This window comes from Thermomonospora echinospora (assembly GCF_900108175.1).
Lineage (GTDB): Bacteria > Actinomycetota > Actinomycetes > Streptosporangiales > Streptosporangiaceae > Thermomonospora > Thermomonospora echinospora.
Map to the genome: position 1 here is coordinate 623,517 of NZ_FNVO01000001.1, position 56,107 is coordinate 679,623.

Here is a 56,107-nt window from a genome sequence, read left to right on the forward strand (position 1 = left end):
CAGATCGTGGGTGGTGAGCAGGATCGTGGTGCCGCGCTCGGTGTTGACCCGTTCCAGGAAGCCGCGCACGGTCGCCTTGCTGACCACGTCCAGCCCGATGGTGGGCTCGTCCAGCACCAGGATCGGCGGGTCGTGCAGCAGTGCGGCGGCCAGGTCGCCGCGCATCCGCTGGCCCAGGCTCAGCTGCCGTACCGGGGTGGACAGGAACGGGCCCAGGTCCAGTAGTTCGGTCAGCTCGGCCAGCCGCCGCCGGTGCGCGCCGGCCTCCACCCGGTACAGGTGCCGGATGAGGGTGAGGCTGTCGCGCAGCGGCAGGTCCCACCACAGGGTGGTGCGCTGCCCGAACACCACGCCGATGCGCCGGGCCAGGGCGGTGCGGCGCCGGGACGGGTCCAGCCCGGCGACCCGGACGGTGCCGGAGCCGGGGGACAGGATGCCGGTCAGCATCTTGATGGTGGTGGACTTGCCCGCCCCGTTCGGCCCCAGGTAGCCCACGAACTCGCCGGGCGCCACGGTGAAGGAGATGCCGTCCACCGCGCGCACGGTGGTGCGGCGCCGCCGCAGCCGACCCGTCCGCGTGCGGACCGTGAACGTCTTGTGGATGTCGGTGACCTCGATCAAGGCTCAGCTCCCCGTCGATCGGTAGTGGCGCAGCCCGGCCCGCCAGGCCAGCGCCGCCACCGCGCACAGTGCCACGGCGACCGCGGGCGCGGCGAACCGCAGGGCCGCCGGCAGGCCCAGCGGGTCGGGACGGTCCAGCACGTACAGGGCCGGCTGCCAGTTGACGAAGGCCAGCGGGATCGTGAACGTCATCCCGCGCACGAAGTCGCGGGCGTACAGGCTCATCGGGTACTGGGTGAGGAACGCGCCGCCGTAGGTGACGGACTTGGTGGCCGCGTGCACGTCGATCACCACGAACTGCACCGAGGCGGTCAGCACCCACAGCGCCGCGAAGATCACCGTCCCGGACACCAGCATCACCGGCACCATGACCACCCGCCCCGCCGTCCAGTCCGCCGGCAGCCGGGGCAGCACGAACGCGAGCACCACCACCGGCGGCAGCAGCTTGGCCATCCGGCGGGGTGAGAAGTCCTCGGTGGCGATCTGGATCAGCGGGCTGACCGGGCGGACCAGCATGGTGTCCAGCGTGCCCTGCCGCACGTGCTCGCCCAGCCGCTCGGTGCCGCCCAGTAGCACGTCGGCGACCACGAACGACATCGCCGAGGTGCCGTACAGGAACAGCACCTCTGGCGCGGTGAACCCGGCGATGCGCGGGGTGTGCGCGAACAGCAGCATGATCCCGACCATGTCCAGCGCGGCCACCGCGGCCGAGGCCAGCCCGAGCAGCACCATCGACACCGGGAACTGCGCGGCGGCCCGGATCCAGGTCCAGATCAGCAGCGCGTACAGCCGCAGCGCGTCAGCCACCGTGGATCACCAGCCTGCGGCGGGCCGCGGCCGTCAGCGCCCGCCCGGCGCCCAGCAGCACCACCGCCCACAGCGCCTGGAACCCGTAGGCCGCCGCCAGTTCGGCGCCCTGGTAGCGGCCCAGCAGCACGTCGGCGGGGACCTGGATCAGCGCCGCCCACGGCAGCGCCTGCGCGAGGGTGCCCAGCCATCCGGGGAAGGCCACCAGCGGCAGGAGCATGCCGGAGAAGAACATCGACGCCACCAGCGCGACCGCCTGCAGCCCCCGGTCGTCGTGCAGCCAGAACATCGCCAGGGCCACCAGGTACCGCAGCCCGAACCCGGTCACCACCGCCAGCACGACCGCCACCGCGAACGCCGCCCACCCGGCCGGGCCGGGCAGCCGCAGGTCGAAGGCCAGCGCGCCGGCCAGCGTCGGCAGCGCGCCGCGCAGCAGCAGAGCGGCCCCGGCCCGGCCCAGGTCGTCGGCCAGCCACCAGCCCTGCAGGTCCACCGGGCGGTGCAGGTCGATGGCCACGTCGCCGGAGCGGATCCGCTGGGTCAGCTCCAGCCCGCCGAAGACCTGCACCGGCCCGATCAGCGCCTGGGTGAGGAAGCAGAACGTCACCGCGTCGGCGGCGTCGTAGCCGCCCAGGGCGGGCCGGGCGCCCCACAGGGCCAGCACGATCCAGGCGCGCACGAACCCGAACATCGTGTTGGTGACGGCTTCGGCGACCGCCCCCAGCCAGTAGGTGGCGTGGCGGCGGAAGGCGTAGGCCGCCACCCACGGATAGACGCTCACTTTCGACGAATCTAGAACAGCTGCCGGGACCGTTCCATGCCACATGTCACACAGCGGCGCGGCGTCCGGACGCGGAAGGACCCCTCCGGACGGAGGAGCGTCCGGAGGGGTCCCTCAGCCGGCCTGGACCAGGTTCTCGATCAGTGAGCCTTGTCGAAGAACTGCTCGTCCTCGGTGGAGCCCTTGAGCGCCGTCGTGGACGAGTTCGGCGAGATCGCCGTGCTGACCAGGTCGAAGTAACCGGTGCCGACCTCGCGCTGGTGGCGGGTGGCGGTGTAGCCGCGCCCCTCGGAGGCGAACTCGCGCTCCTGCAGGTCCACGTAGGCGGTCATGCCCTCGCGGGCGTAACCGTGCGCCAGGTCGAACATCGAGTAGTTGAGGGCGTGGAAGCCCGCCAGGGTGATGAACTGGAACTTGAAGCCCATGTGGCCCAGCTCGCGCTGGAACTTGGCGATGGTGGCGTCGTCCAGGTGCTTCTTCCAGTTGAACGACGGCGAGCAGTTGTAGGCCAGCATCTGGTCGGGGTACTCGGCCTTGACCGCCTCGGCGAACTTGCGGGCCAGCTCCAGGTCCGGGGTGCCGGTCTCCATCCAGATGAGGTCGGAGTACGGCGCGTAGGCCAGCGCCCGGGAGATGCAGGGCTCGATGCCGTTGCGGACCCGGTAGAAGCCCTCGGCGGTGCGCTCGCCGGTCAGGAACTCGCGGTCGCGCTCGTCCACGTCGGTGGTGATCAGGGTCGCGGCCTCGGCGTCGGTCCGCGCGATGATCAGGGACGGGACGCCCGAGACGTCGGCGGCCAGGCGGGCCGCGTTGAGGGTCTTGATGTGCTGGCCGGTCGGGATGAGGACCTTGCCGCCCAGGTGGCCGCACTTCTTCTCGGAGGCCAGCTGGTCCTCCCAGTGCACCCCCGCGGCGCCGGAGGCGATCATGCCCTTCATCAGCTCGAAGGCGTTGAGCACGCCGCCGAAGCCGGCCTCGGCGTCGGCCACGATCGGGGCCAGCCAGTGGGTGTCGCCCTTGCCCTCCGACCACTGGATCTGGTCGGCGCGCAGCAGCGCGTTGTTGATCCGGCGGACCACGGCCGGCACCGAGTTGGCCGGGTAGATGCTCTGGTCCGGGTAGGTCTGCCCGGCCAGGTTGGCGTCCCCGGCGACCTGCCAGCCGGACAGGTAGATGGCCTTGAGGCCGGCCTTGACCTGCTGGACGGCCTGGTTGCCGGTCAGCGCGCCGAGGGCGTGGACGTAGTCCTCCTCGTGCAGCAGCTTCCACAGGCGCTCGGCGCCGAGGCGGGCCAGGGTGAACTCCTCCTGGACCGAACCCCGCAGCCGCACGACGTCCTCGGCCGTGTAGGTCCGTTCGATGCCCTTCCAACGAGGGTCGGTGTCCCACTGGCGCTGCAGTTCCTCGGCGGCGCCCTTGAGGCGACTGTCAGTCATGTCGGTGCCCTTCTGGTGTCGTCCCCTGGGTGCTTGCGTCGAGTGTGCCCCGGTGTCCAGCCCGAGATGTACTAGGAAGTAACAGAAGATTGGAAAAAGTTTCTGTATCATGAAGCCGTGGCGACCTTGCGAACGGAAGAACCACTGAACTTGTCGAGTGACGTAGATCTCGTCACCTTCGGACAGCGGCTGCGTCACCTGCGGCGGGCGCGCGGTATGACCCTGTCGGACCTGGGCGCGAAGGTCGGCCGGGCCCCCTCCCAGCTATCCCTGCTGGAGAACGGCCGCCGCGAGCCGAAGCTGTCGCTGCTGCAGTCGCTGGCCGCCGCCCTGGAGGTGCCGGTCGAGGAGCTGCTGCGGCGCCAGCCGCCCAGCCGCCGCGCCCAACTGGAGATCGCCCTGGAGGAGGCGCAGCGCGACCCGCTGTACCAGTCGCTGGGCCTGTCGTACCTCAAGGTCGGCAAGCGGATGCCCAACGACGTCATCGAGCACATCCTCGCCCTGTACGAGGAGCTCAAGCGCAGCCGCACCAAGCCCACCGCCAGCCCCGAGGAGGCCCGCAAGGCCAACGCCGAGCTACGCCGCCAGATGCACGAGCGCGGCAACTACTTCGGTGAGATCGAGCAGGTCGCCGCGCGCACCCTGGGCGCGGTCGGCTACCGGGGCGGGGCGGTCTCGCAGGGCATGCTGATGTCGCTGGTGCAGCACTTCGGCTTCGACCTGCGCTATGTCCAGGACCTGCCGCACTCGGTACGGTCCGTCACCGACCTGCGCAACCGGCGGATCTACCTGGAGCGCGAGCAGCTCGGGATGCACACCCCGCGCACCATCCTGATGCAGACCCTCGGGCACATCGCCCTCGACCACGACGTGCCCCGCGACTTCGCCGACTTCCTGCGCCAGCGGGTGGAGGCCAACTACTTCGGCGCAGCGATGCTCATGCCGGAGTCGGCCGTGGTGCCCTACCTGCAGGAGGCCAAGGCCGCCCGCGAGCTGTCGGTGGAGGACCTGGCCGACGTGTTCTCGGTGTCGTACGAGATGGCCGCGCACCGCTTCACCAACGTGGCCACCCACCACCTGGGCCTGCAGTCGCACTTCACCAAGAACGACGAGAGCGGCACCATCTACAAGGCGTACGCCAACGACGGGCTGATCTTCCCGCAGGACTCCGACGGCGCCATCGAGGGGCAGCGGATGTGCCGGCAGTGGGCCGGGCGGCACGTGTTCGCCGCGCCCGACCGCTTCTCGGTCTACTACCAGTACACCGACACCCCCAATGGCACCTATTGGTGCCTGTCGCACATCGACCCCAGCCACGAGCGGGACTTCGCCATCACGCTCGGCGTGCGCTTCGAGGACTCCCGCTGGTTCCGGGGCCGGGAGACCACCAACCGGGTCAGGTCCTCCTGCCCGGACGGGGACTGCTGCCAGCGCCCGCCGGCCGAGCTGGCGCAGCGCTGGGAGGGCATGGCCTGGCCGTCGGCGCGCGCCCACTCCCACGTGCTGTCGGTGCTGCCGCCCGGCGCCTTCCCTGGCGTGGACGACGCGGACGTCTACGAGTTCCTGGACCGGCACGCCCAGGGGTAACCGGTGTGTTGTGTGGTTGTTAACTCTTTGGGACGAATGACTTGGATCGTTCCCCCTGGTACTGGATCCGCTGCGATGTGGGTTTCCCTTAGGGAGGTCGTTCACCTGCGGAGGGAGTGCGCGTGCTGACTGAGGCCACCATGTGGATGCGCCGCCGGACGAGTACGGCGGCGGACTGGCCCGTGGAGACGCTCCTGGCGGCCAAGGCCGCACAGGCGGTCACCGGGCCCGGCCAGGGACGGATCAGCGTCGTGCTGCCCGCCCGCAATGAGGAGGAGACGGTCGGCACGATCGTCGCCGCGATCCGCCGGGAGCTGGTGGAGCGGGCGCCGCTGGTCGACGAGATCGTGGTGATCGACTCCCGGTCCACCGACCGCACCGCCGAGGTGGCCGCCGCGGCCGGGGCCGAGGTGGTCGCCCAGGACGCGGTGCTGCCGGAGCTGCCGCGCATGTCGGGCAAGGGCGAGGCGCTGTGGAAGTCGCTGGCCGCCACCACCGGCGACCTGATCGTCTTCGTCGACGCCGACCTGCGCAATTTCTCCCCGCACTTCGTCACCGGACTGCTGGGCCCGCTGCTGACCGACCCCTCGGTGGGCTACGTCAAGGGCTGCTACGACCGGCCGCTGGTCACCGGCGGCACCCGGGTGGACGGCGGTGGCGGCCGGGTCACCGAGCTGGTCGCCCGGCCGCTGATCAACCTGCACTGGCCGGCGCTGGCCGGGGTGCTCCAGCCGCTGGGCGGCGAGTACGCCGGGCGCCGCTCACTGCTGGAGCGGCTGCCGTTCGTCACCGGGTACGGCGTGGAGCTGGGGCTGCTGCTGGACGTCTTCGCCGACTCCGGGCTGGACGCGCTGGCACAGGTGGACCTGGGCGACCGGGTGCACTCGCACCAGTCCACCGAGGCGTTGGCGGCCATGTCCGGCCAGATCATGCTCACCGCCTGGTCGCGGCTGCAGCGGCACGGCCGGATGCTGCCGCTGGAGGATCCGGCGACCGCGCTGGCCTGGTTCCAGCGCACCGGCACCGGGCACGACGTGCGGGTCAACGACGTGGGGGTGCAGGAGCGCCCGCCGATGATCGAGGTCCCCGGCTACGCCGGGACGGGCCGCTCGTTGCTGCCGGAGCGCTGACCCGCCGCCGTGTCCCCGCCGCTCTCTCCGCCCATGTGTTACCAGTGGTAACCCGAAGGTCGTTCTGGGTGCTACCGTTGGTAACACACGTGTTGGAGAAAGGGTCAATAAGCGATGACGAGCAGCGAGGCGGTGCCCTTCTCGCTCGACCTCAGCGAGGACGTCGCCGAGGTCAGGCAGTGGGTCCACGAGTTCGCCAAGGACGTGATCCGCCCGGCGGCCGAGGAGTGGGACGAGCGGGAGGAGACCCCCTGGCCCATCATCCAGGAGGCCGCCAAGGTGGGGCTGTACTCCCTGGACTTCTTCGCCACCCAGTGGCTGGAGCCCACCGGCCTGGGCATCCCGGTGGCGTTCGAGGAGCTGTTCTGGGGGGACGCCGGCATCGCGCTGTCCATCGTGGGCACCGGGCTGGCCGCCGCCTCGGTGGCGGCGGTCGGCACCGACGAGCAGACCATGGAGTGGGTGCCGCAGATGTTCGGCAGCCCCGGCGACGTCCGGCTGGGCGCCTTCTGCGCCTCCGAGCCGGACGCCGGCAGCGACGTGGGCTCCATCCGCACCCGCGCGGTCTACGACGAGGCCGCCGACGAGTGGGTGATCAACGGCACCAAGACCTGGGCCACCAACGGCGGCATCGCCGACGTCCACGTGGTCGTCGCCTCCGTCCACCCCGACCTGGGCAGCCGCGGCCAGGCCAGCTTCATCATCCCGCCGAACACCCCGGGCCTGCGGCAGGGGCAGAAGTTCAAAAAGCACGGCATCCGCGCCTCCCACACCGCCGAGGTCGTCCTGGAGGACGTGCGCATCCCCGGCCGCCTGATCGTCGGCGGCAAGGACAGGTTCGACGAGCGCATCGCCCGGGTCCGCGAGGGCAAGCGGGCCAAGGGGCAGGCCGCGCTGAAGACCTTCGAGACCACCCGGCCCAGCGTGGGCGCCATGGCGCTGGGCGTCGGGCGCGCCGCCTACGAGTACGCCCTGCAGTACGCCCAGGAGCGCGAGCAGTTCGGCCGCAAGATCGGCGACTTCCAGGCCGTGGCGTTCAAGCTGGCCGACATGAAGACCCAGCTGGACGCGGCCCGGCTGCTGGTGTGGCGGGCCGCCTGGATGGCCCGCAACGGCCGGGACTTCGACAACGCCGAGGGGTCGATGGCCAAGCTGTTCGCCAGCGAGATGAGCGTGCGGGTCACCGAGGAGGCCATCCAGATCCTGGGCGGCAACGGCTACACCCGGGACTACCCGGTGGAGCGGATGCACCGCGACTCCAAGATTTTTACGATCTTCGAGGGCACCAGCGAGATCCAGCGCCTGGTCATCGGCCGCACCGTCACCGGGCTGCCGATCCGCTGACGTGGGCGCGGCGGGACGCCGCCGCACCTGCCGACCGGCCCCGCCCGGAGCGTTCCGGGCGGGGCGCGCTTCGTGTTCCCCCGGGAACGATGGATGATCGACTCGCCATCCGGTGACGCGCGGACGGGTCGCCGGCGGCCGGCGATCGGCAGTGCCGGCGAGGGCTGACTAAGGAGCGTTCCATGGTGAGCGAGGCAGGCGATGAGCACGCGTGACCCCGACCGGCGGCGGGCCCTGCTGGAGGCGGCCGACCGGGTGATCCGGCTGGAGGGCCCCGGCGCGTCCATGGCCGCCATCGCCGCCGAGGCGGGGATCAGCAAGCCGATCCTCTACCGGCACTTCGGCGACAAGTCCGGCCTGTACCAGGCGCTGGCCGAGCGGCACACCCGCCGGCTGGTCGAGGCGATCCTGGAGGGCTTCCACGGCCCCGGCTCCGAACGGGACCGGATCCGCTCGACGATCGACACCTACCTGGCGATCATCTCCGAGAACCTGCAGCTGTACCGGTTCCTCATGCACCGCGCCAGCGCGGAGGACGCGGCCACGCACAGCGCGATGAGCACGATGATCCGCGGGCTGAGCCAGGAACTGGCCAAGGTGCTGATGGCCGAATCCGAGCTGGCCGACCCCGCCCGCGCCTACGTGTGGGGGCACGCGGTGATCGGGATGGTGCAGACCGCGGGCGACTGGTGGCTGGACCATCCGGAGGTGTCCCGCGCGACCGTGGTGGACGCCTTGGCCGACCTGATTCTGGTCGGCCTGCCGGCGGCGTCGGCCCCGCCACCCGGCGTGCCAGTCCAGGACTGAGGACAGGCCGTCAGAGTGGTTCCAAGATGGGGACAGGCCGTCAGGGTGGTTCCAAGATGGGGACAGGCCGTCAGGGTGGTTCCAAGATCGAGGAGAGGCTGCCAGGATAGTCTCGTAACCGGTCACTTACGCGGGTGGGAGGCGGCAGCGTGGACCTGCGGGAGATCGTCGCGCCCCTGGCGGAACTGCTCGCCGAGCGGTACGGGCCCGATGTTCAGGTGGCGGGGCTGCGCCGGGCCGCCGGCGGGGCCTCCCGGATCACCTGCGTGTTCGACGCGGTCACCGCGTCCGGCCGGGCGCACCCCCTGGTCCTGCGGCTGGCCACCCCCGCGGCCGGGTTCTCCGGCGGTCCGCTGCCCCGGGAGGCGGCGCTGATGCGGGCGGCCCGCCGGGCCGGGGTGCCCAGCCCCGAGGTGATCGTCGACGGGACCGCCGAAGGCCCGCTGGGCGCGGAGTTCGTGGTGATGGAACGGGTCGAGGGCGAGACCATCCCGCGCCGGATCCTGCGCGACCCGGCGCTGGCCGGGACACGGTCCCGGCTGGCCGCCGAGTGCGGGCGGATCCTGGCCGCCGTCCACTCCGTTCCCGTCACCGCCGTCCCCGGGCTGGAGCGGGACGACGGGCTCGGCCGCTGGCGCGACCTGCTGGACGCCGCCGGTGAGCCGCATCCCGTCCTGGAGTTCGCGCTGCGCCGGCTGGAGGCCGACCGGCCGCCGCCCCACCCGCCTGCGCTGGTCCACGGGGACTTCCGCAACGGCAACCTCGTCATAGGTCCCGAGGGGGTGCGCGCCGTCCTGGACTGGGAGCTGGCCCACATCGGCGACCCGCTGGAGGACCTGGGCTGGCTGTGCGTGCGGGCGTGGCGGTTCGGTGCCGCCGAGCCGGTCGGCGGCTTCGGGCCCTACGACCAGCTCGTCGAAGCCTACGAGGAGGCCGGCGGCGTGCGCGTCGATCGGGACGCGCTGCGCTGGTGGGAGATGTACGGGGTGCTGCGCTGGGCGGTGATCTGCCTCATGCAGGCCCGGCGGCACCTGGACGGGTCCGAGCGTTCGGTCGAGCTGGCCGCGATCGGGCGGCGGGTCGCCGAGAACGAGTGGGACCTGCTGCAGATGATGCCCTGATCGGCTCCGCTCAACGTCGTATCCGCTCGCGCCCGGTCAGATGGGCGTACACGACGACGTTGTCGCTGTAGGAACGCCGGGCGTGGTCGAACGTCCCGCCGCAGGTGACCAGCCGCAGCCCGGCGTAGCGGACCGGGCCGTAGACGCGCCGGCCGGGGAATCCCTCCTTGGGGACCTGCTCGGTGGCGTCCACAGCGAACACCGCGACGCTGCGATCACGGCGCACCACCCGGACGACGTCCCCGGGCCGTACCTCGCCCAGCCGGTAGAAGACCGCCGGGCCGCGCAGGTCGTCGTAGTGGCCGAGCAGGACGGCCGCGCCGCGCGATCCGGGCGCCGGGCCGTGCCGGTACCAGCCGACATGACGCGGCCGGTGCAGCGGCGGCACCTCCACGGTCCCGTCGCGGTTCCTGCCGACCGGCAGTACGGGGGCCCGTACCCCGAGGCGGGGGATTTCCAGCCGTACCGGTGCGGAGGCCGGCATCGCTTCGCCATCGGGGATGTGCCACAGGGCGCGCGGGCCGTCGTGGACCTGCCCTGTCCGCTGGTCTTCGGGCGAGCCGTGCCCCCAGGCCACCGCGGCCGTCACGGCCAGCACGACCGCGGCGAGGTACTCGGCGTTCTTAGGCCTTGCCACGGCGGCGGACGAGCACCACGCCACCGATCACGGCGGCGATCACCGTGCCGAGGAGCAGGGTCGAGCCGGCGGAGGGACGGCCGCCACCGGTGTTCTCGGCGGTCCCGCCGCCCCCGGTCCCCGCGCCGCCGCGCGGATAGTCGACCTGCTCGCTCTCGGTGCTCCCGGAGAACCCGCCGCCGGAGATCCCGTCCCTGACGCGGAACCTGTCGCTGGCCGAGGTCATGGACGGCTCGCAGATCGCCGTCACCGTGTAGGTGCCCTCGCCGACGCGGCGCACGGTGACGGGGACCCGGTACCGCCCCTCGGAGTCCACCCTGACGGACTTGCCGTTCAGTGCCTGGCTGACGATCCGCACCGTGTCGTCCCCGGTGCGGTCGCAGGTGCCGACGACGGTGACCGTCTCCTCGGCCATGGCGTAGCCGGGCTCGATGTCGATATCGATGTCAATGTCAGCGGCCGCCGTGGCCGCCGCGGCCAGCGCGGACGGTGCAGGCAGCAGCAGGACGGCCGCCGCTCCCGTACCGGCGGCGATGGTCTTGACGCGCACGTTTCCCCCGATGAGACCGCCGGAGGGCGGGGCCGCGCCCCGCCGCCGGCGAGGTGGGTCCCCGGCGGCGGCCGGACGGGCCCGGCACACCAGCTTCGATCACTCTTGGTGTTCGATCTGTGTCTTTCAGTTATACCAGTGTGCCGGGACGGGACCGCGGGGGCCTCGGAGAACCAGGTCAGAAGGCGATAACGGGGTTGCGGTGGGGCAAGGGTCGCCTGGCCCGGCACTCCAGGGGCTGCCGGAGGAACGGGTCAGCGCAGGCCGAACTCCCAGTTGCGGCCCTGCGCGTACTCCTTGAGGATGCGCCGCGCCGTGGTGGTGATGTGCACCTCGTCGGGACCGTCGTAGATCCGGGCCTCCCGCGCGTGCCGGTACATGCGGCCGAGCGGGGTGTCGTCGGTCAGTCCCTGCGCCCCGTGCACCTGGACGGCCCGGTCGATGACGTTGTGCAGCATCCGCGCGCCCGCCACCTTGATCGCCCCGATCTCCACCCGTGCTTGGTCGCCGGCGTCGATCCGGTGGGCGGCCTGCAGCGTGAGCAGCCGGGCGGCCTGGATCTCGGTGTAGGAGTCGAACACGTGCTGCTGCATGAGCTGCTTGTCGGCCAGCGGCCCGCCGAACGCCGAGCGCTCGTGCAGCCGGGCGCACATCAGGTCGAAGGCCCGCTGTGCCTGCCCCAGCCACCGCATGCAGTGGAAGATCCGACCTGGTCCCAGCCGTTCCTGCGCGATCACGAAGCCGTGCCCGCGCGGCCCGAGCAGGTTCTGCGCCGGAACCCGCACCTCGTCGTAGAGCACCTCGCAGTGACCGCCGTCCAGGCCCAGCACCGGGGTGTCGCGCACGATCGTGTAACCGGGGGTGTCGGTCGGCACCAGGATCATGCTGAACGACAGATGGGGGACCGTCCCCTCCGGTTCGGTGCGGCACATCACGGTGGTGTAGGCGGCCCGGTCGGCGAGCGTGGTGAACCACTTGCGGCCCCGGATCACCCACTCGTCCCCTTCGAGGGTGGCGGTGGTGGTGAGTTGGGTGGGGTCGGAGCTGGAGATGCCCGGCTCGGTCATCGCGAAGCTGGGGTAGATCTCCGCCTGGACCAGCGGGCGCAGGTAACGCTCGCGCTGCTCGGCGCTGGCGTGCCGGTGCAGCATCAGCGAGTCCTGCAGGGTGAACGTGCCGAGGGCGAGTTGTCCGAACTCGCTGCGGCCCTGCACCTCGTTGACGTACACGTAGTCCAGGAACGGCAGGCCGCCGCCGCCCAGCTCCTCGGGGTGGCCCAGCGCCCACAGCCCTTCCTGTTTGGCCTGCCGTTGCAGCTCGGCCAGCAGGGCGGCGGAATCCCGGTCCCCCCGGCGCAGCACGGGTTCGGCCGGCTCGACGCGCTCGGTCATGAAGGCGTACACCGCGTCGCGGATCGGACGCACGGATGCGGGCACCTCGAAGCCCATGGATCCTCCTCGGTTTAGAATCGAATTCTGTTCAAGATGGAGGTGAGGCGCGATGGCCCCGCCGCACGACGCCCCGTCCGCCGGTGAGCTGGTCGCCGCGGTCCGCGAGTTCCTGGAGCGCGAGGTCCTGGCCGGACTGGAGGGACGCGCCCGCTTCCACGGCCTGGTGGCGGTGAACGTGCTGGGCATGGTCGAGCGGGAACTCGAGCACGGCCCCGCCCAGCGGGCCGCCCACCGCGAACGCCTGGCCGCGCTCGGGTTCGACGACGACGCCGCGCTGGCCGCCGCCATCCGCTCCGGCGCGCTCGACGACCGGTACGCCGAGCTCAAGGCGGCCCTGCGGGACACGGTGCGCGACAAGCTCGCCGTCGCCAACCCCGGCTACGCCGAACCCGGCGCGTAGACGCGTCGACCCGGCGCATGGACGCGTCGGACCAGGCGCTTGGACGCATCGGGTCCTGCGTGTGGACGCGTCGGGTCCGGCGCATGGGTGTGGGATCCGGGAGCATCGAGTCCGCCTGCGGAACGCCGCGGGTCAGCCGCCGGTGATGTCGTCGGCGATGTCGCGGGCGCCGTAGCCCTCGGGCGCGGGCACCTCCACGATCGGGTCGTCCCGGTCGTCGAACTCGGTCCGCAGCGCCCTGGACATCGTCGCGTGCATCTCGTACAGGCAGGTGGTGTAGGTCAGCTCCAGGATCTGCTCGTCGGGCAGGTGCTTCTTGAGCGTGTTGAACACCTCGTCGTGCACCCGGCCGCCGCCCAGCACCAGCGCGTCGGTGTAGGCCAGCACCGCCCGTTCCAGCTCGTCGAACAGGTCCGACACCTCCCAGTGCGCCACCGCCTGCACCTTCTCGTCCGGCACCCCCAGCGCCCGCATCTGCTTGCAGTGCTGGGAGAACACGAACTGGCTGCCGCGCGCCCAGCCGGCCCGCGTCTGCCCCAGCTCCCGCAGCACCGGGTCGAGCTTGACGTTGCGGTAGACGTTGAAACCCTGCACGCAGTGCTTGAAGATCGCTGGGTCCAGCGCGAAAACGGTCCACCAGTCACCGGGACTGCCCGTGGCGGTGCCGGGTTCGGCCACCGGGTCGCGGTCCTCCCCGAACAGCCGGTCGTAGAAGAAGAGAACGAGCTTGTCGGTGGCCTCGGCGCGGCTGACCTGGCGGAGTCTGGGCATCAGCAGGTGTCCTTGTCAGAGAGGAAGTTGGTGGGCCCCGCGCACGCGGGGACGGACCGACGGTCCACCGGTTACCGGGCGTTCCGGCCGCTTCGGCCCCGCACCTGCGGGGACGGCCGTCAGACGGTGCGGTCGGCGGCGGTCCTGGGCTCGTGGCGGACGTCGTCGGGGGAGTTCAGCTCCCGGGTCCAGGCCGCGAACTCCACCAGGATGCCGTCGGGGTCCCGGAAGTAGATCGAACGTACGAACACCCCCTCGTGCATCTCGGGCGCCACCCCGAACTCGCTGTCGTCGTGGTTGAGGATCACGCCGACGTCGACGCCCTTGGCGATCAGCTTGTCCCGGTACTCCTCGATCCGCTCGGCCGGCACGTCGAAGGCGATGTGGTTCATCGAGCCCACCGCCGACAGCAACTCGCCCCGGTCGGGCAGGCCCCTGGGCGCCGACACCCCGGGCACCGGCTCCGGGGCGTCGGGGAACCAGAAGAAGGCCAGCGCGTTGCCGCCGCCGCAGTCGAAGAAGAAGTGCTGGCCCCAGCCCATGGGCAGCTCGATGGTCTTGATCAGCGGCATGCCCAGCACGCCCTGGTAGAAGTCCACCGTCCGCTTCATGTCGCGGCACACCAGCGCCAGGTGGTTGACCCCGCGCAGTTCGAACTCGTCGTTGACCGCACTCATGTTCCGTCACCTCACGTAAGTGAGTCCTTTCGGTCATCCTTTCAGGGTTCCCCGGCGAATAGAACCCAGTTCGGGTCGCCGCCGGGTGGGCATGCGCTAACCTGGTGCCACTATGCGAACCGCACGGCACCAGTGGTGGTGGCGTCGCTGAGGCGGCGCCGGTTCGTGCATGTCCGACAGCCAGCGACCGCCCCCCATCCGGCGGTCGTTTTCGCGTTCGCGAGCGCCGGGCGGGGCCTGAAGACCGAAGGGCCACCACGGTGGAGACCGACGCACAGCGACCCCAGACCCGCGAGTACCTGACCGCCGGCGGCGTGCGGGTGCTCCGCACCGCCACTCCCGTCGACCCCGGGCGCAAGTCCGACGTGCTCGACGCCCTCGTCGCCTCGGTGGGGGAGCGGCGCGGCGGCGTGCTCAGTTCCGGCATGGAATATCCGGGCCGTTATAGCCGCTGGCACATGGCCTACGTCGACCCCTGCGTCGAGGTCGTCGCCCGGGGCCGGCGGATCTCGGCCCGCGCCCTCAACACCCGCGGCCGGGTGGTGCTGCCGGCCATGGCCGAGGTGATGCGCGGCACCGGCGAGGTCATCGCCGAGGAGGCCGGCGCGGTGTGCGAGGTGTTCGTGCCGCCCACCGAGGAGTTCTTCACCGAGGAGGAGCGCAGCCGTCAGCCCACCGTCTTCACCACGCTGCGCGCCCTGGTCGACCTGTTCCGCTGCGACGATCCGCACCTGGGCCTGTACGGCGCGTTCGGCTACGACCTGTCGCTGCAGTTCGAGCCGCTGCGACTCGGTCACACTCGCCCCGACGACCAGCGGGACCTGGTGCTGCACCTGGCCGATGAGCTGACCGTCGTGGACCGCAAGCGCGAGACCTCGCACCGCATGTCCTACGACTTCATCATCGGGGACACCACCACCGTGGGGCTGCCGCGCGCCACCGAGCACACCCCGGTGGCCGTCGCCGCCGAACTGCCGCCGCAGCCGGTGCCCGGCGTGTACGCGCAGATGGTCCGCGACGCCAAGCAGAAGTTCATCGACGGTGACCTGTTCGAGGTCACCCCCAGCCACGCCATGTACGGGCGCTGCGACTCGCCGGTGGTCTTCTTCGAACGGCTCCGCGAGACCAACCCGGCCCCGTATGAGTTCATGTTCAACCTCGGCGACGGCGAGTACCTCGTCGGCGCCTCTCCGGAGATGTTCGTCCGGGTGAGCGGTGACCGGGTGGAGACCTGCCCGATCGCCGGGACGATCCGGCGCGGCGCCGACGCCCTGGAGGACGCCGAGCAGATCCGTACCATCCTGTCCTCGGCCAAGGACGAGTCCGAGCTGACCATGTGCACCGACGTGGACCGCAACGACAAGGCCCGCGTCTGCGTCCCTGGCAGCGTCCGGGTGATCGGCCGCCGCCAGATCGAGCTGTACTCACGGCTGATCCACACGGTCGACCACATTGAAGGGCGGCTGCGGCCCGGCTTCGACGCCCTGGACGCCTTCCTCACCCACATGTGGGCGGTCACCGTCACCGGCGCCCCCAAGACCTGGGCGATGCAGTTCATCGAGGACCACGAGGAGACCCCCCGGCGCTGGTACGGGGGAGCGGTCGGCTTCGTCGGCTTCGACGGCTCGATGAACACCGGCCTGACCCTGCGCACCGCCCAGATCCGGGACGGCGTCGCCACCGTCCGGGCCGGCGCCACCCTGCTGTACGACTCCGACCCGGACGAGGAGGAGCGCGAGACCCATCTGAAGGCCAGCGCCCTGCTGCGCGCCCTGGCCGGTGACGAGCAGCCGCCGGTCGCGGCGGAGGCCGCAGGCGAGCCGCTGCCGGGCGAGGGCCTGAAGGTGGTGCTGGTCGACCACGAGGACTCCTTCGTCAACACGCTGGCCGACTACTTCCGCCAGCAGGGCGCCGAGGTGGTCACGCTGCGGCACGGCTTCCCGCAGCGGCTGCTGGACGAGCTGTCGCCCGACCTGGTCGTGCTGTCCCCGGGCCCGGGCCGCCCGGCCGACTTCGACACCGCCGCCCTGCTGGACGCCCTGCGCGAGCGCGACCTGCCCGTCTTCGGGGTCTGCCTGGGCCTGCAGGCCCTGGTGGAGCACGCCGGCGGCGAGCTGGCGCTGCTGCCCGAGCCCTGGCACGGCAAGCCCGGCCGGGTGAAGGTGGCCGGCGGGCGGCTGCTGGAGGAACTGCCGGACGAGTTCGTCGCGGCCCGCTACCACTCCTTGCACGCCACTCCCGACCGGGTGCGGGGCTTCCAGGTGACCGCGCTGACCGGCGACGTGGTCATGGCGATCGAGGACCCGGCCACCCGCCGGTGGGCGGTGCAGTTCCACCCCGAATCCATCCTGACCGCCGGCGGCCGGGCCGGCCACCGCGTCATCGCCAACGTCCTGCGCCTGTGCCGCGAGCGGACGGCGCCGGCGGGCTGATCCCGGATTCGCGGCGGCGGCCTGGTGGTATGGCCTGTGGAGAGAATGTTCGCGCAGGTAGGACGCGAATCGGTTTGATTCGGGATGTGCCGGGCATTCCGGGTGCGCATCGCTCAACTGAACCAAGAAAGAAGGAGCCCCCGTGTACACCCTGCTCTGGCTGCTCGCGGTCGTCCTGGTGGTCGCCGGCATCTACGTCATCGTCGCCCGGCGCGACATTCTGTGGGGAATCGTGCTGATCGTCGTGGGGCTGCTGGTCGGGCCCGGTGGCGTGAGCATCTTCGGATGACGCGGTTGCCGATTCCGCACAAAACAACGGCCCTCCCGTCCCGTGGTTCCCACGTGGACCGGGGGGCCGTTTCCAATTCTCGCTACAGGGCGGTGATCTGGACGCGGGTGTCGTGGTAGACGGCACCGCCGCCCATGTCCGAGTCGCGTTCGTCGACGAGCGCGTTGGGGTTGGCGCCGCCGGACAGTTTCGGCCAGTGCCCCTTGGTGGTGGCGGCCACGCCGGGCCGTACCGCGTCGCTCACCTCCGCCACCGCCTCCAGGGTGCCGCGGTCGTTGGTCACCCGTACCCGCCGCCCGTCGGTGATGCCCCTGGCGGCGGCGTCGTCGGGGTGCAGCACCACCCGTGGTCCACCGGCCCGCCGGCGCAGTTCGGGATTGTTGGCGAACGTGGTGTTGAGAAAGTGGTGGGACGCCGAGGAGATCAGGGACAACGGGTAGCGCCGGGCCCGTTCCGGATCGGCGGGCTCGGCCGGGGGGACGTATCCGGCCACCGGGTCGTGGCCCGCCATGGCGGCGCGTTCGGAGACGAACTCCAGTTTCCCCGAGGGCGTCGGGAAACCGTCGGCGAACGGGACGAACGGGTCGGGCACCGCCAGCCGCGCGAAACCCTCCTTGCGCAGCCGGTCGAGCGTGATGCCGGTCAGCCGAGGGTCCCCGGAGCCGAGGGCCTGCTCGGCCAGTTCCTCGTCGGAGTCGTACAGGGCCGGCTCGTCCAGCCCCAGGTGCCGGGCCAGCCTGCGGAACGTCTCGGTGGTGGACAGGCACTCGCCGGGCGGCGCCACGGCGGGCTCGTTCCATGACAGGTAAAGGTGGCCGTAGCCGTTGTGCAGGTCGGCGTGCTCGTGCTGCATGGTGGCCGGCAGCACGATGTCGGCGTAGTCGGCGGTGTCGGTGGGGAAGTGCTCCAGCACGACGGTGAACAGGTCCTCGCGCGCCAGCCCCCGGCGGATCTTGGACTGGTGCGGGGCGCTGGCGGCCGGATTGGCGGCGATCACGAACAGCGCCCGCACCGGCGGGTCGTCCAGGTCCAGCAGGGCCTCGCCGATACGGGTCATGGACAGCTTGCGGGTCATGGCGGGCCGCAGGTCGTCGCGGAACAGCGCCGCCTGGTCGATCGGATAGTGGTCGTCGGTGGAGTACGACAGGCCGCCGCCGGGCCGGGCCCAGTCGCCGGTCACCGCCGGCAGGCAGGCCAGGGTCCGCAGCGTGGCGCCGCCCCCGGCGTGCCGCTGCAGGCCCATGGTGGCCCGGATGGCGGTCGGCCGGGTGCGGGCGATCCGCTCGCCGAGGGCGACGATGTCCCGGGCGGGCACGCCGGTGATGCCGGCGACCCGTCCCGGCGGGAACGCGGCGATGCGCTCGCGCAACTCCTCCCACCCGAGGGTGCCTTCGGCCAGGAACTCCCGGTCCTCGGCGCCGAGCCCGACGACGACGTTCATCAGGCCCAGGGCCAGCGCCGCGTCGGTGCCGGGCAGCGGGGCCAGGTGCTCGTCGGCCTGCCGGGCGGTACGGGTGCGGATCGGGTCGATCGCCACCACGTGGGCGCCGTCCCGCCGGGCGTCCTGGACGAACTTCCACAGGTGGTGGCCGCTGGTGAGGGTGTTGGTGCCCCACAGCAGGATCAGCTTGGACAGCGCCAGCGTCTCGGGGTCGATGCCGGCCGAGGTGCCGGTGGTGTAGACCAGCCCGTGGCCGCCGGCGATCGAGCAGATCGAGGGGTGGTGGCGGGAGGCGCCCAGCACGTTGAACAGGCGCTGCCCGGCCTGGCCGTTCATCCCCTGGATCCAGCCGAGGGTGCCGGTGCCCCAGTACGGCCAGATCGCCTCGCCGCCGTGCTCGTCGATGATCCCGCGCAGCCGCCCGGCGATCTCCTCCAGCGCCTCGTCCCAGCCGATCCGCTCGAACCGGCCCTCGCCCTTGCGGCCGACGCGGCGCAGCGGATACAGGATCCGGTCGGGCGCTTCGGCGCGTTCCAGCCAGCGATTGACCTTCGCGCACAGCGCGCCGCGGGTGAACGGATGCTCCCCGTTGCCGCGCAGCCGCACCGCCCTGCCGTCCTCGACGGTGACCTCCCACGAACAGGTGTCGGGACAGTCCAGCGGGCACGCCCCGAGAACCTTCAGCGGACCGGTCATCGTCGGAGCCTCCTGCTCATGGGCGTCAATGGGAAACGGGCATCACCTACCTTAGGGGCGTCCGGAACGCCGTCCCGGACACTCGGGGGCGGGTCACTTCACCTCCCTGCGGGTCACCCGGAAGAAGCCGATGAGCAGCGGTAGCAGCAGCCACACCGCCTGAGAGGTCGCCAGCTGCGCCCACGCCCGCGGGGTCAGCCGACCGCCGGCCTCGACGAGCGGCGCCGTCGTGCGGCCGGTGTCGAGCCACTGCGCCGCCCCCTCCAGCGCCGAGACGGTCTCGCCCAATACCGACCAGGCGATCGGCAGCAGGAAGCTCATCACGATCGCCAGCGGCGAGTTCAGGAACACCATGCCGAACGCCACGCCCGCCAGGACGCCGAGGACGGCGGCCAGCAGCGTGGTGGCGAGCATCTGCGGCGGGACGCCCCAGCCCGCGTCGGTCCTGTCCAGCACCGCCCCCAGCGCCCGGCCCGCCCAGGCGGCGACCGCACAGGCCGCCACGCACACCGCGGCCAGCAGCGAGGCGGCGACCACCTTGGCGGCCAGGACCCGGCCGCGGCCGGGCACCAGCGTGAACGTGGCCAGCGCGGTCCGCTGCGACCACTCGCTGGTCACCGACAACACCCCGACGACGGGCAGCAGGATGCCCACACCGGCCAGGGAGGCGCTGTAGAGCTCGGGCATCGTGCGGATGTGGCGGGGTGCGGCGAACAGCACCACGCCCACCAGCGCGACCCCGAGGAGGGCGACGAACGCCAGCAGCCAGCGCCCGGCCCGGGTGTCGACCATCTTGCGCAGCTCGACCAGCGCCAGCGTGAACAGGGACGGGCCGGCGGGCCGGTCCACCGCGACAATCATGGCGGTCATCGGGCGTTCTCCTTCGGCTCGGCGGTCAGGGACAGGAACAGCTCCTCCAGGCCGCCCTCCCCGGCGGAGCGCAACTCCAGCAGGACGGCGCCGGCCTTGGCGGCGGCGCGGCCGACCGCTTCGGCGTCCGCCTCGACGGTGAAGGCGTCGGGGCCACAGCGCCGCGCGGCCAGCCCCGCCTCCGCCAGCGCGGTCTCCAGCGCTCCGGGGTCCAGCCCGCGCACGAACGTGCCGCCGGACGTGGTGAGCAGTTCCCCCTTGTCGCCCTGGGCGACGATCCGGCCGCCGGAGATGACGACGAAGCGGTCGGCGACGGCCTCGACCTCGCGGAGCAGGTGCGAGGACAGCAGCACCGTCCCGCCCCGGTCGGCGAAGCCCCGCAGCAGGGTGCGCATCCAGTGGATGCCCTCGGGGTCCAGGCCGTTGGCGGGCTCGTCCAGGATCAGCACCCGGGGATCGCCGAGCAGCGCCAGGGCGATGCCCAGCCGCTGGCGCATGCCCAGGGAGTATCCGCCGACCCGGCGGCGCGCGGCCGCGGGCGGCAAGCCGACCTCCCGCAGCATCCGCCCGGCCCGCTCCCGGTCCACGCCCAGGACCTGCGCGGACAGTGCCAGCGTCTCGCGGCCGGTGCGGCCGGAGTGCTGCGCGGCGGCGTCCAGCAGCACCCCGACGTGCCGCCCCGGGTTGGCGATGCGCCGGTACGGGACGCCCAGCACGGCGGCCGAGCCGGACGTGGGCGGGGTCAGTCCGCAGATCATCCGCATCGTGGTCGACTTGCCCGCGCCGTTCGGGCCGAGGAAGCCGGTGACGGTGCCCGGCTCGCAGCGGAACGACACGTTCCGCACGGCCGCCACGTCCCCATACCGCTTGGTGAGCTCACTGACTTCGATCATGCCGTCCAGGCTGGCGGCGGGGGAGCGGCCCGCGCGTCGGCCACCGGTCGACGCCGCGCCGACTCAGGTCCGGACTCCCACCGACCCAGGTCTGGGCTCCGGTCGACCCAGGTCGACGGCTCAGGCCGGGGCGGGCGGCTCGTCCTCCAGCGCGGCGTCGTGCACCAGCAGCGCGACCTGCACCCGGTTGTTGAGCTCCAGCTTGGCCAGCAGCCGGGACACGTACGCCTTCACGGTCGCCACGCTCATCGACAGCTCCCGGCCGATCTCGCCGTTGGCCAGGCCCCGGCCGACCAGCGCGGCCACCGCCCGCTCGCCCGGGCTGAGCCGAGCCAACGCCTGCCGGGCGCGCTCGCGCCGCGGGTCCGGCGGGGCACCGGCCAGGTCGCCCACATAGCTCATCATCCGGCGCAGCACCGACGGGGACATGATCGGCTCCCCGGCCGCCACCTGCCGGATCGCCCGCACGATCTGCTCCGGCGGGGTGTGCTTGAGCAGGAAGCCGCCCGCCCCGGCGCGCATCGCCCGCAGGATGTGCTCGTCGGTGTCGAAGGTGGTCATGATGATGATCTCCGGTGGGTCCCGGCGGGCGCGTAGCCGCTCGGTGGCCGCCAGCCCGTCCAGCCGCGGCATCCGGATATCCATCAGCACCACGTCGGGCCGGTGCTCATTGACCGCGCCGATCACCTCGGCGCCGTCGGCGACCTCGCCCACCACCGCCAGGTCGTCGGCCCCGGCCAGCATCATCGACAGGCCCAGCCGCACCAGCGCGTCGTCGTCGACGATCAGGACTCGGACCGGGGGGCTCATGGCTGCAACGGTAGCCAGGCGCGCAGCCGGAAGTCGCCTTGGGGGGTGCGGCCGTGCTCCAGTCGCCCGCCGACGATGCCGACGCGCTCGCGCAGCCCGATCAGCCCGGCCCCGGCGCCGGGCAGCACGGTCGGTCCCGCCGGGGAGCCGCCCACCGGCAGCGGGTTGGCCACCTCGACCGTCAGTCCCTCGCCGGGCACCGCCTCCACCGTGACCCGGACGTGGGTGCCCGGCGCGTGCTTGCGCGCGTTGGTCAGTCCCTCCTGGACGATCCGGTAGGCGTGCCGGCCGACCCGGGCCGGGACCGCAGGCGGGTCGGCGATCCGGTCCCGCAGCGTGACGTGCGCCCCGGCCTGCCGGGACTGCTCGATCAGCGCCGGTAGGTCAGTGAGCGTGGGCTGCGGCCGCTCCCCGTTGTCGCCGGGGTCGTCGCGGAGCATGCCGATCACCTCGCGCAGGTCCTCCAGCGCGTCGTGGGCGCACTGCCGGATCACCTTGGCCGCCCGCGCCTCCTCCTCGGGCAGGTTGCCGCGGTACTCCAGCGCCCCGGCGTGCACGGCCAGCAGCGAGATCCGGTGGGCCAGCACGTCGTGCATCTCGCGGGCCAGCCGCTCCCGCTCGTGGTGGCGGGCCTCCTCCACGCGCAGCCGCTGGCCCTCCTCGGCCTGCCGGGCGCGTTCCTGCGCCGCCAGCACCAGCCGCCGCTGCGAGCGGACCAGCAGCCCGATGGCCACCAGCGCTATGTGCAGCAGCGCGACGGTGAGCACGCCCTCCCAGTAGTCCCGCGGGTTCGTGGTCTCGTCCAGTCGCCACAGCGCGCCGATGAGCAGGAGGTGGGTGGTGGCGAGCGCGCCGGTGACGCGCCATGACCGGTGGACGGCCAGGTTGAACACGGCCATGGCGGCGAAGCCGATCCCGGCCACGGAGACGATGCCGCCGAGGTGGCACACCACGGCCAGGGCGACGGGCCACCGCCGCCGCAGGGCCAGCGCCAGCAGGGCGAACACCGCGGCGGCGGCCGCCTCGTACCCGATCGGCGGCAACCCCTGGGAGTCGGGATCGGTGTACACGACGAAGACGAAGAGCGAGCCCACCAGTGATCCGAGGCTGATGTAGGCCAGTTCTGCGGCCCGCTCCCGGGACGATCGTCGCGACACGGGCCAACCGTACGGCGCCCGCGGGCGGGCGGGCAGTGCCCACCCGTCGATGGCCGCATCGACTTTGGTCTGCCCCGGGCGGCCGAGGGTCATGGGAAGAAGTGGCGGGCATCGGGACGGTCCTGGGCGCCGTCCAGCGGATGCCGGCGTCGCCGATGCCGCCGCCTCACAAAAAATCTACAACGTAAAGGCGGTGGCCTCCCGCAGACTAGCCCCATCAGCCGATCACCCCGAGCGGAGGACGCATGGCATCGGACACCGGATTCGTGGAGGTCGCCTCCGAGGCGCGGCTGCGGGAGCTGCTCGGCACCCCGATGCCCCGGGCGGTCGCCAAGGAGCGCGCCCGGCTGCACGAGATGGACCGCAGATGGCTGGCCGCCTCGCCGTTCTGCCTGATCGCCACCGCCGACGCCGAGGGCAACTGCGACGTCTCGCCCAAGGGCGACCCGCCCGGCTTCGTCCACGTCCTGGACGAGACCACCATCGCCGTCCCGGACCGGCCGGGCAACCGGCGCGTCGACGGCTTCCGCAACATCCTGGCCAACCCCCGGGTCGGCCTGATCTTCCTGGTGCCGGGGCGGGGCGAGACCCTGCGCATCAACGGCAGGGCCCGCCTGCTGAGCGACGCTCCCTTCTTCGACGCGATGGTCGTCAAGGGCCACCGGCCCCGGCTGGCGCTCGTGGTGGAGATCGAGCAGATCTTCTTTCACTGCGCCAAGGCGTTCCTGCGCTCGGACCTGTGGCGGCCGGAGACCTGGGACCCCGGCGCCCTGCCGTCCCACGCCGCCATCACCAAGAGCGTCATGAACACCGAGGAGACGCTGGAGGAGCTCGAACGCTACTACGGAGCGGAGTACGCCAAGAGCCTGTACGTCCACAAGTGAGCCGTACCGCCCGTTACCCGGCGGGTAATCGCCGTCATGATCGCCCCCCGGTAGCGTCGTCGCCGTGACGACGATGACGACCTCGCTGGGTGACGTGCGGCCCGTCGGTGAGCAGCTGCGGGCGTGGCGGCAGCGGCGCAGGCTCAGCCAGCTGGAGCTGGCGCTGGAGGCCGACGTTTCGACCCGCCATCTGAGCTTCGTGGAGACCGGCCGGTCGGCGCCCAGCCGGGAGATGGTGCTGCGGCTGGCCGAGCACCTGGACGTGCCGCTGCGGGACCGCAACTTGCTGCTGGTGTCGGCCGGGTACGCGCCAGTGTACGCCGAGACCTCGATGGACGAGCCGAGGATGGACTCGGTGCGGGCGGCGCTGCGGCAGGTCCTCACCGGGCACGAGCCGTACCCGGCGGTAGTGGTGGACCGTTTCTGGAACCTCATCGACGCCAACGCCGCTGCCGCTCTCTTCACGGAGAGGGCCACCCCCGAGCTGCTGGAGCCGCCGGTGAACGTGCTGCGGCTGAGCATGCACCCCGCCGGCATGGCCCGCGACATCATCAACCTGGGGGAGTGGCGCGCCCACATGGTGGACCGGGTGCGGCGGCACGTAGCGCTCACCGCCGACGAGTCGCTGGCCCGGCTCTACCAGGAGCTGCGCGACTACCCGGTGACCGAGGCGGAGACGGAGTCCCCGTTCGAGATGCCCACCGGCAACGAGGTGTTCGTGCCGCTGCGGATCCGCTCCGGCGACCGGGTGCTGTCGTTCTTCAGCACCATCGCCACGTTCGGCTCGCCTGTGGACATCACGGTCGCCGAGCTGGCCATCGAGTCGTTCTATCCGGCCGACCGGCCGACCGCCGACTTCCTGCGCGAGCGCGCCGGCGGGTGAGGGCCGCCGTCGGCGCGCCGGAACGTCCGTGATAGACACCGTTTCCGGGAATCGTTCGCCGGGGGAGGGCCGCACGGTGAAGATCACTGGCACGGTGCAGCATCAGGCGTGGCAGGACAAGGTGCTGCCGCCGGTCGAGCAGGTACGGCCGGGGCTGTGGTCGTTCCCGGTGCCGCTGCCCAACAACCCGCTGCGCTACGTCCTGGTGTACGGGCTGGAACTGCCGGACGGGATCGCCCTGGTGGACGCCGGCTGGGACGCCCCCGAGTCGTGGAGTGCGCTGTGCGGCGGGTTGAAGACCGCCGGGTACGAGATCACCGACGTGCGGGCGGTGCTGGTCACCCACCTGCACCCCGACCACTACGGGCTGGCCGGGCGGATCCGCGAGGCGTCGGGCGCCTGGGTGGCGCTGCACCCCGCCGACGCGGGGCTGCTGCGCGAGCGCTACCAGGACTTCGACGGGCTGATCGACGCCATCGGCGCGCAGATGAAGGCGCACGGGGTGCCCGAGGAGGAGGCCGGCCCGCTGGCCGACGCCTCCCGCACGATCCTGCCGCTGGTCCGGCATGCTGACCCGGAGCTGCTGCTGGAGGACGGCGAGCAGGTGCCGCTGCCTGGCTGGCGGCTGCGCACGGTGTGGACCCCGGGCCACTCCCCGGGCCACGTCTGCTTCCTGGACCCCGAGCGCAGGCTGCTGCTGTCCGGCGACCACGTGCTGCCGCGGATCACCTCGGCCATCACCGTCCACCCGCAGCAGCGGCACAACCCGCTGGCCGACTTCTTCGACTCCCTCGACAAGGTGCGGGCGCTGGACGTGGAGGAGGTGCTGCCGGCCCACGAGTACCGCTTCGCCGAGCTGGCCGAGCGGGTGGGTGCGCTGGCCGCCCACCACACCGCCCGGCTGGACGAGATCGCGCTGCTGGTGATCGCCGCCGGCGACGACGGCGCCACCGCCTGGGACCTGGCCCGCCGGCTGACCTGGTCGCGGCCGTGGGAGCAGATCCAGCCGTTCATGCGGCGCACCGCCATGCTGGAGACGCTCGCGCACCTGGTGATGCTGGCCACCCAGCACCGCGTCCGGATGCTGGAGGGCCCGCCCGCCCGCTGGTGCGCTATGGCGGAGTGACCCCCACCGGGACCGCCGGTGCGAGGGCGGCCGCCGCGGCGTCCAGGCCGGCCGCGTCATGGCGGACCCGCTCGGACGGCACGCCGAGGTCCCGCAGCACGCGCACGGTACGGGCGACCATCGCGGTGGGCCCGCACACGTAGACGTCGGTGTCGGGGCCGGGCGGGTCGTCGATCCGCTCGAGCGCCTCGGGCACGGTGCCGCGCATGCCGTCGAAGCCGGGGTCCTCGGCGACCACCGGTGTGACCCGCAGCCCCGCACGGGCGGCCTCCAGGGACCGCAGCTCGTCCAGGTCGTACAGGTCGCGTGCGGTTCGCGCGCCCCACACCAGATGCACCCGGCGGCCCGGGGCCGCGGTGGTGGCCTGTTCCAGCAGGGCCTTGAGCGGGGCCAGCCCGGTGCCGCCGGCCACCAGCAGCAGGTCGCTTCCGGAGTCCGGGTCCAGGGTCATGGCGCCCAGCGCCGGGCCGAGCATCAGCGTGTCGCCGACCTTGGTGTGGCGGACCAGGGCGCCGCTCACCCAGCCCGCGGGCACCGCCCGCACGTGCAGGCACAGGGTGCCGTCCGGGCGGGGCGCGTTGGCCACCGAGTAGCGTCGCCAGACCCGCGGCCAGCGCGCCGTCTGCACCGTCACGTACTGCCCGGCGGCGAACTCCAGCGGCTGATCGGGGCGGACGGTGAGCACCGCGACGTCGTGGACGCGGCGCTCGTGGCCGACCACCTCGCCGACCCACCAGGGCGGCGCGTGGGCGGCGGCGGCCTCGGCGGCGTCGACCATCGTCGCGGCGGCGGCGGAGAACGCGCCGGTCCAGGCGGCCTCGACGCGCGGGCTCCAGCCGTCCCCGGCAAACCTGCGCAACGTCGCGATGAGCGCCGTGCCGGCCGCGGCGTAGTGCTCGGGACGAAACCCGAGCTTGCGGTGGTCGCGGCCGAGGGCGCCCAGGTACTCGGTGAGGGAGTCCGGGGCGTCCAGGCTCCACACGATCCTGGTCAGCGCCCGCAGCAACTGCTCGCGCTGGGCGTCCATCGCGGGCGGGAACAGCGCGCGCAGCCCCGGGTGCTCGGCGAACAGCCGGCCGCAGAAATACGCGACGGCCTTATCGGCGTTCGGCGCCAGCAGCGCGAAACTGTCTTTGATGATCCGCGGATCGGATGACATAGGCCAAGCTCGCCTCCCGGCTCACAGTTGCGTTTCCGGACCGAGGTGTGGGCCTGTCGCACATGGCCCGCGTGGCGCGGCATGTCCGGCTTGCCGAGAGTCTCGCATTGAAAACCGCTGTGGCTCAACAGGTTCCCCCGGAAAATTCAAATTCAGGTGCGGCCCGGATTGTGCGCGCCTGACGATTCTCTCGAATCCTGTAATGAATACCGGGAGGTATGCGCACGGTGCGTGTCACCAGGCGTGACCTGGTGCCGGTGTGGTGGCGAGGACCGGGTACGTTCGGTGACATCGAAAAGTGCTCCGGTCCGGCCGGCCCGCGGGCGGGGGAGAAATCTCCACCCGGGCGCGGACCGGCGTCCCGGTGCCGCCGGACCGTCCCGCTGCCAAGATCGTCATTGTGGCCGCAGGATCACTCGCACCGGGGCCATGCGCTCGCCGGGGCGCCGGGGCGGGCCGGCGGTTATCGATTCCGGGATCGGCGCGCCCGAAACCCCGAGGGCGCCCGCCACGATGATCTGACAGAGGACGGCGGCGGCGAAAACCGCGCACGGGGCGAACCGGAGATCTGGAGCACCATCGGGAGAGGGGAGTCACGCATGACGGAGGGCAGGACCCGGGAGACACCGCAGGGAGCTCCGCCGCTCATCGGCGTGACGACGTACGAGGAGGCCGCCCGCTGGGGGGTCTGGGTGCGCGAGGCGGCGCTGCTGCCGGCCTCTTACCACCGGGCGGTCGAGCGCGCCGGAGGCGTGCCGGTGCTGATCCCGCCGATGGCCGCGCTGCGCGGGGTCGGTGCGCTGGTGCGGCGGCTGGACGGCCTGGTCCTCGCCGGCGGCCCTGACCTGGACCCGACGCTGTACGGGGCGGAACGGCACCCCGAGACCGGCCCGCCGCAGCCGGTCCGGGACCGCTTCGAGCTGGCCCTGGCCCGGGCCGCGGTGGAGGCCGGCCTGCCGTTTCTGGCCATCTGCCGGGGTATGCAGGTGCTCAACGTGGCCAGGGGCGGGACCCTCATCCAGCACCTGCCGGAGGCGGTCGGCCACCGCGAGCACGGGCCGGCCCCGGGCCGGATCGGCAGGCACCGGGTGCGGATCAGCCCGACCAGCCTTGTCGGCAAGATCCTCGGCGAGACGGCCGACGTGCCCACCTACCACCATCAGGCGGTCAAGCGGCTCGGCAAGGGGCTGGTCGCGGTGGCCTGGACCCGGGACCAGGTGGTGGAGGCCGTCGAGTTGCCGGGGCACCGGTTTGGAGTGGCGGTGCAGTGGCATCCCGAGGACGGCGACGACCTTCGCCTGTTCGAGAGCCTGGTGGCCGAGGCCGCCGGGCGCTGACCCACCCGGAGGCTGCATGACGACCCCGCACCCGCAGATCGACCGGTTCCGCGAGCTGCTCGCCCTGTGGGGACAGCTGGTCGGCGAGGACCCCGGCCTGGAGGACCTGCGGGGGGCGCGGCGGCGGCACGGCACGGCCCCCGGGCCGGCGGCGGGCCCCGAGCTGCCTGAGGTGCGCGATCTGCGGGTCGCCGGGCCCGGCGGGCCGGTTCCCGTCCGCCTCTACCGTCCCGAGCCGCGTTCGGCGGGTCCGCTGCCCGCGCTGGTGTACCTGCACGGCGGCGGCTGGGTGATCGGCGAGATCGACGATGTGGACGGGCTGTGCCGCGAGCTGGCGGCCGGCGCCGGATGCGCGGTGCTGAACGTCGGCTACCGGCTGGCCCCCGAGCACCCGTTCCCGGCCGCGGCCGAGGACGCCTGGGCCGTCCTGGCCGCCGTCGCCGCCGACCCGCGGCGCTACGGGGCCGACCCGCGGGCGCTGGCGGTCGCCGGGGAGAGCGCCGGCGGCAATCTCGCCGCGGTGACCGCCCTGCGGGCCCGTGACGAGGGCCTGCCCCTGGCGCACCAGCTGCTGGTTTATCCCGTCACCGACACCGCCATGGACACCAGAAGCTGGGCCGAGTACGGGACGGGCCTGGGCCTGGACGCCTCGGCGATGGCCGCGTTCCTGGACCTGTACCGGGCGGGCGCCGACCCCGCCGACCCCCGGCTGGCCCCGCTGCGCGCCCCGGACCTGTCCGGGGCCGCCCCCGCCACGGTGATCACCGCCGAGTGCGACATTCTGCGGGACGAGGGCGAGGCGTACGCGCGGCGGCTGGCCGAGGCGGGCGTGCCGGTCGAGCTGCACCGCTACCCGGGGATGGTGCACTCGTTCTTCCTGCTCCCGGAGATCTTCGACGCCGGTGTGGAGGCCCGCGCGCTGGCTGTGCGACGATTGCGCGCGTCCTTCGGCGTTGCACGGGAGCGGGAGCACGCGTGAGCGAACTCGACCGGTATGGCACCTACCGGCGGCTGAAGACCGACTGGCCGCTGCCCGGGGTGCTGCGGGTGACCATCAGCAGGCCGGAGCGGCTCAACGCGGTGGACACGGTCGGCCATCGGGAGCTGGCGGAGATCTGGCGGGACGCCGACGCCGACGAGCGGGTCAGGGCGGTGCTGGTGCGCGGCGAGGGCGCCGCGTTCTCGGCCGGCGGCGACCTGGCGATGATCGAGGAGATGATCGCCGACCCGTTGGTGCGTTCGCGGATCATGCGTGAGGCCCGCGACCTGGTCTACAACCTGATCAACTGCGCCAAGCCGGTGGTCAGCGCGATCCAGGGGCCGGCGGTCGGCGCCGGTCTGGCGGTGGCGCTGCTGGCCGACGTCTCGGTCGCCGGGCGGTCGGCGCGGATCATCGACGGGCACACCCGGTTGGGCGTGGCCGCCGGGGACCACGCCGCGATCGTGTGGCCGCTGCTGTGCGGGATGGCCAAGGCCAAGTACCACCTGCTGCTGTGCGAGACGCTCACCGGCGCCGAGGCCGAGCGGATCGGCCTGGTCAGTGTGTGCGTGGACGACGAGCAGGTGCACGAGCGGGCGTTGGAGGTCGCCGGGCGGCTGGCCGAGGGCCCGGCCGAGGCGATCCGGTTCACCAAGTACGCCCTCAACAACTGGCTGCGGTCGGCGGGCCCGGCGTTCGACGCCTCGCTGGCCCTGGAGTTCCTCGGGTTCACCGGGCCGGACGTGCGGGAGGGCGTGGCCGCGCTGCGCGACAAGCGCCCTCCGAAGTTCACCTGACCCGGCGTCCGGGACGGCGGGTCAGCCGAAGCGCCGCCGCAGCGCCGGCAGCAGCTCGGCCTGCGACCAGGTGAGGAACTCCTTCTGGCGGTCGGCCCCGACCTGGACGATGGCCAGGTGGGTGAACCCGGCCTCGGCGTAGGCGCCCACGGCCTCCACGTAGGCGTCCAGGTCCGGGCCGCACGTCACCAGCTCGGCGACATCCTCGGGCCGCACGTGCTCGGCGTGTGCGGCGAAGTTGCGCGGCCCCGGTAGCTCGGACATCACCTTCCAGCCCCCTGTGCCCCAGCGCCACAACCGGTGCGCGCGCTCCCGGGCGGCCGCCGCGTCGGTGTCGTAGGAGATCACGAGCTGGCCGTAGCGGGGCTTGCCCGCGCCGCCGGTCTCGTCGAACTCCTCGACGATGTCGGCGCGGGGCTCGGTGGCGACGATGGCGTCGGCGAACTCGCCCGCCAGCGTCGCCGCGCGCTTCCCCCCGGCCGCGATGGCGATCGGCACCGGCCGGTCGGGCAGGTCGTACAGCTTGGCGGAGTCCACGTCGAAGTGGACTCCGTGGTAGTTGACGTAGTCGCCCTCGAACAGCGTGCCGATGATCTCGACCGCCTCGGCGAGCATCTCGTGTCGGAGGTCGGCCGAGGGCCAGCCGTGCCCGACCACGTGCTCGTTGAGGTTCTCCCCGGCGCCGAGCCCGAGCGAGAAGCGGCCGTCCGACAGCACCCCCATGGTGGCCGCCTTCTGCGCCACCACCGCCGGGTGGTACCGCATGATCGGGCAGGTCACGAAGGTCATCAGCGGGATGCGCTCGGTCGCCTGCGCCGCCGCCCCCAGCACCGACCAGGCGTAGGCCGAGTGCCCCTGCTCCTCCAGCCACGGGAAGTAGTGGTCGGAGATCACGGAGAAGTCGTAGCCGGCCGCCTCCGCCGTGACCAGGTCGGCCACGAGCTGCTTGGGCGGGGTCTGCTCGCACAGCATGGTGTATCCGAACTCCATGCGGCCACCCCTACCCGCCTCCGTCAGCCGAAACGCCGCCGCAGCAGGTCCAGCCCCGAGCCCAGCACCGCGCGGTCGAAGGTGACGGCCATGGCGCGCTCGTCGGCGGCGTCGGCGGCGAACTCGGCCCGCCACTCCACGAACGCCTGGCCGGTGTCGGTGACCGGCGCCACCCGGATGGTGGCGCGGCAGTCGCGCACCGGCAGCGGGCAGTCCAGGATGTCGTAGGAGCAGCACCGGGCGGCGTCGTCCAGCAGGGTCAGCCGCTCCCGGAACACGCTGTCGCCGACGCCGATGAGCCGGCGCACCGAACCCACCCGGTCCGCCGGCCCGCCGTCCTCGATCGCGCAGGTGGCGATGCCCGGCCGCCACTCGGCCAGGTTGCCGCCGTCGCGCAGGTAGGCCCACACCTCCTCGGCGCTGGCGTTGATCACGGCGCTGGCGTACGACATCGGCATGGCGGTCTCCTCGGCGTCGAACGGGGCGGGCCGACGAGAACATGATCGTCGGCCGCTGTGACGTGGGCAACACCCGCTGCGGACCGACGCCACCGGATCAGCCGAAGCGGCCGGATCAGTACGACTTGGGCAGCCCCAGCTCGTGCTGGGCGATGTGGGCGAGCACCAGTTCCTCGGCCACCGGGATGTTCTTGCCGATCCGCGCGTCGCGGAAGAAGCGGGCCACCGGGTACTCCAGCGAGTAGGCCATGCCGCCGTGGGTCTGGAACGCCCGGTCGGCCGCCTGCCAGGCCGCGTCAGCGGCGGTCAGCTTGGCGATGTTGGCCTCCGCGCCGCACGGCCGGTGCCGGTCCCACAGCCAGGCGGCCTTGTAGGCCATCAGCCGGGCCAGCTCCACCTGCGCCTTGACGCGGGCCAGCGGGAAGGCCACCGCCTGGTTGGCGCCGATGGGCCGGCCGAACGGGGCGCGGTCGCGGGCGTAGTCGCAGGCGATCTTCAGCACCAGCTCACCGAATCCGACACCGGCGGCGGCGGCCAGGATCCGTTCCGGGTTGAGAATGTCCCACAGCACCGCGAAGCCCTGGTCGACCTCGCCGAGCACCCGGTCGGCGGGCACCCGCACGCCGTCGAGGAACACCATGCTGGAGGCCACCGTGTTGGTGCCCAGCTTGGGGATGGGCCGGTAGGTGAGCGTGCCGGCGGCGACCGCCTCCCGGACGTCCACCAGCAGCACGGTGAACCCGTTGACCCGGGGCCTGGCCTCGGCCGCCGGGACGGTCCGGGTGACCAGCACCAGGAAGTCGGCGCGCTCCACCCCGGAGATCCAGATCTTCTGGCCGCGCACCACGAAGTCGTCGCCGTCGCGGGTGGCCTGGGTGGCGATGGCGATGGCGTTGCTGCCGGCGTCCGGCTCGGTGACGGCGAAGCAGGTCTCCAGCTCGCCGGCGGCGATCTTGGGCAGGAATTCGCGGCGCTGCTCGGCGGTGCCGTGCCGGGCGATGGTCAGCCCACCGAACGCGGGGGTGAGCAGGTACATGAACGACGCGGCCCCTCCCGCGCCGCCGGCCGCCAGGCTTTCCAGCGCCACCGCCAGCTCCAGCAGGCCCTGCCCGGCGCCCCCGTACTCCTCGGGGATGGCCAGCGCGGTCCAGCCGCCCTTGATCAGTTCCTCCCAGATCTCCTGCGGCCACCGCTTGTCCGCGTCGCACCGGTCCCAGTACGCCTGGTCGTAGCGCTCTGCGATCGCCCGTACCCCCTCGCGCACCGCTGTCGCGCTCTCCGGCAGGTCGAAGTCCACCGCGCACCCCTCGCCTCGTGCTCATGCGTCGTCGGGGACACGGTACCAATCTCAGTAAGGGGTTACTGACGGCCCTCCGGGGGTGGGCACGGCTCCCCCTGATAGCGGGCGACCAGCCGGGCGATCTGCCGGGCCACCCGCTCGGGCGGGTCGGCCGGCAGCAGCATGTGGCTCATCGTCAGCCGGATCGCCGCGTCGGCGACCTCGGCCAGCGCCTGCCGGTCCAGGTGCGGCCACTGCGCGGCGACGTGCTCGATCAGCCGGGCCTTCGCGCCGAACAGCACCGGCTCGGCCTGCGTGGTCAGCAGCGGCAGCAACTCCTCGCCGCCGGTGCCGGTCAGCACCGCCTTCTTGATCGGGTCGTCGGCCGACATCTCCAGCGTGTAGGCGACCGCCGCGGCCACCGCCGAGTACAGGTCGTCGTGCTGGGACAGCACCTGGTCGATGCCGTCGAGGTACTGCTCGTTGTCCCGGATCACCAGGGCCTGGGCGAGCCGCCACTTGTCGCCGAACTCGTTGTAGACCGTCTGCCGGCTGACCCCGACCGCGTCGGCGACGTCCTGCATCCGGACGCCCCGGTAGCCGCGGAGGGTGAGCAGCTCGGCGAAGGCGTCCAGCAGCTCGTCGCGCAGACAGCGCCGACCGGTGGTCATGACAGCCTCGCCTTCGTCTCCGGTGCCTGCCGCATTACCTTATGCGCCCCCTCCGGATGTCAAGCGGGCGGCCCGGTGCCGCCCTGGCTCCGATCACGGTTCGGTTGCGCGCGGATCATGTCTCTTGTGTGACAGTCCGTCATTTCGTATGTTCGCCGCGAACAGGGCGCCCTCCCGACATTTCACCGCAGACCCCTCGCCGGCCCGCGGCCCGCCGACCCGGGCCCGCCGGCGAGGGAGCCTGCCCAGCACCGAGGAGACGCCCATGCCCGAGGTCAGACGCCGTGACCTGCTGGCGGGAGCCGCCGCCTTCGCCGGATTCGCCACCGTCGGGCTCAGCCCCGCCGCCGCGGCCGCCGCCACCCGGCAGCGTCCCGGCGCGAGCAGACCCCCCTCGCTCACGATGGGCGACCGGGCCGTGGTCGCCCGGGTCGACGCCCGCCGCGCGCTGCGGCACCTGAAGGTGCTCAGCGACGAGATCGGCTGGCGGATCGCCGGAACGCCCAGCGAGCATCGCGCCGCCCGCTACATCGCCGGGGTGCTGCGCGACCTCGACTACGACGTGCGGCTGCAGCCGTTCCCGGTGGCCGACAAGTACCTGGCCGAGATGAAGGCCCGCGGCGGCGTGCACTGGCAGTGCAGCGCCGCGCCGCGCGGGGCGGTCGCCTCCGCCAAGGGCCGGGTGGTGGACCTCGGCGCGGCCACCGAGGTGACCGAGGACGTCGCCGGCAGGCTCGTGCTGTTCACCCGGGTCACCGGCAGTGAGACCGCCCAGGCCAAGGCCGCCGCGGCCAAGGGGGCCGCCGCCGTCCTCATCGCGAACGTGCCGTCGCCGAGCTTCCCCGAGCGCAAGGCCGCCGCCTTCACCCCCTCCCTGTCGGAGGACGTGGCCGTCCCCGTGCTCGGCCTGGCCCAGTACCACGGTGAGCAACTGCGGGGCAAGGTGCGCGAACTGTCCCTCACCGTCACCCGCTACACCGGCCTGACCTCCTACAACGTCCTCGCCGAGCGGCGCGCCACACTGCCCAACCCCGAGGGCAAGGCCGTCATCATCAGCGCCCACTACGACAGCGTCCCCGGCTCGCCGGGCGCCAACGACGACGGCAGCGGCACGGTGCTGTGCCTGGAGCTGGCGCGGGTGCTGCGCCGCCTGCCCACCCAGCAGACGGTGCGGATCGCGCTGTGGGGCTCGGAGGAGTACGGGCTCATCGGCGCGCGCCACTACGTCAAGGAGCTCACCGACGAGCAGGCCGCCCAGATCAGCGGCTGCTTCCAGAACGACATGGTCGCCACCTCCCACCCGCCGGCCGGGACCTACTGGCTGCTGTCGGTGGACGGCGCCGCCAACACCACCACGTCCGCCGTCGCCGCGGCGGCCGCGCGGCTGGGCTACCAGGGGCAGACCAAGGGCCCCACCGCCCGCGGGTCCAGCGACCACGAGGCGTTCTTCGAGCGGGGCATCGCCGCCGGCAACTTCAGCTGGCGGGGCGAGGAGGCCCCCAGCCAGCTGGAGCCGATCTACCACACGCCCGAGGACACCATCGCCAAGAACATCAGCCTCCAGCGGCTTCAGGTGTCGCTGGAGCTGATCGGCTGCGCCGCCTACGACGTGGCCCGCCGCTGACCGCTCCGCCTCGTGCGGCCCGGTGGTGAACGCCGCCACCCCGCCCCCCGAGGGCGGGGTGGCGGCGCCCGGTCCGGCGCACGATCAGGGCTTGACGAGCCCGTCGATGAGTTCCTCCCAGCGGGCGCCGATCTCGGGCAGCTCGTAGGCCTGGGCCGAGCGGCGCGCCTGCTCGCCCAGCCGCCGCCGCAGCCCGTCATCCTCGATGACCTTGCGCAGCGCGGCGGCCAGTCCGGCCACGTCCTTGGCCGGCACCAACAGCCCGTCGTCGCCGTGGGAGATCAGCTCGGCCGGCCCGGTGGGGCAGTCGAAGGCCACCACCGGCAGCCCCTTGCTCATCGCCTCCAGGATCACCATCGGCATGCCCTCGTAACGCGACGACAGCACGAACACCGACGCCTCGGCCATCTGCGAGCCCAGATCGGTGGTGGAGCCGCACAGCTCCACCCACCCCTCCAGCCCGTGCTTGGCGATCAGCCTGGTGAGCTTCTTGTGGTCCCGGCCCGATCCGAAGATGCGCAGCTTCCAGTCCGGATGGGCCGGCGCCACCTCGGCGCACGCCCTGACCAGCAGGTCGTAGCCCTTCTGCCGGACCAGTCGCCCGGCCGTGATGATCACCTTGCGGTCCAGGTCGGCCGGGCCGCCGTTCAGCTTGGGGACCGAGTTCGGCACCTGCACGATGCGCGGGCCGCTGCCGTTCAGCAGCCTGCCGAAGCTCTCCACGGAGGCCCGCGTGAGCACTGTCAGCAGGTCCAGCCTCGGGTAGGACTTGGCGATCCCGGCCCGCTGCCAGGGCTGGTAGGCGGTCAGGTTCATGTGGTCCTGGCCGATGGTGGCCACCGCGGCCGGCGCCACCTCGGAGATCAGCATGTTGTGGACCGGCTTGGTGCCCACCAGCACGTCCGTGCGGCCCGACAGCAGCGTGCGGGCCAGCCGCAGGTCCGTCAGCAGCGTGACGCCGGGGGCGGTCACGTCACGCGGCGGGGTCAGCACGCTGGGCATCCTGGCCAGCAGTCGCCGCACCGGGCCGGGCCGGACGGTCCGGTCGTCGACGTCGACGACCCGCACCCCCGGCGGGAAGGGGAAGAACGGCTCCTCCCGCTTGCGGACCACGCTGACGATCTCCACGTCGTAGCGCTCGGCCAGATGGCCCGCCAGGTTCAGCGCCGTCCGGATCGTGCCGCCCATCCCGTACGCGTGCTGCAGCATGATGCGGATCCGCACCCGTTCGCCGGCCGGCCGGCCGCCCCGCAGCCCGGCGACCACGACGAAGACCAGCCGGAACAGCAGCAACGACAGCCGCCGCGGCAGGCGCCGCACGCGCCCCGCGGTCCTGCGGACCCTCCTCTTCGCCTGCCGGACCATTCGTCTGCGCACGCCACTCCACCCCGTCAAGCGCACTCCTCGTTGTCAAAGGCGGGTATGCCCGGATCCGCCGGAATATCGCCCTGTTTTCTTCTCTAGACGCGCAAACCCCCGTATCTGCTGACGGCGCGCGGGAAAAAGATCGGAGGATGTGGTGGCCGGAACGGACCGCAATGGAGCGGTGGCCGTCCGCGCGGAAGGCGGTCGCGGAGGGTGATCGGCCGAGCCGCCCGGCCGAGGCGCCCGCCGCCGGGGACGGCCGGGTCGGTTTCGGGCCAACGGCAGGTGCCGGGTTGAGAACAGTCGATTTCACGTATAGGGATGACACAGGGTTTTCCGCGGGGCCGTCCTCGTGGAGACGCCGGGGAGACCCCGGACCGAGCCGGGGCGCTCACCGGCTGATTCGCTTCCCCTCTGGGGGGTAGCTGACGGGAAGGTTTTTCGGGTAGGGAGGCCCGAGATGACGGGAACGGCCGAAATCCTGCGGGTGAAGTCGCACCCGGTCGGCCTGTGGACGGTGCTGGAGCTGGCGGGCGAACTGGACGTCGCCGGTCTTCCCGCCCTCCACCGGCGGGTGGACGAGATCTGCGCCGTGTGCGCACCGCCCCGCCTGGTGATCGACATGACCGCGGTGACCTTCATGGACTCCTGCGGGCTGAGCGGGCTGGTGCGCTGCTGGCAGCGGGTCGGCGGCCTGCAGGGACGTTTCGTTCTGGTCGGGCTCCGGCCACGGGTGGTCCGGGTGCTGGACATCACCGGGATGCGGCGCGCCTTCGAGACCTACGACAGCCTGGAGGAGTTCACCCGTTCCTGAACCGGGGCCGTCCGGCGCCCCGGCGCGTGCCTTCCGTTGAGCGGAAGCGTGCTCTCCGCCCCTCGTCCGCGCGGCGGCAGGATCGTGGGTGACCCACGGACGAGGAGGACACGATGCGGACCGAGCGGACACAGGTGGCGATCGTCGGGGCGGGACCCGCGGGCCTGCTGCTGTCGCACCTGTTGCACCGCCGGGGGATCGCCTCGGTGGTCCTGGAAAGCCGCTCCCGCGAGTACGTGGAGCAGCGGGTGCGCGCGGGCGTGCTGGAGCAGGGCACGGTCGACACGCTCGTCGAGGCGGGCGTGGGCGAGCGGCTGCGACGCGAGGGCCTGCCACACCACGGCATCGAACTGCGGTACGGAGGACGGGGGCGGCGCATCGCGTTCGAGAAGCTGGTGCCGGGCCGCCGCATCACCGTCTACGGGCAGCAGGAGGTCGTCAAGGACCTCATCGCGGCACGGCTGGCCGACGGCGGGCCGATCCGCTTCGAGGTCTCCGGTGTCGCGGTGCATGACCTGGATTCGGCCGCCCCCTCGGTGACCTACACCGGCCCGGACGGCGAGCCCGTCCGGCTGGAGTGCGACGTGATCGCCGGCTGCGACGGGTTCCACGGGGTGACGCGGCCGTCGATCCCCGACGGCGTCCTGACCGTCTACGAGCGCGAGTACCCGTTCGCCTGGCTGGGCGTCCTGGCGCGGGTGCGGCCGTCGGCAGAGGAGCTGATCTACGCCCAGACCGAACGCGGCTTCGCCTTGCACAGCATGCGCTCGCCCGAGGTCAGCCGCTTCTACCTGCAGGTCGCGCCGGACGAGAACCTGGCCGACTGGCCGGACGAGCGGATCTGGGAGGAGCTGCGGGCCCGGCTGGAGACCGTCCCGGGCTTCACCCTGGCTACCGGCCCCGTCATCGAGAAGGGCGTCACCCCGATGCGTAGCTTCGTAGTCGAGCCCATGCAGTACGGGCGGCTCTACCTGGCCGGGGACGCCGCCCACATCGTGCCGCCCACCGGGGCCAAGGGCCTCAACCTGGCCGTGGCCGACGTGCGGCTGCTGACCGAGGCGCTGGTCTCCTGGTTCTCCACCGGCTCGGCCGCGCTGCTGGAGGGGTACTCGGCCGCCTGCCTCAAGCGGGTGTGGCGGGCCCAGCACTTCTCCTGGTGGATGACCACGCTGCTGCACACCTTCGACAGCGACGACGCCTACGGCCGCCGCCTGCAGCTGGCCCATCTCGACTACGTCACCACCTCGGAGGCGGCGGCCACCACCCTCGCCGAGAACTACGTCGGCCTGCCCTACGAGAGCGACCCGCATGACTGACGGGCTGCTGTCACCGGTTCGGGCCGGCACCGCCGCCGAGGCGGCCACCGGCGACCACGCCTGGCTGCGGGCGCTGCTGGACGCCGAGACCGCCCTGGCCCGCGCCCAGGCGCGCCTCGGCACGATCCCCGCCGACGCCCCCGAGGCCGTCGCCCGGGCGGCCGGGGCCGTCACCGACCCGGGCGAGCTGGCGGTACGGGCCCGCGGCGCCGGCAACCCGGTCGTGCCCATCGCCGCCGACCTGCGTGCGGCGACCCCGTACGCCCACCACGGATCGACCAGCCAGGACATCGCCGACACCGCCGCCATGCTGGTGGCGGCCCGCACCCGCGCGCCGATCCTGGCCGACCTGGACCGGACCTGTGCCGCGCTGGCCGCGCTGGCCGAACGCCATCGCGCCACCCCCATGGCCGGGCGCACGCTCGGGCAGCAGGCGGTGCCGGTCACCTTCGGGCTCAAGGCCGCCGGCTGGCTGCTGGGCTGCCTGGACGCGCGGCGGCGGCTGGCGGCCGTGACCCTGCCGGTCCAGCTCGGCGGCGCCGCCGGGACGATGGCCGGCTACGGGGAGCGGGCCCTGGATCTGCTGCCGCTGTACGCCGAGGAGACCGGGCTGGCCGAGCCCGTGCTGCCCTGGCACACCGTCCGCACCCCCGTGGTGGAGCTGGGCGCCGCGCTCGCGCAGGTCGCCGGGGTGCTGGGCAAGTTCGCCACCGACGTGGTGCTGCTGGCCCAGTCCGAGGTGGGGGAGGTCGCCGAGCCCGCCGCCCCCGGCCGGGGCGGCTCGTCGGCCATGGCGCACAAGCGCAACCCCGTCCTGGCGACGATGATCCGTTCGGCCGCCCTGCAGGTCCCCGCCTACGCCTCGGTCCTCATGACCGCCCAGGGCGGCGCCGCCCACGAAAGGCCCGCGGGGGAGTGGCACGCCGAGTGGCAGCCGCTGCGCGAGTGCCTGCGGGTGACCGGCGGGGCCGCCGAGACGGCCGCCGAGCTGGCCGAGGGGCTGCGGGTGTTCCCCGAGCGGATGCGGGCCAACCTGGACCGGCTGCTGGACGTCCTCGGCGAGCATGGCTCCGACACGGGCCCGGGCGCCGCCGGGGCGCTGGTGGACCGCGCGCTGGCGCACCACCGGGCGCTCGAAGCGGACCGTGGATCGTCTTAGACTGGGCCGTGTCCTCCGCTGAGCGGCCCGGCGGCCGGCCCTTGGGCGTCGCGGGCAAGGTGATCGCGATCCTGGAGTCGTTCGCCCACGTCCCCGGCGCGGCCGGGTCCCGCGGGCTCACCCTGACCGAGATCTGCCGCCGCGCCGGGCTGCCGCTGGCCACCGGGCACCGGCTGGTCGGCGAGCTGACCGGGGGCGGCCTGCTGGAGCGCGCGCCCGACGGGACGTACCGGGTCGGGATCCGGCTGTGGCGCATCGCCGCGCAGACCCCGGCCGCCGCCGGGCTGCGCGAGCTGGCGCTGCCCTACATGGAGGACCTGTACGAGGTCACCCACGAGAACGTGCAGCTCGCCGTGCTCCGCGAGGACCGCGCGCTGTACATCGAGCGGCTGCGCGGACCCCGCTCGGTGCCGATCGTGACGCGCGTCGGGGCCGAGCTGCCGCTGCACGCCACCGGGGTCGGCAAGGTGCTGCTTGCCTTCGCCGACGAGGTCGTCCAGGACAAGGTCATGGGCGCGGGGCTGGCCGCGCATACCCGGCACACCATCGTCGATCCCGGCCGGCTGCGGGCCGAGCTGGCCGAGGTCCGCCGGCAGGGCTACGCGGTCACCCGCGAGGAGATGACGCTGGGCTCGTGCTCGGTGGCCGCGCCGATCCGCGACGGCCGCTGCCGGGTGGTGGCGGCGATCTCCCTGGTGGCCCGCAACAGCACCGCCGACCCGCGCCGGCTGGCGCCCGCCGTGCTGACCGCCGCACGCGCCCTGTCCCGCGACGTCACCGCCTCCTGGGCACGCGACGCCTGACCCCACCTTTCGGGAGGCGGGGTCAGCCCCAGACCTCCTCGGCGGTCTCTACGATCAGCCGGAGCTTGGCGGCCTGCTCCTCGCGGCTGAGCGCGTTCCCCTCGACTGTGGAGGAGAACCCGCACTGCGGGGACAGGCAGATCTGCTCCACCGGCACGTACCGGGAGGCCTCCTCGATCCGGCGCTTGAGGTCGTCCTTGCTCTCCAGCGCGCCGCGCTTGGTGGTGACCAGGCCGAGCACGACCATCTTGCCCTTGGGCACGAACCGCAGCGGCTCGAACCCGCCGGAGCGCGCGTCGTCGTACTCCAGGAAGAACCCGTCCACGGCCAGCTCGTTGAACAGGGCCTCGGCGACGAAGTCGTAGCCGCCCTCGGCCGTCCATGAGGAGCGGAAGTTGCCCCGGCACATGTGGGTGGTGACCGCCATGCCCGCGGGCCGCCCGGCCAGTGCGTCGTTGATCTGCCGGATGTAGCGCAGGTGCAGGTGGTCGGCGTCGTCGCCGCGCTCGGCGATCATCCGCCGCTGCGCGGGGTCGTTGAGGTAGGCCAGGCTGGTGTCGTCGAACTGCAGGTACCGGCAGCCCAGCTCGCCGAGCCGCCGTACCTGCTCGGCGTAGGCCGCCGACAGGTCCGACCAGAACTCCTCGACGTCGGGATAGACCCGCGGATCGACGGCGGCCGGGCCGCCCCGGTAGTGCACCATGTTCGGCGAGGGAATCGTCAGCTTCGGCGTCACCCCGGTGCCGGCGAGCTCGTCGCGCAGGAACGTGAAGGCGTCGGCGAAGACCGTCTCCTCCAGCCGTACCCGGTCGTGCACCCGCAGCGCGGCGGTGGTGAACTCGAGGTCGCCGTCGGCGTTGCGGAAGCTGACCTTGATCTGCTCGTCGGCCGGGTCGATCCCGCCGAGGCGGTAGATGAAGTCCATGTGCCAGGAGGTGCGGCGGAACTCCCCGTCGGTGGCCGAGCGCAGCCCCGCCTCCCGCTGCAGGGCCAGCACCGAGCGGATCGCCGCGTCCTCGGCCGCGCGCAGCTCGCCGGGGCCGATCCGCCCCGCTGCGGCGTCGGCCCGCGCCCGCAGCAGCTCCGGCGGGCGCAGCAGGCTGCCGACGTGGTCGGCGCGGAACGGCGGTGTCTCGCGCATGGCATGTCTCCCGATCGCGTGCGCAGGGGCGGGTTCCACGCGGTCGCATCCCGAGGGCGGGCGCCGGTGGGTCCTGAATTTAGGCAGGTTTCGTACCCTGGTCAAGAATGTGCCGAACGTCGGGGAGCCGGCCCTGGGCGGTCACCGCCGTGACAGGCCCCCGGAGGTGCGGGAATCCGCCTCGTCCTCCCGACCGGAGTCGCACGCGCCGGAGTCCTGCCCGTCCGGGGAGGCGCCGCGGTCGTCCACCATGTGCTCGGCGAGGACGGCGCGCTGGGTCGTACGCGCCCGCGTGTACAGCTCGCGGCCGGTGTCGGTCAGCGAGACGAAGACGGCACGCCGGTCCTGGGGGCACATGTCCCGCTCCACCAGGCCGGCCCGCTCCAGTCGGGCCACCGTGCGCGACAGGGCGCTCTGGCTGAGGTACATGTCGGCACCGAGCCGGTTCATCTTGATCTTGTCGTCGGCCGTCTCGGCCAGTCGTTCGAGGGCTTCGAACTCGCTCATGCCGATGCCGTGGGCGTCCTGCAGTGCCCGGTCCAGGGCGCACGACACCCGGCTGTAGCAGGTCAGAACCTCCCGCCACCGCCGGACGATCTCGCTTCCGGCCGCCTCGGTCATGGTCGCACCCTAACATGCACCGTCAACATATGCAAGTGCATTTAATGCGTAGACATCTTATGCATGTGCATGTAACTTCCCTCTCGTGACCGCAACAGTGACCCGGAAGCCCCGGGAGAACCACCCTGCCCCCGATCGCCCCGAGGAACGGCAGCGCTGGCCCGCACGGCTGTGGGGCGTACTGATCGTGCTGTCCCTGGTGCTGTTCCTGGACGGTCTCGACGTGTCCATGGTCGGCGTCGCGCTGCCGTCGATCGGCGCCGAACTCGGCCTGGGCACCTCGAGCCTGCAGTGGATCGTCAGCGGCTACGTGCTCGGCTACGGCGGGTTCCTGCTGCTCGGCGGGCGCACCGCCGACCTGCTGGGCCGCCGCCGGGTGTTCCTGGCCGCGCTGGCGGTGTTCGCGCTGGCCTCGCTGCTGGGCGGGCTGGTCGACTCCGGCCCGCTGCTGATCGCCACCCGCTTCGTCAAGGGCGTCAGCGCCGCCTTCACCGCCCCCACCGGGCTGTCCATCATCACCACCACGTTCGCCGAGGGCAGGGCCCGCAACCGGGCGCTGTCGATCTACACGGTCTTCGGCGCCAGCGGCTACTCCTCCGGCCTGATCTTCGGCGGGCTGATGACCGGGCTCGGCTGGCGGTGGACGTTCCTGATGCCGGTGCCCATCGCGGCCGCCGCGCTGGTGGCCGCCCACCTGCTCATCCCACGCGACCGGCCGGCCGCCGGCGGCGGCCACGACCCGCTGGGCGCGCTCACCTCGACCGGCGCGATGCTGCTGCTGGTCTACAACCTGGTGTCGGCACCGGAACGGGGCTGGACGGCCCCGGTGACCCTCGCGCTGTTCGCCGCGGTGGCGGCGCTGCTGGCCGCGTTCGTCGCCGTCGAGCGACGGCTGGCGCACCCGCTGGTCCGCCTCGGCATCCTGCGCAAGGGCACGCTGGTACGGGCCAACGCGGCCATCGTCGCTCTGTTCGGCTCCTATCTGTCCTTCCAGTTCATCGTCACCCTCTACCTGCAGGACGTGCTGGGCTGGGAGCCGCTGACGATGGCGCTGGCGCTGCTACCGGCCGGCCTGCTGGTCGCGCTGAGCGCCCCGTACGCCGGATCGATGATCGACCGGTTCGGCACGGCCCGCTTCATCATCGGCGGCATGGCGGCGCTGACCGCCGGATACGTGCTGTTCCTGCCGATCGGCACCGACCCGGTCTATCTCACCGCCGTCCTGCCCAGCGTCGTCCTGCTGGGAGTGGGGTTCGCGCTGGGCTTCCCGGCCATCAACGTGCAGGCCACCTCCGGCATCCACGACGACGAGCAGGGGCTGGCCGCGGGCCTGGTGCAGACCTCCGGGCAGGTCGGCGCCGCCCTGGTGCTGGCCGTCACCACCGCGCTCATCACCGCCGACGGGACCGGGGACGGCTCGGCGCAGGCCATGCTGGACGCCTTCCGGCCGGGCCTGGTGTTCGTGACCTTCGTGGCGCTGGCCGGCCTGGCCATCGTGCTCGTCCCGCTGCTGCGCCGCCGCTCCGCCGAAACGGTGCCGGTGACCGCCGCGGCCGAGGAGAGCTGACCGGCACGACCGTCCCGGGGGCGCGGCGACGGCCGCGTCCCCTTTCCCCGCGATGAACAATCGGCGAACGCCTCCCGACGGGTGGAACCGCGCGGCCGAATGGATCATCGTGGAGAGTGTGCTGAACCGGCGGAGGGCGCCGGCGGCCAGAAGGCCGGCCGAGCGGGTCGAAGAGGGACGGGCGTCGCGGGCCACCCGGCTGGCGGCGCCGTGGACGGTCGGCGGGCTCACCGCCGTGGCCACCGCGCTGACCATGTCACTGGACCTGGTGTCCCTGCCGGGCCCGGCCCAGCTGGGCGTCATGAGCGGGGTGACCGTGCTGGCCGGGCTGGTCGCCTGGGGGTCCCAGCGGGGCGCCGGTCCGGGCGAGCCGGCCGGGGACCAGGCCGCCGCCGTCGAGGGCGGGCCGCCCGCGCAGTTGCCTCCGGTGATCGCCCACTTCACCGGCCGGGCCGCGACGCTGGCCGAGCTGCACGAGGTGTTCACCGACACCGTGTCCCGCCGCCGGCACCGCGGACCGGTCCGCACCACCCCGCACGTGGTGTCGATCCACGGCCCGGCCGGCGTCGGCAAGTCGGCGCTGGTCACCCGGTTCGCCCACGAGATCGCCGGCCACTACCCCGACGGGGCGCTGTACTTCGACCTGCGCGGCGGCCGGGACGCCCGGGTCCGGCCCGAGGAGGTGCTGACCGGCTTCCTGCTGGCCCTGGGCGCCCGGCTGACCACCGACCCCGGCGGGCTGCAGGACCTGCAGAAGCTGTGGTGGAGCTGGGTGCGGGGGCGGCGGATCCTGGTCTTCCTCGACAACGCCCAGGACGCCGAGCAGGTGCAGGCGCTGATCCCGCCCGAACCGGACTGCGCCGTGCTGGTGACCTCCCGCCAGCCGCTCTACCTGCGCAACACCCACGACCGGCGGCTGCGCGAGTTCACCGAGGCGCAGGGCGTGGAACTGCTGGCCCGGCTGGCCGGCGACGAGCGGGTGGCGGCCGACCCGGACTCGGCGGTGGAGGTGGTCCGGCTGTGCGGGCACCTGCCGCTGGCGATCGGCATCTGCGGCGGGCGGCTGGCCGCCCGCGAGGGCTGGACACTGCGCGAGATGGCCGGGCGGCTGGCCGACGAGCGCCGCCGCCGGCTGGACGAGCTGGAGGTCGCCCGGCGGATCGACAAGAGCGTACGGGCCTCGCTGCAGCTGTCCTACGACGACTGCACCCCCACCCAGCGGCGGCTGCTGCGCTCGTTCGGGCTGCTGGCCGCCCCCGACGTGCAGGGCTGGGCGGCCGGCGAGCTGCTGGGGGTGTCCGCCCTGGAGGGCGACGACCTGCTGGAGGCGCTGGTGGACGCCCAGCTGGTGGAGTACTCCGGGCGGGACGCCACCGGCGCCACCCGCTACCGGCTGCACGACCTCGTCCGCCTGTACGCCAGGGAGCGCGCCGAGAAGGAGGACTCGACCGAGCACCGCCGCCAGGCCGTGGAACGCGTCATCGGCGGCTACCGCGAGCGCGCCGAGCAGATGGCCGCCGCCCGCTGGCCCCAGGACTGGCAGCGGCAGAGCCGCGGCCGTCCCGCCGACCCGGGCGGCGCCTCGGCCCTGGACTGGCTGGGCAGCGAGCGCCTGGCGCTGCTGGCCCTCCTCGACCAGGCGGCCGACCTGGAGCTGTGGGGGCTGGTGTGGCGGCTGGGCCGGGCGTCCTGCTCGCTGTTCCACTCGCTGCGGGTGTTCTGGCAGGAGTGGCGGACCGTCGCCGACATCACCTGCCGGGCCGCGCGGCGCCTGGACGATCCCCGGTCGATCGGCATCGCGCTGCTGGAGCGCTCCGCGGTGCTGGGCGGCCAGGGACAGGTCGCCACGGCCAGGGACGATGTGATGGAGGCGCTGCGGCTGTTCGAGGAACTGCGCGAACGCTGGTGGGCCGCCCGCGCCCACCGCGCCGTCGGCATGACGCTGCGCACCGCCGGCCACCTCGACGAGGCACAGCACTACCTGCAGCGGGCGGTCGAGATGTTCCGGGAGGACGGCGACCAGTGGTGGCACGCCCGCACCCAGCGCAACCTTGGGGAACTGCGGCAGGCCCAGCGCCGGTACGGCGAGGCGCGCCGGATGCTCGAAGAGGCGCTGGCGGTCTTCCAGCGCAACGGCAACAACTACTCGTACGCCCAGACCCTGCGGGCCCTGGGCGAGGTGCTGGCCGCCGAGGCGCACGACCTGTGGGACCAGGGCCGGATCCGGGAGGCCGAGGGCAGGTTCACCCAGGCCGCGGCCATCCTCGAACGGGCCGCCGAGGCGTTCCGGCTGCGCCACGAGCAGTGGGAGGAGGCGCGCTGCCTGCGCGCCGCCGGCGAGGTCGGCGACCCCCGCAACGGGCTGCGCGAGCTGACCTTCGTGGTGCGCGCCGAGAACATGCTCTCCGGGCTGGGCGACACCTGGGGGGTGGCGCGCACCCGGCTGTCGGTGGGCCGCGCCCTGGACCGGCTCGGCCGGCTGGAGGAGGCGGTGCGGGCCATCGAGTCGGCCGTGGAGTCCTTCCGCGAGCTGGAGGATCGCTGGTGGGAGGCCCGCAGCCTGCGTACCTTGGCGGAGGTGCTGGTGGCGGCGGGCCGTCCCGGCGACGCCCGGGCCCCGGCCGACCAGGCGCTGCGGATCTACCGCAGCCTCGGCAACGAGGCGGGCCAGGCCCGCGCCAGGGCGGTGCTGGACCGGGCGCTCGGCAGCTGACCGGGCGGCTGGTGAGATAGTAGGGAAAAGGGACCTGAGCAGGGAGAACCATGCAACACGAAGTCCGTGGTGTCGTCGCCCGCAAGAAGGGGCAGCCCGTCTCCGTCGAGACCGTGCTGGTGCCCGACCCCGGCCCGGGCGAGGCCCTGGTGAAGGTGCAGGCGTGCGGTGTGTGCCACACCGACCTGCACTACCGGGAGGGCGGCATCAACGACGAGTTCCCGTTCCTGCTCGGACACGAGGCCGCCGGGATCGTCGAGTCGGTCGGCGAGGGCGTCACCGAGGTGGCGCCCGGGGACTTCGTGATCCTGAACTGGCGGGCGGTGTGCGGGCAGTGCCGGGCCTGCCGGCGGGGCCGCCCCTGGTACTGCTTCGACACCCACAACGCCAAGCAGAAGATGACCTTGGCCGACGGCACCGAGCTGTCGCCCGCCCTGGGCATCGGCGCGTTCGTGGAGAAGACGCTGGTGGCCGCCGGGCAGTGCACCAAGGTCGACCCCGCCGCCAGCCCGGCGGCGGCCGGGCTGCTGGGCTGCGGCGTGATGGCCGGCATCGGCGCCGCCATCAACACCGGGGCGGTGACCCGCGGCGACAGCGTCGCGGTCATCGGCTGCGGCGGCGTGGGCGACGCGGCCATCGCGGGCGCCCGGCTGGCGGGCGCGGCCCGGATCATCGCCGTGGACGTCGACGACCGCAAGCTGGAGTGGGCCAAGGGGATGGGCGCCACCCACACCGTCAACTCCCGCCAGGGCGACCCGGTCGCCGCGATCCGCGAGCTGACCGGCGGGTTCGGCGCGGACGTGGTGATCGAGGCGGTCGGCCGCCCGGAGACCTACGAGCAGGCGTTCTACGCCCGTGACCTGGCCGGCACCGTCGTGCTGGTCGGTGTGCCGACCCCGGAGATGAAGATCGAGCTGCCGCTGCTGGAGGTGTTCGGCCGGGGCGGGGCGCTCAAGTCGTCCTGGTACGGCGACTGCCTGCCCTCCCGCGACTTCCCGATGCTGATCGACCTGTACCTGCAGGGCCGCCTGGACCTGGACGCGTTCGTGTCCGAGACCATTGCCCTGGACGAGGTCGAGGACGCCTTCGACAAGATGCACCGCGGCGACGTGCTGCGCTCGGTGGTGGTCCTGTGAGCGTCGAACGTCTCGTCACCTCTGGGCAGTTCACCCTGGACGGCGGCACCTGGGACGTCGACAACAACGTCTGGCTGGTCGGCGACGACCGCGAGGTCATCGTGATCGACGCCGCCCACGACGCCGACGCCATCCTGTCGGCCGTGGGCGACCGGGAGCTGAAGGCCGTGGTGTGCACCCACGCCCACAACGACCACATCAACGCGGCGGCGGCCGTCGCCGACCGCACCGGCGCCCCGATCCTCCTGCACCCGGCCGACGCGGTGCTGTGGGACATGGTCTACCCCGACCGCGGGCCCGACCGGGCGCTGGCCGACGGTCAGGAGATCTCCGTGGCCGGCACCACCCTGAAGGTCCTGCACACCCCCGGCCACGCCCCCGGCGCCGTCTGCCTGTACGCCCCCGAGCTGGACGCCGTGTTCACCGGGGACACCCTGTTCGCCGGCGGACCCGGGGCGACCGGCCGGTCGTTCTCGGACTTCGGCACCATCATCGACTCCATCCGCGACCGCCTGCTCACCCTGCCCGGCGACACGGTCGTCCGCACCGGACACGGCGACGCCACCAGCATCGGCGCGGAGTCGCCCCACCTGGAGGAGTGGATCGCCCGCGGCCACTGATGACGATCGGCGGGCGCCGGCCGGCCGGCGCCCGCCGATCGCGGCCGGTGGCCGCCGATGAGGGACGGTGCGTGTTTGCATCGCTCGCATCGCGGTAGTTGGGGGTGGTGTTTATGTTGAGGCTACCGGGGGTCTACCGGCCGCAAGGGGACACCGACCTGCTGACCAAGGCACTGCGTGAGGCGGCCGTCCGGCCGGGCTCGCGCGTGCTGGACATGTGCACCGGAACCGGGGCGGTGGCGGTGGCCGCCGCGCTTGGCGGTGCCCGCGAAGTGACCGCCGTCGACGTCTCGGCCCGCGCGGTGCTGGCGGCCCGCTGCAACGCCCGGCTGCGCGGACTGCCGATCCGCGTACTGCGCGGCGACCTGGCCGCCCCGGTCGCGGGCGAGGAGTTCGACGTCATCACGGCCAACCCGCCGTACGTGCCGCGCCACAGCGGGGAGCCCGCCCAGCACAGCCGCGCCCGTGCCTGGGACGCCGGGCCGCACGGGCGCATCTGGCTGGACCGGCTGTGCGAGACGGCGCCGTCGCTGCTGGCGCCCGGCGGCATGCTGCTGATCGTGCACTCGGGCCTGTGCGGGGTGCGGGCCACCCTGGACGCCCTGCGCGGCCAGGGGCTCAAGGCGGCGGTGATCGCCCGGCGCCACGAGCCGTTCGGCCCGGTCATGAACGGGCGGGCGGCCGAACTGGAGGCGGCCGGGCTCATCCGGCCGGGGCAGCGTTACGAAGAGCTGGTGGTGATCCGTGCAGACCGAATCGAGGAGCGAGCCGAGGAGCGAGCCCCGGCGGCCTGACCGCCGCCGCGTCATCGTGGAGGCCGGCGGCCCGGTGCTGGTGGAGGGGCCGGTGGAGGTCGTCATGGCCGACGGGACCACGGTGACCTGCGACCGCTTCATGGTGGCGCTGTGCGCCTGCCGCCGCAGCCGCCGCCTGCCCTTCTGCGACACCAGCCACCGCCGCAAGCAGCGCGCCACCTGACCTCGGGCCGGCTCCGGGCCGGGCCCGCGACCTCGGTCGACGGACCCGGCCCGACGTTCTCAGGCGGGCAGCGGGCGCAGCAGCGAGGTCCGGCCCGCCCCCCAGCAGCCCAGCAGGTGGTCACCGAGCCGCTCCTCCAACAGGGAGGTCGCCTGGACGCCCAGCACCACGTCGGCGGCCAGCCCGGGCTCGCGGCGCAGCAGATCACCGAGCACATCGTGGCGCAGCACCTGCTCGTGCACCGCGTCCGCCTCGATGTGCTCGGTGAAGAACAGCGTGCCGCGCGGGCCCACGCCCAGCCGCTCCAGCGCCTCGGCCATCCGCCGGGCGCTCGGCGCGGTGGTGATCTCCGCCGCGGCGAAGTGCCCCACCATCGCCCCCCGCAGCGCCCGGTGCAGCCCGAACAGCGACATCATGTTCACCGTCGCCAGCATCACCGCCGGGACGGCGTCCAGGTACCGCAGATAGCCGTCGTCGAGGCCCACCTCGTCCATCAGGTCGGCGTACAGCCGCGAGTGCATCCGCTCCCAGCGCCCGCCGCCGTACTCGTCGAACTCCACCGCCACCAGGGACGCCTTGGCCTGCCCCCGCAGCCGGGGGATGAGCAGGGCGTGCGGGTCGGCCTCCTTGTGGTGGTAGATCGAGCGGTGGACGAGATACTCCCGCAACTGCCACCACTCGCCCTCGTCCTTCAGGAAGTGCGAGACCCCCCGGGCGTCGACCGGCTCGACCAGGAGCTCCTCCAGGCACGCGCCGACATCGTCGCCGCCGGGCACGCCGGCCCGTAGCTCCGCCAGGAAGACACCCTCCACGGCGCCCCGGAACCGCAGCAGCTCCGGCTCCCACTCCCAGCCCGGATCCACGTCCTGAAAGCCCTGGTAGTGCAGCTCGTAACAGGTGTAGAGGGCGAGCTGGAGATCCTCGCCCAGCGGATCGGCGGACCGGACCTCGGCCACCGGAAACCGCGCCGTCCCCGGGACGGACGACCGCAGTGCCGATACCACCGCCTCCGACAACGGGCCGCGGGGCGCCGGCGGGACGACCGGCCCGGTCTCCACGGGGAAGTCGGCGGTCGAGGTCATGGCGTCTCCGTTCTGGCGATCTTCACCGGACGCCCATCCGTACCCGCTCAGGCGGCTCCCATGCGCCCGGGGCGGTCTGCTGGACCAGCATGGGTATCGCACCGGCGGGACCGGCGCCCCCGGCCGCGCGCCGCTGCCGGGCGGCGCCCGTGCCCACCCGCCGGATCTTGGCGAGCACGGTCTGCACCTCGCTCAGGTCGCCGGCCTCCTCCAGGGCGGGCCGCACCCGGTCGAGCAACTCGTCCACTAGGGCGGTGGCGTGCACCTGGGCCTCCCTGACCGGGTGCACGCCCGGCCCCTCCAGCCCGTACCGGGCCGCCGACCACACGGCGGCCGCGCACACCTGGTCACAGACGCGGGGCGCTTCCCGGCCCGCCGCCAGGTCGTCCAGGGCACGGCGCACCAGGGCACGGGTCAGCGCCGCCTGCAGCACGGCCTCGTCCACGGTGCCGGCCGCGTCCGCGACGCGCACCTCCACCGTCCGCAGCCGCGGTGAGAGCCGGGCCAGCCAGAACGTCATCGCCGGATCGACCAGCACGCCGCCGTCCACCAGCCGTTCCACTTGCCGGTCGTAGCCGGCCGCGGAATCCGACCACGGCGGCACCCCCGATCCGGGGAACCGGGACTGTTCCATCATGCGCCAGCCCGCGTAACCGGTGTCCCGTCCCCGGTCGAAGGGGGAGTTGACCGACAGCGCCAGCAGGGTCGGCAGCCAGGGCCGCAGGTGGTTGAGCACGCCCACGGCCGTCTCCCGATCCTGGACGCCCACATGCACATGGCAGCCGCAGGACTGGTAGCCGCCGACCACACCGGCGTACATCCGCGAGATCCGGGTGAAGCGCTCGCCCTCGGTGAACGGCGGATCGGGACACGCCAGCACCGGAGTCCCCGTCGACACCAGCCGGACGCCCTCGGCCGCCGCGGCGGCCGCCAGCCGCAGCCGTCCCTGGCGCAGTTGGTGCCGCAGGGCGCGCAGCCCGGTGCACACGCCCGTGACGGCCTCGACCTGTGTGGACTGCAGCTCCGCGTGGAATCCGGCTCCCGGTGCGGGCGGCGGCCGCCGCCCCGCCAGCGCCAGCACCCGCGCCGCCCGCGGCACCGTCACCCCCGTCACCGGATCCACGAGAAGGAACTCCTCCTCGACCCCCATCGTCACCCCGGACACCGGGTCACGGCCTTCCACGCGCCCTCCGTACCTCACGACGATCAGCGGGCCTGTCCTACCCGGGCGCCGTCCGGCCAACCTGCGGCGATTTTGAAGTTCTGTGCCTTTAGTCCGGATCGCATCGGGTAGGGGGAGCGTCCGGCCGGGAGCGGTCGGAGCGCTACACCCTACGGAAGGAACCGTGCCATGACGGACGTTTCGAGCCAGGGATCGCAGCCTGGTGACGAGCGACCGATCCTGACCAACCGCCAGGGCCATCCCGTCTACGACAACCAGAACCAGCGGACCGTCGGGGCCCGTGGCCCGGCGACGCTGGAGAACTACCAGTTTCTGGAGAAGATCAGCCACTTCGACCGGGAGCGCATCCCCGAACGGGTGGTACACGCCCGCGGCGTCACCTCCTACGGCTTCTTCGAGGCGTACGGCACGTGGGGCGACGAGCCGATCGACCGGTACACGCGGGCCAAGCTGTTCCAGGAGGGCAAGCGCACCGACGTGGCGGTCCGCTTCTCCACCGTGATCGGCGGGCGGGACTCCGCCGAGACCGCCCGCGACCCGCGCGGGTTCGCCGTCAAGTTCTACACCGAGGACGGCAACTGGGATCTGGTCGGCAACAACCTGGCCGTCTTCTTCATCCGGGACGCCATCAAGTTCCCCGACGTGATCCACTCCCTCAAGCCCGACCCGGTGACGTTCCGGCAGGAGCCCAACCGGATCTTCGACTTCATGTCGCAGACCCCCGAGAGCATGCACATGCTGGTCAACCTGTTCAGCCCGCGCGGCATCCCCGCCGACTACCGGCACATGCAGGGCTTCGGGGTCAACACCTACAAGTGGGTCGACCCGGAGGGGCAGACCCACCTGGTCAAGTACCACTGGATGCCCAAGCAGGGCGTGCGGAGCATGACCGAGGAGGACGCCGCCGCCATCCAGGCCCACGACCTCGGCCACGCCACCAGGGACCTGCACGAGGCCATCGACCGGGGCGACTACCCCGAGTGGGAGCTGCTCGTGCAGATGATGACCGACGAGGAGCACCCCGAGCTCGACTTCGACCCGCTGGACGACACCAAGGTCTGGCCGGAGAACGAGTTCCCCGCCAAGCCGGTCGGCCGCATGGTGCTCAACCGCAACGTCGCCAACAACTTCGCCGAGAACGAGCAGATCGCCTTCGGCACCGGCGTGCTGGTCGACGGGCTGGACTTCTCCGACGACAAGATGCTGGTGGGCCGGACTTTCTCCTACAGCGACACCCAGCGCTACCGGGTCGGCCCGAACTACCTTCAGCTACCGGTCAACAGCCCCAAGACCGAGGTGCGCACCAACCAGCGCGACGGCCAGATGACCTTCTTCGTCGACACCGGCGGGGAGGACCCGCACATCAACTACGAGCCCTCCCTGCGGGGCGGGCTCCGCGAGGCGCACTACCCGACGCACGACGAGCAGGGCCCGGTCATCAACGGGCGGGTGACGCGCAAGCGCATCCCGCGCACCAATGACTACGAGCAGGCCGGCCAGCGCTACCTGCTGATGGAGGAGTGGGAGCGCGACGACCTGGTCAAGAACTTCGTCAGCCTGCTGTCGCAGTGCGACCGGCCCATCCAGGAGCGCATGGTGTGGCACTTCCTGATGGCCGAGGACGAACTGGGCCTGCGGGTCGGTGAGGGGCTCGGCATCTCGCCCCAGGACGTCAAGAACCTGGAGCCGCTGGCGAGCCAGACCCTGAACGACGCCGAGCGCGAGCGCCTGGCCAACCTCGGCAAGAACGGCCGCCGGGACGTCAGCGGGCTCAAGATGACCCACTGCGTCCCCAACGAGCGCGCGCAGCAGCCGGCACCGGCCCGCTGACGGCCACTGACGGCCGCCGGGCGCCCAGGGCACCGCGCCGGCCCTGGGCGCTCCGCGCGCCGGGTCAGCCCTCGGCGGGGTGGGCGGCGAGCACCGCCTGGAGCCTGTCGAGTTGCTCGTCGTAGATCCGCTGCAGGCCCCTCGGCGCGAACGTGCGCTCGAAGAACCCGCCGATGCCGCCCGCGCCGTTCCAGGTGGTCTCCACCCGGACCTGCGCGCCGTCGCCGGACGGGGTGACCGTCCAGGTGGTGACCATGCTGGAGTTGGCGTCGTCCTCCACCAGGGTGCCCTCGCGCGGCGCGCTCACCGACATCAGGCAGTCGCGCACCCGCTTGCTGGTGGCGGCGAGCTTCCAGTGCACCACCGTGCCCGCGCCCTGGCCGCCCTTGCGCACCTCATACTCGCTGAAGTGCTCGGTGAGCATCCGGGGACGCGTGTCCCGGTAGTCGGCAAGCGCCGCCATGACCTGTTCCGCGGAGGCGGCGAACGTCCTGCTCGTGGCAGCGGTGACCTGTCCCATGCCTCCATCTTCTCGCACCCGGCCGGCCCCCGCGGCTCCGGCGGCCCTTCTCGCGCGTCCGGTACGGCGCTACCTGCGCGGCGACCCCAGCGAGACGACCGGGCCGGCCGTCGCCAGCGGCGCGGCGGGGACCGGCGAGCGCGGCCTCTCGTGGCGGGGGAACACGAACAGCGCCCCGATGGCCAGGCACACGCCGATCAGCCGCAGGTGGCCCGACAGTGGGTCCGAGGGCCATCCGACCCCGTACAGCCACGAGCCGACGACGAGCAGATAGGTCTTGGCGACGATCGTGCACACGACCATCGGGATCGCCATCCGGCAGCGCTGCAGCGCGATCGTCCCCTGGCACAGTCCCAGGCCCGCGGCCACCAGGGTCAGGTACAGGTACGGCTCGGCCAGCAGCGACAGGCCGTGGGCACGGGTGCCGTTGGCGATGGACAGCCCCTTGACGGCCACCTCGCCGGTGCCGAGGAGCAGACCGCAGATCAACCCGTAGGCGATGCCCGCCAGCGGGCGCGCGTGCCGCCCCGTCGCGTGCCGGCCGACCAGGGGGAACAGCAGGAGGGGAACGGCCAGAGAGAGGGCCGCCACGGGCACCACGGTCGGGGTGGGCGGCAGCCCCTCGATCGGGTCGTCGCCCGTCGGCACGGAGAGCGCGATGCACATGGTCGCCACCGCGAACAGCCCCAGCCCCGCCCACTCACGCGGGACCAGCCGCTCGCCGAAGTACCCCAGGCAGATCACCAGCAGGAACAGCAGCGTGGAGCAGAACAGCGGCTGTGCCGGCCCCAGCGACAGTTCCGCGAACGCGACGATCTGCAGTTCCAGGCCCACGGTGAACACCAGCAGCCCGGTGACCCACAGCCGGTCCGACAGCACCTGCCGGATCAAGTGCACAGGCCGGCGGCCGTGCAGCGGCTCCATCCGCCCCGCCGCCACCTTGAAGAACGCCGCGCCGAGGTAGTACAGGCACACCGCAGCGAGGGCCGCGACCACGCAGTTCATCGCACCACCGGGGACGCCGTTGTGATCTGACTCACAAGTCAGTCGCCATATTTGCCGTGCCGCACAGTGGCGTCAAGGGGCCTCGGCGGGTACGCCCGCGGGCCTGTGGCAGGGCGCGCTGGGCCGGCCCGGCGCGCCCTGGGGCGAGCCCGTTCCCGGAACGCCCGACCGGTCTCGGGGCGCCGCAGCCCCGCATTATCACTCGCCGAACCGTTCAGGCAAGGGCGGACATGTGGCAGCGCGGGATCAGAACTTCGGCGGAGTTGCTCGAAAGTGGACTCCTGGTGTCGGTGGCTGTCAATGAACTCGATCGCCATTGGACTTTCGAGATCGCGGCGGACATATACGTACGGTGACGATCTTTCTCCTGGTCCATGCGCTGACGTGAAGTGGTCCGGTCCACCGTCGGTGACGGACAACCGGGGGAGGGGTAATGGTCATCAGCGCGCCGTAAAAACTGAAAAACCGGCGGCCCGCCGAGGCCGGCGGGCCGCCGGCAGGAGGTGACCTGCGGCCCGGCGGCGCGGTGCGCGGCGGGCCGGCCGCCGGTGTTAAGAGTTTTGTGCCCGCCGCCCGGCGGGCGTCTTGCGGTTCGGCGGCCCGCAGACGATTCTCTGCATCGGCGGGGGCCGGCGGAGACGAATTTCACTTTGGATTCACCCTGGCCCCGCTCCGGCACTTACAGGAAGATGATGTCGGCGGTCGACGGTTTCCTGGAGTTGTGATGACGCAGCAGACCGAAGGGCCGGGGGAAATTCTTGACGATGTCCTGCGCACCGGTCCTTTCGACCGGGCACTTCATCTGGCGATCCAGGCCAGGGGGCTGAGCCTGGAACGCATCCACGCACGGCTGCGGCATCGAGGGGTGCACGTCAGCGTGGCCAGCCTCAGCTACTGGCAGCGCGGGCGCTGCCGGCCCGAGCGCAGCCAGTCCCTGCGGGCGGTGGAGGCGCTGGAGGAGATCCTCGGGCTGCCGCCCAACGCGCTCATCGCGCTGCTCGGTCCGCGCCGGCCGCGCGGCCGCTGGCTGGGCCACGTGCCCGGCGCCCTCACCTACGGTGACCTCTGCCCGGTCTATCCGGGCCTGCGCGACCTGCTCGGCGAGATGCGCAACCCGGTCGACGGCCAGTTGGAGACGCTCAGCCACCACGAGGTCTACACCGTGGGCCCCGACCACCGGGAGCGGTCGGCCCGATCGCGCATCGTGTTCCGGGCCCGCCGCGACGGGGTGGACCGGCATGTGGCGATCCACCACTGCGAGGGCGGACCGCCGCCCGACGGGTTCAGCAGCGAGATGTGCCGGGTGGGGCGGGTACGGGTCGGGGCGGCCGACGGGCTGACCGCCGTGGAACTGCTGTT

53 protein-coding genes (2 of these 53 only partly in view) are annotated in these 56,107 nt (G+C 72.6%); 27 read left to right on the forward strand and 26 right to left on the reverse strand.

Annotation, left to right across the window (positions count from 1 at the left end; all coding sequences use genetic code 11):
* The 4 genes from C4U03_RS02825 to aceA all read right to left on the reverse strand — a co-directional run.
* A protein-coding gene (locus C4U03_RS02825) for an ABC transporter ATP-binding protein (protein WP_103935991.1) crosses the window boundary here: on the reverse strand, positions 1 to 621 show its 5' portion. The gene continues 339 nt to the left of window position 1, outside the view; only the first 621 of its 960 coding nucleotides appear in the window; it begins with the start codon at positions 619 to 621; the stop codon falls past the left edge of the window.
* 3 nt (positions 622 to 624) lie between these two features.
* Positions 625 to 1,428: an ABC transporter permease gene (locus C4U03_RS02830; protein ID WP_103935992.1), complete on the reverse strand. Its 804-nt coding sequence runs from the start codon at positions 1,426 to 1,428 to the stop codon at positions 625 to 627.
* The gene (locus C4U03_RS02835) at positions 1,421 to 2,209 is read right to left on the reverse strand and encodes an ABC transporter permease (protein ID WP_200826988.1); all 789 of its coding nucleotides are present in this window, start codon (positions 2,207 to 2,209) and stop codon (positions 1,421 to 1,423) included. The genes C4U03_RS02830 and C4U03_RS02835 overlap by 8 nt, the downstream gene beginning before the upstream one ends.
* Positions 2,210 to 2,349: 140 nt before the next feature.
* Complete coding sequence (gene aceA / locus C4U03_RS02840) at positions 2,350 to 3,645, reverse strand: isocitrate lyase (RefSeq protein ID WP_103935994.1); 1,296 nt, start codon at positions 3,643 to 3,645, stop codon at positions 2,350 to 2,352.
* A gap of 150 nt (positions 3,646 to 3,795) precedes the next feature.
* Here aceA and C4U03_RS02845 point away from each other — a divergent pair, with 150 nt between their 5' ends.
* The 5 genes from C4U03_RS02845 (at position 3,796) to C4U03_RS02865 (ending at position 9,634) form a co-directional block, all read left to right on the forward strand.
* The gene (locus C4U03_RS02845; RefSeq protein ID WP_103935995.1) at positions 3,796 to 5,232 is read left to right on the forward strand and encodes an XRE family transcriptional regulator; all 1,437 of its coding nucleotides are present in this window, start codon (positions 3,796 to 3,798) and stop codon (positions 5,230 to 5,232) included.
* A 122-nt stretch (positions 5,233 to 5,354) separates the two neighbouring features.
* Complete coding sequence (locus C4U03_RS02850; protein ID WP_200826989.1) at positions 5,355 to 6,362, forward strand: glucosyl-3-phosphoglycerate synthase; 1,008 nt, start codon at positions 5,355 to 5,357, stop codon at positions 6,360 to 6,362.
* A gap of 114 nt (positions 6,363 to 6,476) precedes the next feature.
* Positions 6,477 to 7,706: an acyl-CoA dehydrogenase family protein gene (locus C4U03_RS02855; protein ID WP_103935996.1), complete on the forward strand. Its 1,230-nt coding sequence runs from the start codon at positions 6,477 to 6,479 to the stop codon at positions 7,704 to 7,706.
* Positions 7,707 to 7,907: 201 nt separating this feature from the next.
* Positions 7,908 to 8,513 carry a TetR family transcriptional regulator gene (locus C4U03_RS02860; protein WP_103935997.1) on the forward strand — a complete coding sequence of 202 codons (606 nt, stop codon included), beginning with the start codon at positions 7,908 to 7,910 and terminating at the stop codon, positions 8,511 to 8,513.
* Between the two features lie 134 nt (positions 8,514 to 8,647).
* On the forward strand, positions 8,648 to 9,634 hold the full coding sequence (locus tag C4U03_RS02865) for a phosphotransferase family protein (RefSeq protein WP_235017590.1): 987 nt from the start codon (positions 8,648 to 8,650) through the stop codon (positions 9,632 to 9,634).
* Between the two features lie 10 nt (positions 9,635 to 9,644).
* Here the strand turns inward: C4U03_RS02865 and C4U03_RS02870 are convergent, their stop codons facing one another.
* The 3 genes from C4U03_RS02870 to C4U03_RS02880 all read right to left on the reverse strand — a co-directional run bounded on the left by C4U03_RS02870 (position 9,645) and on the right by C4U03_RS02880 (position 12,269).
* On the reverse strand, positions 9,645 to 10,271 hold the full coding sequence (locus C4U03_RS02870; RefSeq protein WP_235017592.1) for a class F sortase: 627 nt from the start codon (positions 10,269 to 10,271) through the stop codon (positions 9,645 to 9,647).
* The gene (locus C4U03_RS02875) at positions 10,258 to 10,821 is read right to left on the reverse strand and encodes a hypothetical protein (protein WP_103935998.1); all 564 of its coding nucleotides are present in this window, start codon (positions 10,819 to 10,821) and stop codon (positions 10,258 to 10,260) included. Before C4U03_RS02875 ends, C4U03_RS02870 begins: the two co-directional genes overlap by 14 nt.
* Positions 10,822 to 11,075: 254 nt before the next feature.
* On the reverse strand, positions 11,076 to 12,269 hold the full coding sequence (locus C4U03_RS02880) for an acyl-CoA dehydrogenase family protein (RefSeq protein WP_103935999.1): 1,194 nt from the start codon (positions 12,267 to 12,269) through the stop codon (positions 11,076 to 11,078).
* 52 nt (positions 12,270 to 12,321) lie between these two features.
* Between C4U03_RS02880 and C4U03_RS02885 the strand changes: the two genes are divergently transcribed.
* A complete protein-coding gene (locus C4U03_RS02885) occupies positions 12,322 to 12,672 on the forward strand; it encodes a DUF6285 domain-containing protein (RefSeq protein WP_103936000.1) in 351 nt (116 codons plus the stop codon).
* A gap of 132 nt (positions 12,673 to 12,804) precedes the next feature.
* Here the strand turns inward: C4U03_RS02885 and C4U03_RS02890 are convergent, their stop codons facing one another.
* Together C4U03_RS02890 and C4U03_RS02895 are read right to left on the reverse strand one after the other, a co-directional pair.
* Entirely contained in the window at positions 12,805 to 13,443 is a 639-nt protein-coding gene (locus tag C4U03_RS02890) for a carboxymuconolactone decarboxylase family protein (RefSeq protein WP_103936001.1), read from the reverse strand.
* A 119-nt stretch (positions 13,444 to 13,562) separates the two neighbouring features.
* Complete coding sequence (locus C4U03_RS02895) at positions 13,563 to 14,120, reverse strand: VOC family protein (protein WP_103936002.1); 558 nt, start codon at positions 14,118 to 14,120, stop codon at positions 13,563 to 13,565.
* Positions 14,121 to 14,380: 260 nt separating this feature from the next.
* Between C4U03_RS02895 and C4U03_RS02900 the strand changes: the two genes are divergently transcribed.
* Together C4U03_RS02900 and C4U03_RS40990 are read left to right on the forward strand one after the other, a co-directional pair.
* On the forward strand, positions 14,381 to 16,552 hold the full coding sequence (locus C4U03_RS02900) for an anthranilate synthase component I (RefSeq protein WP_103936003.1): 2,172 nt from the start codon (positions 14,381 to 14,383) through the stop codon (positions 16,550 to 16,552).
* Positions 16,553 to 16,694: 142 nt separating this feature from the next.
* Complete coding sequence (locus tag C4U03_RS40990; protein WP_200826990.1) at positions 16,695 to 16,841, forward strand: GPGG-motif small membrane protein; 147 nt, start codon at positions 16,695 to 16,697, stop codon at positions 16,839 to 16,841.
* An 82-nt stretch (positions 16,842 to 16,923) separates the two neighbouring features.
* Here the strand turns inward: C4U03_RS40990 and C4U03_RS02905 are convergent, their stop codons facing one another.
* The 5 genes from C4U03_RS02905 to C4U03_RS02925 all read right to left on the reverse strand — a co-directional run bounded on the left by C4U03_RS02905 (position 16,924) and on the right by C4U03_RS02925 (position 22,708).
* Positions 16,924 to 18,978 carry a molybdopterin-containing oxidoreductase family protein gene (locus C4U03_RS02905; RefSeq protein WP_103936004.1) on the reverse strand — a complete coding sequence of 685 codons (2,055 nt, stop codon included), beginning with the start codon at positions 18,976 to 18,978 and terminating at the stop codon, positions 16,924 to 16,926.
* A gap of 93 nt (positions 18,979 to 19,071) precedes the next feature.
* Positions 19,072 to 19,848 (reverse strand): ABC transporter permease, encoded by a 777-nt coding sequence (locus C4U03_RS02910; RefSeq protein WP_235017594.1) that lies wholly within the window; start codon positions 19,846 to 19,848, stop codon positions 19,072 to 19,074.
* Positions 19,845 to 20,741: an ABC transporter ATP-binding protein gene (locus tag C4U03_RS02915; RefSeq protein ID WP_103936005.1), complete on the reverse strand. Its 897-nt coding sequence runs from the start codon at positions 20,739 to 20,741 to the stop codon at positions 19,845 to 19,847. The genes C4U03_RS02910 and C4U03_RS02915 overlap by 4 nt, the downstream gene beginning before the upstream one ends.
* A 120-nt stretch (positions 20,742 to 20,861) precedes the next feature.
* Positions 20,862 to 21,551: a response regulator transcription factor gene (locus C4U03_RS02920; protein ID WP_103936006.1), complete on the reverse strand. Its 690-nt coding sequence runs from the start codon at positions 21,549 to 21,551 to the stop codon at positions 20,862 to 20,864.
* Positions 21,548 to 22,708, reverse strand: a complete 1,161-nt coding sequence (locus C4U03_RS02925; protein WP_235017596.1) for a sensor histidine kinase — start codon at positions 22,706 to 22,708, stop codon at positions 21,548 to 21,550. Before C4U03_RS02925 ends, C4U03_RS02920 begins: the two co-directional genes overlap by 4 nt.
* A 245-nt stretch (positions 22,709 to 22,953) precedes the next feature.
* Here C4U03_RS02925 and C4U03_RS02930 point away from each other — a divergent pair, with 245 nt between their 5' ends.
* The 3 genes from C4U03_RS02930 (at position 22,954) to C4U03_RS02940 (ending at position 25,601) form a co-directional block, all read left to right on the forward strand.
* Positions 22,954 to 23,592 carry a pyridoxamine 5'-phosphate oxidase family protein gene (locus tag C4U03_RS02930; protein WP_103936008.1) on the forward strand — a complete coding sequence of 213 codons (639 nt, stop codon included), beginning with the start codon at positions 22,954 to 22,956 and terminating at the stop codon, positions 23,590 to 23,592.
* A gap of 73 nt (positions 23,593 to 23,665) precedes the next feature.
* Positions 23,666 to 24,475 carry a helix-turn-helix domain-containing protein gene (locus C4U03_RS02935; protein WP_103936009.1) on the forward strand — a complete coding sequence of 270 codons (810 nt, stop codon included), beginning with the start codon at positions 23,666 to 23,668 and terminating at the stop codon, positions 24,473 to 24,475.
* A 76-nt stretch (positions 24,476 to 24,551) separates the two neighbouring features.
* Positions 24,552 to 25,601, forward strand: coding sequence for an MBL fold metallo-hydrolase (locus tag C4U03_RS02940; RefSeq protein WP_200826991.1), 1,050 nt, complete (start codon positions 24,552 to 24,554; stop codon positions 25,599 to 25,601).
* Here C4U03_RS02940 and C4U03_RS02945 read toward each other — a convergent pair.
* Positions 25,588 to 26,760 carry a globin domain-containing protein gene (locus C4U03_RS02945; RefSeq protein WP_103936010.1) on the reverse strand — a complete coding sequence of 391 codons (1,173 nt, stop codon included), beginning with the start codon at positions 26,758 to 26,760 and terminating at the stop codon, positions 25,588 to 25,590. The two genes, C4U03_RS02940 and C4U03_RS02945, sit on opposite strands and share 14 nt — an antisense overlap.
* 599 nt (positions 26,761 to 27,359) lie before the next feature.
* Here C4U03_RS02945 and C4U03_RS02950 point away from each other — a divergent pair.
* The 3 genes from C4U03_RS02950 to C4U03_RS02960 are packed head-to-tail and all read left to right on the forward strand — an operon-like array spanning position 27,360 to position 29,873.
* Positions 27,360 to 28,097: a gamma-glutamyl-gamma-aminobutyrate hydrolase family protein gene (locus tag C4U03_RS02950; RefSeq protein ID WP_103936011.1), complete on the forward strand. Its 738-nt coding sequence runs from the start codon at positions 27,360 to 27,362 to the stop codon at positions 28,095 to 28,097.
* A 16-nt stretch (positions 28,098 to 28,113) separates the two neighbouring features.
* Entirely contained in the window at positions 28,114 to 29,076 is a 963-nt protein-coding gene (locus tag C4U03_RS02955) for an alpha/beta hydrolase (protein WP_103936012.1), read from the forward strand.
* Positions 29,073 to 29,873, forward strand: a complete 801-nt coding sequence (locus C4U03_RS02960) for an enoyl-CoA hydratase/isomerase family protein (protein WP_103936013.1) — start codon at positions 29,073 to 29,075, stop codon at positions 29,871 to 29,873. Before C4U03_RS02955 ends, C4U03_RS02960 begins: the two co-directional genes overlap by 4 nt.
* 21 nt (positions 29,874 to 29,894) lie before the next feature.
* Here C4U03_RS02960 and C4U03_RS02965 read toward each other — a convergent pair whose 3' ends face one another.
* From C4U03_RS02965 to C4U03_RS02980, 4 genes are all read right to left on the reverse strand, one after another.
* Positions 29,895 to 30,863: a TIGR03557 family F420-dependent LLM class oxidoreductase gene (locus C4U03_RS02965; protein ID WP_103936014.1), complete on the reverse strand. Its 969-nt coding sequence runs from the start codon at positions 30,861 to 30,863 to the stop codon at positions 29,895 to 29,897.
* A 23-nt stretch (positions 30,864 to 30,886) separates the two neighbouring features.
* Positions 30,887 to 31,321, reverse strand: a complete 435-nt coding sequence (locus C4U03_RS02970; protein WP_103936015.1) for an SRPBCC family protein — start codon at positions 31,319 to 31,321, stop codon at positions 30,887 to 30,889.
* 115 nt (positions 31,322 to 31,436) lie between these two features.
* The gene (locus tag C4U03_RS02975; protein ID WP_103936016.1) at positions 31,437 to 32,618 is read right to left on the reverse strand and encodes an acyl-CoA dehydrogenase family protein; all 1,182 of its coding nucleotides are present in this window, start codon (positions 32,616 to 32,618) and stop codon (positions 31,437 to 31,439) included.
* A gap of 62 nt (positions 32,619 to 32,680) precedes the next feature.
* Entirely contained in the window at positions 32,681 to 33,271 is a 591-nt protein-coding gene (locus tag C4U03_RS02980; protein WP_103936017.1) for a TetR family transcriptional regulator, read from the reverse strand.
* Between the two features lie 265 nt (positions 33,272 to 33,536).
* Between C4U03_RS02980 and C4U03_RS02985 the strand changes: the two genes are divergently transcribed.
* On the forward strand, positions 33,537 to 34,895 hold the full coding sequence (locus C4U03_RS02985) for a M28 family peptidase (RefSeq protein WP_103936018.1): 1,359 nt from the start codon (positions 33,537 to 33,539) through the stop codon (positions 34,893 to 34,895).
* Between the two features lie 84 nt (positions 34,896 to 34,979).
* Here the strand turns inward: C4U03_RS02985 and C4U03_RS02990 are convergent, their stop codons facing one another.
* On the reverse strand, positions 34,980 to 36,215 hold the full coding sequence (locus C4U03_RS02990; protein WP_160146896.1) for a glycosyltransferase family 4 protein: 1,236 nt from the start codon (positions 36,213 to 36,215) through the stop codon (positions 34,980 to 34,982).
* 505 nt (positions 36,216 to 36,720) lie between these two features.
* Here C4U03_RS02990 and C4U03_RS02995 point away from each other — a divergent pair.
* The 4 genes from C4U03_RS02995 (at position 36,721) to C4U03_RS03010 (ending at position 40,352) form a co-directional block, all read left to right on the forward strand.
* Entirely contained in the window at positions 36,721 to 37,074 is a 354-nt protein-coding gene (locus tag C4U03_RS02995) for an anti-sigma factor antagonist (protein WP_103936020.1), read from the forward strand.
* A gap of 113 nt (positions 37,075 to 37,187) precedes the next feature.
* A complete protein-coding gene (gene pobA, locus C4U03_RS03000; RefSeq protein ID WP_103936021.1) occupies positions 37,188 to 38,390 on the forward strand; it encodes a 4-hydroxybenzoate 3-monooxygenase in 1,203 nt (400 codons plus the stop codon).
* Positions 38,383 to 39,549: a lyase family protein gene (locus C4U03_RS03005; RefSeq protein ID WP_103936022.1), complete on the forward strand. Its 1,167-nt coding sequence runs from the start codon at positions 38,383 to 38,385 to the stop codon at positions 39,547 to 39,549. Before pobA ends, C4U03_RS03005 begins: the two co-directional genes overlap by 8 nt.
* Positions 39,550 to 39,557: 8 nt before the next feature.
* Complete coding sequence (locus C4U03_RS03010) at positions 39,558 to 40,352, forward strand: IclR family transcriptional regulator (protein WP_103936023.1); 795 nt, start codon at positions 39,558 to 39,560, stop codon at positions 40,350 to 40,352.
* A 22-nt stretch (positions 40,353 to 40,374) separates the two neighbouring features.
* On the opposite strand, the gene C4U03_RS03015 is transcribed toward C4U03_RS03010, so the two are convergent.
* Together C4U03_RS03015 and C4U03_RS03020 are read right to left on the reverse strand one after the other, a co-directional pair.
* Positions 40,375 to 41,493: a 5-methyltetrahydropteroyltriglutamate--homocysteine S-methyltransferase gene (locus C4U03_RS03015; protein WP_103936024.1), complete on the reverse strand. Its 1,119-nt coding sequence runs from the start codon at positions 41,491 to 41,493 to the stop codon at positions 40,375 to 40,377.
* A 141-nt stretch (positions 41,494 to 41,634) separates the two neighbouring features.
* Positions 41,635 to 42,114, reverse strand: coding sequence for a MarR family winged helix-turn-helix transcriptional regulator (locus C4U03_RS03020; RefSeq protein ID WP_103936025.1), 480 nt, complete (start codon positions 42,112 to 42,114; stop codon positions 41,635 to 41,637).
* Between the two features lie 85 nt (positions 42,115 to 42,199).
* Between C4U03_RS03020 and C4U03_RS03025 the strand changes: the two genes are divergently transcribed.
* From C4U03_RS03025 to C4U03_RS03050, 6 genes are all read left to right on the forward strand, one after another.
* Positions 42,200 to 43,681 (forward strand): MFS transporter, encoded by a 1,482-nt coding sequence (locus C4U03_RS03025; RefSeq protein ID WP_235017598.1) that lies wholly within the window; start codon positions 42,200 to 42,202, stop codon positions 43,679 to 43,681.
* 109 nt (positions 43,682 to 43,790) lie between these two features.
* On the forward strand, positions 43,791 to 46,394 hold the full coding sequence (locus C4U03_RS03030; RefSeq protein WP_160146897.1) for an ATP-binding protein: 2,604 nt from the start codon (positions 43,791 to 43,793) through the stop codon (positions 46,392 to 46,394).
* A 50-nt stretch (positions 46,395 to 46,444) separates the two neighbouring features.
* Complete coding sequence (locus C4U03_RS03035) at positions 46,445 to 47,530, forward strand: S-(hydroxymethyl)mycothiol dehydrogenase (RefSeq protein ID WP_103936027.1); 1,086 nt, start codon at positions 46,445 to 46,447, stop codon at positions 47,528 to 47,530.
* A complete protein-coding gene (locus tag C4U03_RS03040; RefSeq protein WP_103936028.1) occupies positions 47,527 to 48,150 on the forward strand; it encodes an MBL fold metallo-hydrolase in 624 nt (207 codons plus the stop codon). Before C4U03_RS03035 ends, C4U03_RS03040 begins: the two co-directional genes overlap by 4 nt.
* Before the next feature lie 113 nt (positions 48,151 to 48,263).
* Positions 48,264 to 48,944: a HemK2/MTQ2 family protein methyltransferase gene (locus C4U03_RS03045; protein ID WP_103936029.1), complete on the forward strand. Its 681-nt coding sequence runs from the start codon at positions 48,264 to 48,266 to the stop codon at positions 48,942 to 48,944.
* Positions 48,895 to 49,128 (forward strand): CDGSH iron-sulfur domain-containing protein, encoded by a 234-nt coding sequence (locus C4U03_RS03050; protein ID WP_103936030.1) that lies wholly within the window; start codon positions 48,895 to 48,897, stop codon positions 49,126 to 49,128. The genes C4U03_RS03045 and C4U03_RS03050 overlap by 50 nt, the downstream gene beginning before the upstream one ends.
* 59 nt (positions 49,129 to 49,187) lie before the next feature.
* On the opposite strand, the gene C4U03_RS03055 is transcribed toward C4U03_RS03050, so the two are convergent.
* Positions 49,188 to 50,210, reverse strand: a complete 1,023-nt coding sequence (locus tag C4U03_RS03055) for an iron-containing redox enzyme family protein (RefSeq protein WP_103936031.1) — start codon at positions 50,208 to 50,210, stop codon at positions 49,188 to 49,190.
* A 22-nt stretch (positions 50,211 to 50,232) separates the two neighbouring features.
* Positions 50,233 to 51,393: a carboxylate-amine ligase gene (locus tag C4U03_RS03060; protein WP_235017601.1), complete on the reverse strand. Its 1,161-nt coding sequence runs from the start codon at positions 51,391 to 51,393 to the stop codon at positions 50,233 to 50,235.
* A gap of 168 nt (positions 51,394 to 51,561) precedes the next feature.
* On the opposite strand from C4U03_RS03060, the gene C4U03_RS03065 reads away from it, so the two are divergent.
* Positions 51,562 to 53,223, forward strand: coding sequence for a catalase (locus C4U03_RS03065; RefSeq protein ID WP_103936032.1), 1,662 nt, complete (start codon positions 51,562 to 51,564; stop codon positions 53,221 to 53,223).
* 64 nt (positions 53,224 to 53,287) lie between these two features.
* On the opposite strand, the gene C4U03_RS03070 is transcribed toward C4U03_RS03065, so the two are convergent.
* Both C4U03_RS03070 and C4U03_RS03075 read right to left on the reverse strand, forming a co-directional pair.
* Positions 53,288 to 53,743, reverse strand: coding sequence for an SRPBCC family protein (locus tag C4U03_RS03070; RefSeq protein ID WP_103936033.1), 456 nt, complete (start codon positions 53,741 to 53,743; stop codon positions 53,288 to 53,290).
* Between the two features lie 69 nt (positions 53,744 to 53,812).
* Complete coding sequence (locus C4U03_RS03075; RefSeq protein ID WP_146087238.1) at positions 53,813 to 54,748, reverse strand: DMT family protein; 936 nt, start codon at positions 54,746 to 54,748, stop codon at positions 53,813 to 53,815.
* Between the two features lie 724 nt (positions 54,749 to 55,472).
* On the opposite strand from C4U03_RS03075, the gene C4U03_RS03080 reads away from it, so the two are divergent.
* Positions 55,473 to 56,107: the 5' portion of a helix-turn-helix transcriptional regulator gene (locus C4U03_RS03080; protein WP_103936035.1), read on the forward strand. 301 nt of this gene lie beyond the right edge of the window; 635 of the gene's 936 nt are visible here — the first part of the coding sequence; it begins with the start codon at positions 55,473 to 55,475; the stop codon falls past the right edge of the window.

Bases quoted from the DNA above. Each gene is read 5' to 3' on its own strand.
- aceA (WP_103935994.1), bottom strand. From the start codon at position 3,645: ATGACTGACAGTCGCCTCAAGGGCGCCGCCGAGGAACTGCAGCGCCAG.
- C4U03_RS02855 (WP_103935996.1), top strand. From the start codon at position 6,477: ATGACGAGCAGCGAGGCGGTGCCCTTCTCGCTCGACCTCAGCGAGGAC.
- C4U03_RS02860 (WP_103935997.1), top strand. From the start codon at position 7,908: ATGAGCACGCGTGACCCCGACCGGCGGCGGGCCCTGCTGGAGGCGGCC.
- C4U03_RS02880 (WP_103935999.1), bottom strand. From the start codon at position 12,269: ATGGGCTTCGAGGTGCCCGCATCCGTGCGTCCGATCCGCGACGCGGTG.
- C4U03_RS02885 (WP_103936000.1), top strand. From the start codon at position 12,322: ATGGCCCCGCCGCACGACGCCCCGTCCGCCGGTGAGCTGGTCGCCGCG.
- C4U03_RS02890 (WP_103936001.1), bottom strand. From the start codon at position 13,443: ATGCCCAGACTCCGCCAGGTCAGCCGCGCCGAGGCCACCGACAAGCTC.
- C4U03_RS02895 (WP_103936002.1), bottom strand. From the start codon at position 14,120: ATGAGTGCGGTCAACGACGAGTTCGAACTGCGCGGGGTCAACCACCTG.
- C4U03_RS02905 (WP_103936004.1), bottom strand. From the start codon at position 18,978: ATGACCGGTCCGCTGAAGGTTCTCGGGGCGTGCCCGCTGGACTGTCCC.
- C4U03_RS02910 (WP_235017594.1), bottom strand. From the start codon at position 19,848: ATGACCGCCATGATTGTCGCGGTGGACCGGCCCGCCGGCCCGTCCCTG.
- C4U03_RS02915 (WP_103936005.1), bottom strand. From the start codon at position 20,741: ATGATCGAAGTCAGTGAGCTCACCAAGCGGTATGGGGACGTGGCGGCC.
- C4U03_RS02920 (WP_103936006.1), bottom strand. From the start codon at position 21,551: ATGAGCCCCCCGGTCCGAGTCCTGATCGTCGACGACGACGCGCTGGTG.
- C4U03_RS02930 (WP_103936008.1), top strand. From the start codon at position 22,954: ATGGCATCGGACACCGGATTCGTGGAGGTCGCCTCCGAGGCGCGGCTG.
- C4U03_RS02935 (WP_103936009.1), top strand. From the start codon at position 23,666: ATGACGACCTCGCTGGGTGACGTGCGGCCCGTCGGTGAGCAGCTGCGG.
- C4U03_RS02945 (WP_103936010.1), bottom strand. From the start codon at position 26,760: ATGTCATCCGATCCGCGGATCATCAAAGACAGTTTCGCGCTGCTGGCG.
- C4U03_RS02950 (WP_103936011.1), top strand. From the start codon at position 27,360: ATGACGGAGGGCAGGACCCGGGAGACACCGCAGGGAGCTCCGCCGCTC.
- C4U03_RS02955 (WP_103936012.1), top strand. From the start codon at position 28,114: ATGACGACCCCGCACCCGCAGATCGACCGGTTCCGCGAGCTGCTCGCC.
- C4U03_RS02965 (WP_103936014.1), bottom strand. From the start codon at position 30,863: ATGGAGTTCGGATACACCATGCTGTGCGAGCAGACCCCGCCCAAGCAG.
- C4U03_RS02970 (WP_103936015.1), bottom strand. From the start codon at position 31,321: ATGCCGATGTCGTACGCCAGCGCCGTGATCAACGCCAGCGCCGAGGAG.
- C4U03_RS02980 (WP_103936017.1), bottom strand. From the start codon at position 33,271: ATGACCACCGGTCGGCGCTGTCTGCGCGACGAGCTGCTGGACGCCTTC.
- C4U03_RS02985 (WP_103936018.1), top strand. From the start codon at position 33,537: ATGCCCGAGGTCAGACGCCGTGACCTGCTGGCGGGAGCCGCCGCCTTC.
- C4U03_RS02995 (WP_103936020.1), top strand. From the start codon at position 36,721: ATGACGGGAACGGCCGAAATCCTGCGGGTGAAGTCGCACCCGGTCGGC.
- pobA (WP_103936021.1), top strand. From the start codon at position 37,188: ATGCGGACCGAGCGGACACAGGTGGCGATCGTCGGGGCGGGACCCGCG.
- C4U03_RS03005 (WP_103936022.1), top strand. From the start codon at position 38,383: ATGACTGACGGGCTGCTGTCACCGGTTCGGGCCGGCACCGCCGCCGAG.
- C4U03_RS03015 (WP_103936024.1), bottom strand. From the start codon at position 41,493: ATGCGCGAGACACCGCCGTTCCGCGCCGACCACGTCGGCAGCCTGCTG.
- C4U03_RS03020 (WP_103936025.1), bottom strand. From the start codon at position 42,114: ATGACCGAGGCGGCCGGAAGCGAGATCGTCCGGCGGTGGCGGGAGGTT.
- C4U03_RS03035 (WP_103936027.1), top strand. From the start codon at position 46,445: ATGCAACACGAAGTCCGTGGTGTCGTCGCCCGCAAGAAGGGGCAGCCC.
- C4U03_RS03045 (WP_103936029.1), top strand. From the start codon at position 48,264: ATGTTGAGGCTACCGGGGGTCTACCGGCCGCAAGGGGACACCGACCTG.
- C4U03_RS03055 (WP_103936031.1), bottom strand. From the start codon at position 50,210: ATGACCTCGACCGCCGACTTCCCCGTGGAGACCGGGCCGGTCGTCCCG.
- C4U03_RS03065 (WP_103936032.1), top strand. From the start codon at position 51,562: ATGACGGACGTTTCGAGCCAGGGATCGCAGCCTGGTGACGAGCGACCG.
- C4U03_RS03070 (WP_103936033.1), bottom strand. From the start codon at position 53,743: ATGGGACAGGTCACCGCTGCCACGAGCAGGACGTTCGCCGCCTCCGCG.
- C4U03_RS03075 (WP_146087238.1), bottom strand. From the start codon at position 54,748: ATGAACTGCGTGGTCGCGGCCCTCGCTGCGGTGTGCCTGTACTACCTC.